Raw genomic sequence first — 48,862 nt, 5'->3', positions numbered from 1 at the left:
CCCCTCGAAAGCGCGCCGGGCCATTTTGCATCCCCATCCAGAGAGGTTTGAAAAAATGACGAGTTTCCGCGCAATCATTCTCGCCGTTTTGGCAAGTGTCGCCGTTACCGGCTGCAACACCGTCAAGGGTGCCGGTCGCGATATCGAATCGGTTGGCCAGGCTGGCAGCGACGCCATCGACTGACGGGCTTAAATCACTTACCCTAAGCCTCTTCGAGAGGCTCGACAGGCGCCTTTTCGGCGCCTGTTTTGCGTCGGCGCTGGGTAAACCAGATCGCGAACAGCGACAGCTCGTAAAGCAGGATCAGCGGGATCGCGAGCAGGAACTGGCTGAGGATGTCGGGCGGTGTCGCGACGGCCGCGATCGCGAAAGCCGCAACGATCATGTACCGGCGCGCCCCGACCAGCTGATCGCGCGTGACGATGCCCGACCGTTCAAGCAGCATCAGCAAAATCGGCAGCAGGAAACAGACACCGAAGGCCATGATGAACTGCATGATGAAGCTGAGGTAATTGGCGACCGACGGCAGCGCCTCCTGCTCGATACCGCCCATATCACCCTGAAAGCCGAGCAGGAATTTCAGCGCGACAGGTATGGTAACGAAATAGGCGAGGCACGCCCCCGCTGTGAACAGGATGGGGGTGGCCAAAATAAACGGCAGCAGCGCCCGTTTTTCCTTGCGATACAGGCCGGGTGCGACGAATTTCCACAGCTGGTTCGCGATCACCGGGAACGCGATCATCATCGATGCGAACAATGCGACCTTGATCTGGACAAAGAACGCCTCGAACAGCTGGGTATAGATGATCTTGCCCTGCCCCGCCGCGACGAGCGGCTGGACCAGGATGCTGAAAATCGGTTCGGCAAAATACAGGCAGACGCCAAAAGCGAGCCCGATCGCGACCAGCGATTTCAGCAACCGCGAACGCAGTTCGATCAGATGATCGAGCAGCGGCATCTTGCCGCCGGCGCCATCGTCGTCACTGGCGGTGATCGGCGCTTCGGCGGTCATGGCAGTGGTCCGTCGCGCGGCGGCACGGCATGCGTTTCGGGCGGCGTCGCTGCTGCGGCCTGATCCGCGCTATCGGTATCCGCGGCCTGCTCGTCGGACTTGGCGGGCGCGCCGACGGCAGGCGCGGGCCCGGACGGCGGCGCGTTGATATCGTCGATGCGCGGAAATTCGCGCATGATCGCGTCATTTTGTTCGCGCCATTGCTTTTCAAGCTCTTCCAGTTCGGCCTCGCGCATCATGGTGTCGAGCCCGGAGCGGAAATGGCGCGCCATGCCGCGCGCCTTGCCCATCCATTTACCGACGAAACGCATCGCCTTTGGCAAATCCTTGGGGCCGATAACCACCAGAGCCACCACAATGACGAGCAACAGCTCGGTGGGCGCAACGTCGAACATGACCTAAAACTTCCCCCGCGCGCCGGACAGGATCAGAGCTTGTCGTGCTCGGCGGTCGGCGTCGACATCGGGGCACCATCGGGCGCACGCTGGCCTTCGATATGCTTCGGGGCGGTCGGCGGCGTGTCGTCTTCCGCCATGCCTTTCTTGAAACTTTTGATGCCTTTCGCGACATCGCCCATCATATCGGAAAACCGGCCCTTGCCGAACAGCAACAGGACGAGGATGCCGACGATCAGCCAATGCCAGATGCTGAAGCTACCCATGTCATAATCTCCTTGAGGCGCTTATCTAGGCCTCTTCACCGTCTTTTACTAGGTCCAGCTCGCCCATCGCGTCGTCAAAAGCGAGGTCGACCGGATCGAGCAGGCCCGCCGCGCGCAGATCGTCGATGCCCGGCAAATCCTTGCGGCTGCTAAGGCCGAAATGCTGCAAAAATGCGTCGGTCGTCTTGTATATCAGCGGTCGCCCCGGAACCTCGCGGCGCCCCGCCGGAGCGATCCACTCGGCCTCCATCAGCACGTCGAGCGTTCCCTTCGACGTCTGGACGCCGCGGATCGCCTCGATCTCGGCGCGGCTGACCGGCTCGTGATAGGCGACGATCGCCAGCACCTCGGCAGCGGCGCGCGACAGCTTGCGCGGATCGTCGCGTTCGCGGCGGAGCATGTGCGCGAGGTCGGCGGGGGTCTGGAAATGCCAATGGCCGCCGCGTTCGACCAGTTCGATGCCGCTGCCCGCGTGGCGCGCAGCAATCGCCTCGATAATCGTCCGCACTTGCCCCGGCGTCATTTCGTCGCCCAGCCGCCCCGCAACCTGGCGCGGGTCGAGCGGTGCGTCGCTGGCGAACAGCATCGCTTCGATCGCGCGTTCCAGATCGTCGATCATGCGGGTTGTTGTCCCATGGGGGCTGCCTTCAGATAGAGGGGTTCGAATGCCGCTTCCTGTTTCAGGTCGATGCGCCCCTGCCGCGCCAGTTCGAGCGCGGCGACAAAGCTCGACGCGATCGCCGAGCGGCGTAGCGGGCCGTGATAGTCGGGTGGCAGGAAATCGGCGAGCTCGGCCCAGTCGAGCTTGATCCCGATCATCCGCTGCAAATGGTGCAGCGCGGCGTCGAGGGTGATCACCGGGCGCCGCGACACCATGTGGACGACGGGCTCGCTGCGCAGCTTGACCTGGCCATAGGCCGACAGCAGGTCGTAAAGGCTGGCGTCCCAGCGGCGCAGTTTCACATCGCGCAGCCCTTCGGGCTTCGTGCGCAAGAACACGTCGCGGCCAATACGGTCGCGTGCGAGCAGCCGCGCCGCCGCTTCGCGCATCGCCGCCAGCCGCTGCAAGCGCAATTGCAGACGCAGCGCGAGTTCATCGGGCGACGGATCCTCCAGCGGATCCTTGGGGAGCAGCAGCGCCGATTTGAGATAGGCGAGCCACGCCGCCATCACCAGATAATCGGCCGCCACCTCGAGCTTCAGTTCGCGCGCTTCGGCGATGAAGGTCAGATATTGCTCGACCAGCGCGAGGATCGAAATCTGCTTGAGGTCAACCTTCTGGCTGCGCGCCAAGGCGAGCAGCAGGTCGAGCGGTCCTTCCCAGCTTTCGAGCGACAGTTGCAGCGCATCGTCGCGCTCTGGCGCCGCGGGTGCGAGTTCGAAATCGAGCGCCAGTTCGTCCATCGCCTAGCTTATGCGACCGCAAGCAGCGCGTCACGCTGGTCGACCAGCGTGGCAAAGGCGCGCTTGTCGCCAGCCCCCGCTATGCGATCCATCGCGCCCTCAAGGCGCGCGCGCGACACGGTGCTGATCGGGTCGAGCCGGTTCGCAATGCCGACCATGTCGTCCATCTTGCCCCAGCAATTGAGCGCGATATCGCAGCCAGCGGCCACCGCATCGGCAGCGCGCGACGGCACATCACCCGACAGGGCCTTCATGTCGAGATCGTCCGACATCAGCAGCCCGTGAAAACCGATCCGCTGACGGATCACGCTGTCGATGATGATCGGCGACAAGGTCGCGGGCCGGTCGGGATCCCACGCTTCGAAAATGACATGGCAGGTCATCGCCATCGCCGCGTCGCGCAACGCGGCAAAGGGCGCGAGATCGGTCTGCAAATCGCGGTCGGGCGCGGTGACCACCGGCAGTGCTTCGTGCGTATCGAGCAGCGCCCGGCCGTGGCCGGGGATATGTTTGACGATGCCGACGACGCCGCCGTCCTGCAGCCCGCTGAGGATCGCGCGGCCGAGCGCGGCGACGCGCATCGGCTCGCTGCCCAGCGCGCGGTCGCCGATGACGTCGCTGGCGCCGGGCTGGCGCACGTCGAGCAGCGGCAGGCAATCGACGTTGATCCCGACCTCGGCCAGCATCGCGGCGAGGGCCATCGCATTCAATCGCGCCGCTTCGATCGCGCTCGCCGGCGCCCGGTCATAGAGCGCATCGAAGGTCGCGCCGCTCGGGAACAGGGGCCATTCGGGCGACCTCATCCGGGCGACACGGCCGCCCTCCTGATCGATCAGGATCGGCACGTTGGCGCGCCCGTCGAGCGCGCGCAGTTCGTCGGTCAACCGCCGCAGCTGTTCGCGGTTTTCGATATTGCGCCCGAACAAGATATAGCCCGCAGGATCGCTGTCGCGAAAGAATGCGCGCTCGTCGCCAGTGAGGGTCAGTCCCGACATGCCGAAAATAGCGGGTATCATCGTATCACAAACTCCATCGGCCGCCGCCCCCCCATGCGGCTGCCACGCCATGCAACATGCCATAGCGGCGGGATTGTACCAACTGAGTCTGCGGCCAGACGGGCCGAATCAGCGAACGATGACGCAATTTTCACCTGCAACGCGCAATTTTCCGCACAAATTCGTAGCGTTAGCCGCCGTTCCCGCCGCCACGCGCAGGCGATAGACGGTGCTATCGCCGACTTTTGCTGGCGATACCGACTTGTTCAGGTCGGCCAGATAGGCAAATCGCTTTGACAGGTTCGCCCACGCCTTGGCCGCGGCGGCGTCGCTGCTGAACGCACCGAGCTGGATCATGGCTGACCCTGCCGCAGCCGCAGCCGGTGCAGCCTTGGGCGCCGCGTCGGGCGTCTTTGCGGCGGGCTTCGGCGGCGCCTTTGCCGCAGTGGGGGCCGGTGCGGGCTTGGCCTTGGCCTTTGCCGCCGCGGCCTTGTCCGCCGCCAGCTTGGCGGTCGCCGCCTCGCGCTCCTGCGGGGTCACCGCAGGCTCTTCGGGCATCCGCGTCGGATCGACCTTGCCAGCAGGCTCGGCACCTTCGCTGGCCGAGAAGCTGGCATCGCCCTCGCCTTCAAAGCTCTTGGCGCCGTCATTCTTCGGCGCGACCTTGTAATTGCCGTCCTGCGCCGCGATCAGCTCGCCCTTGCCGCGCGCGCCGCCATTCTGGACCCACCACAGGCCGCCCAGCACCGCGCCGATCAGCAGCAACCCGCCGAGCACCATGACAAGCAGGCGCGCGGGCGAAACCTCGCCATCTTCTTCGACCCCATCGGCGGCTTCGAGCCATGGCAGGCGATCTTCGCTTTCCAGCCCCAGCCCCGCTTCGCCCTGGTCGGTGTTCTTGTCCTCGGCCATCAGTTCATCTCCTCGAGCGCCTCTACCCCCATCAGGTGCAGCCCGTTGCGGATAACCTGCCCGATTCCGTCGGCCAAATAAAGGCGCGTCGCAGTCAATTCGGGGTCATTTGCCAAAATGACACGGGCGTCGGGGCGATCGTTACCGAGGTTCCACCAGGCGTGGAACGCGGCGGCGACGTCGCCCAGATAGAAAGCGATGCGGTGGGGTTCGCGTGCCGACGCCGCCGCGTCGACGATCCGCGGGAACTGCGCGAGCAGCTTGACGAGGCCGAGCTCATAATCGTCGAGGCGTGCGGCATTGGGCGCGGCGGACGCAACCCCGGCGTCAGCCAGCTTGCGCTTCAGCGACGAAATCCGGGCGTGGGCATATTGGACATAAAAGACCGGATTGTCGCGCGATGCTTCGACCACCTTGGCAAAGTCGAAATCCATCTGTGCGTCGGCTTTCCGCGTCAGCATGGTGAACCGCACCGCGTCCTTGCCGACCTCGTTGACGATGTCGGCAAGGGTGACAAAATTGCCCGCGCGCTTCGACATTTTGAACGGCTCGCCATTTTTGAGCAGGCGGACCATCTGGACCAGTTTGACGTCGAATTTCTTTTTGCCGTCGGTCAGCGCCGCCACCGCTGCCTTGATCCGCTTGACCGTCCCGGCGTGGTCGGCGCCCCAAATGTCGATCAGTTCGTCGGCGTTCTGACTTTTCTGGAAATGATAAGCGAGATCGGCGCCGAAATAGGTCCAGCTGCCGTCCGATTTCTTGATCGGGCGGTCCTGGTCGTCGCCGAACCTGGTCGAACGAAACAGCGGCAGCTCGACCGGCTCCCAATCCTCGGGGGTTTCGCCCTTTGGCGCTTCGAGGACGCCATCATAAACAAGATCATGATCGCGCAGCCATTTCTCGGCATCGGCAGGCTTCCCCGCCGCCTGCAATTCGGCTTCGGACGAAAACAGGTCGTGATGGATACCCAGCTTGGCGAGGTCGGCGCGGATCATGTCCATCATCGCGCTGACCGCTTCGGCGCGGAACAGCCCAAGCCACGCGCTTTCGGGCGCGCCGACGAAGCGGTCGCCATATTCGGTCGCCAGCTTGCCCGCGACGGGGATCAGATAGTCGCCGGGATAAAGCCCCTCGGGGATCGCGCCAATGGCCTCGCCGAGCGCCTCGCGGTAGCGCAGATGGACCGAGCGAGCGAGAACATCGACTTGGCCGCCCGCATCGTTGACATAATATTCGCGCGTTACGTCATGCCCGGCAAATTCGAGCAGCGCCGCCAGCGCATCGCCGACCACCGCGCCGCGACAATGGCCGACGTGCATCGGGCCGGTCGGGTTCGCCGACACATATTCGACATTGACGCGCAGCCCCTGCCCCAGGGTCGAGCGGCCGTAGTCGCCGGCTTCGCGGTGGATCAGCGCCAGTTCGTCGCGCCAGCTGCCATCGACCAGGCGCAGGTTGATAAAGCCCGGTCCCGCGACGGTCGCTTCGGTCACTTCGTCAAGCGCGCCGAGTTCGGTGACCAGCAGCTCTGCGAGCGCGCGCGGGTTCATCCCGGCGGGCTTCGCCAGCACCATCGCAGCATTGGTCGCGACGTCGCCATGCGCCGGATCGCGCGGCGGTTCGACGCTGATCGCGGCGCGGTCGAGCCCGGCGGGCAACCCGCCCCGGGCGGCAAGCGCATCGAGCGCAGCACCGATATGGTCGGAAAAACGGCTGAACAGGGTCACGGGCTTGGCCTATCTTCAATCAGGAAAAGTCTTGCGCGCGCCCTATCGTAGCTGGGCGGGCGCGAAAAGCCCCGCGTCGCCCGATCGGCGCGCGGGGCCATATCAGGCGAACGGCGCCAACGCGCCGCCGCGGTCCTTATCGTCGGACGTTGTATTCGAGCTGTTCCTGCGTCAGCTGAAAGCCGATCAGCAATTCAAAGCTGGCGCGCTGTACCGCGGCGCGCACGTCGGGCTGGCTGAGCGGATCGATCGCGGCGTCCTGATCGCCCGCCTTGCGCTTGCGCGTAATGCGTTCCTGAATGTCGGCAGGCAGCGTCGCGGCGGCGCGGTCGACGTAAGCCGACGCCTGCGCCCGGCCGGTGCCGCGAACCTGACCCTCGGCAAAGGTCACCACGACATTGCCCAGCCGCTTGGCGACGACAGCGGTCCCGCCCTGCAAGACGGTGGCATAATAGGGCAGCGTGACGGTGCGCGCCGGCCCCGCGTCGCGGCGCGTTGCGACGACGTCGAAACTGGCGAGCTGATACACTTTTTCGCTGGCGTCGTTGCACTGCGGCGTCACGTTGGTGATCGCCGCCACGATGTCGATGGCACGCGCGTCGCGGCTGGTCGCGGGGTCGAACACGGTGACGTCGCCCGTATGCAACGGCACGGCGACCGCCGGACACGCGCTGCGCGTTGCGGTGATGCCGACGCCGCCCGCGACGTCGATTTCATTGTCTTTCGCGCAGCCCGCCACCGTCGCCATGGCTGCCGTGCCGCACAGCACGGTCAGAAATTTACGCGACGGGAACGAAATGGGCATCATGATAATCAGGCTTTCCAAACAGGTGCGCGAACCAGGCTCAGGTGCGTCGGGACGGTTGATCCCGCTTCATGCGCGCCGCTTCTTATCGGTGCGATGAACGCGGCGCAACGGTGCGAAGCGGCTTTACGCTATATGGCCTGCTGCGCTAGAGCGCCCACATCATGAATGCACCCCATCCGACGACGCGCCCGAATGACGGCGAAACGGCAGAACTTCGGGTTTTGATCGCCGCACCGCGCGGGTTTTGCGCCGGTGTCGACCGGGCTATCCGCATCGTCGAGCTGGCGATCGAACGCTTTGGCGCCCCGGTTTATGTGCGGCACGAAATCGTCCACAATCGCTATGTCGTCGATACGCTGAAGGCGCAGGGGGCAATTTTTGTCGAATCGCTCGACCAGGTTCCCGATGGCGTACCCGTCGTATTCAGCGCCCATGGCGTCCCCAAAGCGGTGCCCGCAAAGGCCGAGATGCGCGGGCTGGACTATATCGACGCCACCTGCCCGCTGGTATCGAAAGTCCATCGCCAGGCCGAACGCGCGCACGAAGCGGGGCGCCATATTGTCTTTGTCGGGCATGCCGGCCATCCCGAGGTCATCGGAACGCTGGGCCAGTTGCCCGAAGGCGCGATGACGCTGGTCGAATCGGTTGACGATGTCGCGGCGCTGTCGCCGCCCGATCCCGATCTGCTGGCCTTTCTGACCCAGACCACTTTGTCGGTCGATGACACGCGCGACATCATCACCGCGCTGCAGCACCGTTTCCCGGCCATATCGGGTCCACGCGGCGAAGATATTTGCTACGCGACGTCGAACCGGCAGGATGCGGTCAAGGCGATCGCGGCCGATTGCGACCGCATGATCGTCATCGGCGCGCCCAACAGTTCCAACAGCCTGCGGCTGGTCGAGGTGGCCGAGCGGATGGGAACCCCGGCGCATCTGGTCCAGCGCGGCATCGACATCGATCCCGACTGGCTTTTGGACATCACAACCCTGGGGATCACCGCCGGCGCGAGTGCGCCCGAAACGCTCGTCCGCGAAGTGATCGACGCGGTCGCTGCGCACCGGCGGATCGTCGAAAATGTCGTCGTCACCGCCGAGGAAAATATGGTGTTTAAGCTGCCGCGCGGGCTTGAAACGTCAGCGGCCTGATGGCGGTCTACACCCACGTCGACCCCGACGACCTCGCCGCGCTCGTCGCCCGCTACGACATCGGCACGGTCCAGTCGTGCAAGGGTATTGCCGAAGGGGTCGAGAACAGCAATTTCCTGCTCGAAACCACCGGCGGACGCTTTATCCTGACGCTGTATGAAAAGCGGGTGAGCGAAGGCGACCTGCCGTTTTTCGTCGACCTTCTGGCGCATCTGGCCGCCAGCGCGTGTCCCGTTCCCGCGATGATCCGCGACCGGGATGGCATCGCGGTCCAACGCATTGCCGGACGCGCCGCCTGTATCATCCAGTTTCTGCCCGGCATCTCGCTGACCCATCCGACACCGGCCCAATGCGAGGCGGCGGGCGCCGCGCTCGGTGCGATGCACCGGGCGCTCGAGGGATATGGCGGTGCGCGCGAAAACAGCATGGGGCAGCGCTACTGGCGGGCTGTCGCAGCAGCGACCGGCGATCTCGACGCGGTACGCCCCGGATTGCAAGCGATCGTCGATGACGAACTCGCTTATCTGGACGCGCATTGGCCGACCGATTTGCCCTCGCATGTTATCCACGCCGATCTGTTTCCCGATAACGTCCTGACGCTCGGCGATCGGGTCACCGGCCTGATCGACTTCTATTTCGCCGCCAGCGATTTTCGCGCTTATGATCTGGTCATCACCCATGCGGCGTGGACCTTTTCCGCCGATGGCAGCCACTGCGACCCCGCGCTCGCGCACGCGATGATGCGCGGCTATGGAATAAAGGTCGCGTTGACCGAGGCGGAGCGTGCGGCGTTGCCACTGCTCGCGCGCGGCGCGGCGCTGCGTTTCCTGCTGACCCGGGCGCATGACTGGGTCCACACGCCTGCCGACGCGCTGGTGACGCGCAAGGATCCCGCGCCGTTCCTGGCGCGCCTGCTGCGCTACCGCGCCGACGACGCCGCCGACCTGTTTGCCGCCGCATGAGTGACGAACCAACCAAGACGGTGATCGTCGCCACCGACGGGGCGTGCAAGGGCAACCCCGGTCCGGGTGGCTGGGGCGCGGTGCTGCGTTGGGGCGATGTGGTGAAAAAACTGTCGGGGGGTGAGCCCGACACGACGAACAATCGCATGGAATTGATGGCGGCGATCGAGGCGCTGGCGGCGCTGAAGCGCCGCTGCAACGTCGAATTGTCCACCGACAGCGTCTATGTGCGCGACGGCATCACCAAATGGATCTTTGGCTGGCAAAAGAACGGCTGGAAGACGGCGGCGAAAAAGCCCGTCGCCAACGCCGATCTGTGGCAGCGACTGCTCGCCGAAGCCAAGCGGCACGACATTGAGTGGCTGTGGGTCAAGGGCCACGCCGGGCATGGCGACAATGAAATCGCCGATCAGCTGGCGAGCGATGCCGCGCTGGAAGTGGCGCGGGCGCGCTGAACGCCCGCGCGCTGGAGCTTATTCGGCTTCGCGGACTTCGGCGCCGGGGCCGTTTTTCAGGATCGACTCGATCGCGTTCTTTGCCGACGCCTTGCTCGAATAGCCTTCGGTCCAGAAGATGCTTTCGCTGTTATATTTGAAGTAAGCCACGAACTCGCCGGCCTTGTTCTTCTTGATCTCGAAATAATGGGCCATGCCATCCTCCACTGGTCTTCGCCGCGTCGGGGGTGGCGCGACGCCGCCATCGTAAACCGGCGACGGCGGCGCGCAAGTCGTTGAATGATATCAGGCGAAGCGGGCCGCGGCAAAGGGCGCGGGGTCGACCGCCGCGATAGCCCCCACCGGCGGCGGTGCGCCCAGATCGGCGGCGAGCAGCGCCGCGATCGCGGGTGCAGTCTGGATACCAAAGCCACCCTGCCCCGCGCACCACACAAACCCGGACTGATGCGGATCGGCACCAAAGACCGGGATACGGTCGGGCGCGAAACTTCGCAGCCCGGCCCATTTGCGCTCGACCGCGGCGATCGGCCAGTCGACGACCGATTGCATCCGGTCGATCGCGATCGCGACGTCGATCTCCTCCGGCGCCGCGTCGTGCGGGTCCACCGGGGTTTCGTCGTGCGGGCTGAGCCAGACACGACCTTCGCTTTCGCCCTTGAAGTAAAATTCGCCGCCGACGTGAATGACGAGCGGCAGATTGGCGGGCACCGGCACCCCAAGGCGTAGCTGGATGACGGTGCGGCGATAGGGCTGGATGCCGACCGGTGCGACCCCGCACGCGGCGGCAACGCGGTCCGCCCAGGCGCCGGCAGCATTGACGATCAAGGCGGCACGGATCGTCTGCCCGCCGACCTGCACCTGCCATTCATCGCCGATACGGCGCGCACTTTCGAACGGCGCCCGGGTGGCGATGACCGCACCGGCGCGTCTGGCGGCGCGCAGATAGGCCGCGTGAAGCGCCCCCACATCGATGTCGCTGCATGCCGCCTCATAGGCGGCTTCGCACCAGTCAGGACGAACGCCCGGGATCTTCTCGGCAATGTCGGCGCCCGCCATCCGTACCACCTCGACGCCCTTCGCGGTGAATTCGGCAGCGAAGGCATCGACCGCCGCGACTTCGGAGCGATGGCCGATCGTCAGCGCGGCGCGCGGCGACAGGAAGCCCTGGTCGGAAAATTCGGGTTCCGGGCGGTTGAGGGTCGCAAAGGATGCGACCGACAGCGGCTGCACCCGCGCCCCGCCATAGGTTTCGTGCCAAAACGCCGCCGAGCGGCCGGTGGCGTGATAGCCCGGCGTAGCTTCCGCCTCGATCACCATCACGCGGCGCCAGGGCGCCAGCGCCGCAGCCAGGCTGGCGCCGGCAATACCCGCGCCGACGATCAGCACGTCGATGGCGGAAGGCGGCGCGTCGGTCATGCCCCGCCGCATATCCATTGGCCCACGGATTGCAAGCGGCGCCGTCGCTCAAACCCGGGACCGAACCCAGCACGGACATGGTTACCCTTTGGTAAGCCATGTTGCGTAGGAGACGGCCGATGGACAGCGGCACGATTTCCCTTGGCCTGATGGCCGTACTTGGTCTGTTGATGATCGCCGCGGCGATCAGTGACCTGCGGTCGCGAAGCATTTCCAACGAACTCAACGCCGCAATGGCGCTGCTCGCCATTCCGTTCTGGATCGCGAGCGGTCTTGCGCTGTGGCCCGACGTGCCGATTCAGTTCGGTGCCGCCTTTGCCGTCTTTCTGGTCTTTGCCGGGTTGTTCGCGATCGGTGCGATGGGCGGCGGTGATGTGAAGATGATCGGCGCCGTCATGCTGTGGATCCCGCTCCCGCTGTTCCTGCCCATGCTCATGGTGATGGCGGTGGGGGGCGGCATCCTGTCCGCTATGATGCTTATCCATATGAAATTGCGGCGGTCCGACAAAGTGGTGGAGGTTCCCTATGGGGTAGCCATCGCCGCGGCGGGGCTTTGGGCGCTTCACCAACAATATCTTAACCAGTTTCAGGCTATCGGTTGAACCTGAGGGCAAGCACCGCCGTGTCCGGCTGGTGTTAGGAGGCGAAAAATCGTCATGGATACGCGAAAGATTATGCTGATCGTCGGCGCGCTGGTCATTGCGATCGGCGCAGCGTTCGGGGTCAACCAGATGATGCGCGGCGCTTCGGCTCCGGAAGCTCGGGCCGCTGCGGCGCCCGACATTACCGGTCCGATGATCCTGGTCGCAACGCGGCAGCTGCCGGTGGGGACGATTATCGGCCCCGACAGCTTCCGGTTCCAGCCCTGGCCGAAAGAACTGGTCGAAAAGGCGTATTTCATGAAGGAAAAGACCGACGTCAACACGTTGGTCGGCACCGTCGTGCGCTATCCGATCACCGCGGGTCAGCCACTGACCCAGGGCGCGCTGGTCCATCCCGACGATCGCGGCTTCCTCGCTGCGGCGCTTGGCCCCGGCATGCGTGCCGTGACGGTTAAGGTCAGCCAGGAACAGGGCGTCGCCGGTTTCGTCTTCCCGGGTGACCGCGTCGACGTGCTGCTGGCCCAGACCATCGCCATCAAGGAAGGCAGCTCCTATCCCGATGAGCAGCTTTTCACGGCCGAAACGATCGTCCGCAACGTTCGCGTGCTCGCCACCGACCAGCGTTACGACGCCGAGGACGAAACCGGTAAAACCCCGGTTCGCACCTTTGGCTCGGTGACGCTGGAGGCGACGCCCGAACTCGCTGAACGGATCGCTGTTGCGCAGAGCATGGGCAAATTGTCGCTGGCGCTGCGCCCGCTCGCCGAAAGCACCGGCGAACTGGAATCGGCGATCGCATCGGGCGAAATCAACGTTCCCGAAAAGGGCGGCACCGCAGCCGAGCGCCGCATGCTGGCGCAGGCACAGGCTCGGCCGGTGACGGCCAAGACGGCAACGACTGGCGGCGACGTGTCGCGTTTCTGGATCCCGGTGCGCGGTCGCGTCGGCGGCGGCGGCAGCGCGCAGCCGATGGTGAGCAACGCGCCGTCGGCTCCGTCGGGGGGCAATTATGGGCCGGCATCGAGTGGCCCGGTCGTCCGGGTCACGCGCGGCGACAAGATGACCGTCGTTCCGGTGGGGGGTAAGTAAGATGAACAGCAAAGCCAATTTCAAGGCAGCGGCCCTCGCCCGCACCCTGGCCATCGGCCTGGTGGCAGCGGCGCTGGCGTCCGCGCCGTCGCTACCGGTCGCCGCGCAGGCAACCCAGAATGCGAGCAGCAGCATCGACCTGTCGGTCGGCCGCGGCCGCCTGATCAGCCTGCCCGCCGCGATGACCGACGTCTTCGTCGCCAATGACGAAGTCGCCGACGTCCAGGTTCGTTCGGGCCGTCAGCTGTACATCTTTGGCAAAAAGCCGGGTGAAACCAGCATTTATGCCACCGATGCCAGCGGCCGCGTCGTGTTTTCGACCGTTGCCCGCGTCGGCAACAATATCGAGACGATCGACCAGATGTTGTCGCTCGCCATGCCCGAAGCCAGCATTTCGGCCAACACGATGAACGGCTTTGTGCTGCTGACCGGTACGGTCCAGTCGCCCGACGACGCCGCCGAGGCCGAACGTCTGGTTCAGGCCTTTGTCGGCGAAGGCACCAAGGTGCTGTCGCGTCTGCGCACCGCAACGCCGCTGCAAGTCAATCTGCAGGTCCGCATTGCCGAGGTCAACCGCACGCTGGTCAAGGAAATCAGCGGCAATCTTTTGACCCGCGACAACGACGGGGCGCTGGGCAACGGTTTCCTTGGCGGAATATTCGGCGGTCGCAACGCCGGGACGATCACCGATGTTCCCTATCCGACCGCAGTGTTCCCGGGCAGCCCGGTTCCGCGGCCTTATGATCCGATTACCGGCCAGCCGGTCAACCGATCGGTGATGAGCACAAGCTATGGGATCGCCAACGCCGCAGGTCGGCGCAGCCTTGCGGGCGCCGGTCGCCTGTTCGGGCTCGACCTGATCGCTTCGCTCGATATCGGCGAACGGTCAGGTATGGTCGTAACGCTGGCGCAGCCGAACCTGACCGCGATTTCCGGCGAAACCGCCGACTTCCTGGCGGGCGGCGAATTTCCGGTCCCGATCCCCGGCAACCTCGCCGGTACGACGATCGAATATCGCAAATATGGCGTCAGCCTGGCGTATACGCCGACGGTGCTTTCGAACGGCCGCATCAGCCTGCGCGTCCGCCCCGAAGTGTCGGAGTTGTCGACCGAGGGTGCGATCGAGATGGAAGGTTTCCAAATCCCCGCGCTGACGATCCGCCGCGCCGAAACGACGGTCGAGCTTGGTTCGGGCGAAAGTTTCATGATCGCCGGCCTGATGAACAACCGCTCGATCGGCGCGATCGACAAAATGCCCGGCCTCGGCGACGTGCCGCTGCTCGGCATGTTGTTCAAATCGGACAGCTTTCGCCGCGGTGAAACCGAACTGGTCATCGTGGTGACGCCCTATCTGGTCCAGCCGGTGTCGGCGAACGACATCAAGCTGCCGACCGACGCGTATCAAAACGCCAACGACCTGTCGCGGTTGTTGCTCAATCAGGAAAGCAACGGTGTGACCGGCGGCGACCGGCCGAAACCGCGGCTCGACACGAGCATCGGCGATGCCGATCGGCCGCGGGGCACCGGCGACGCGTCGCCTGGCTTCAGCATCAAGTGACGCGCGGGATTTCAGGAGCAAAGTGATGAAAAAAATCGCAACTTGGACGGTTCTGGCCCTGGCCACGTCGCTCGCCGGATGTACGGGCGCCGCGTACAGCAACAGCAGCCTGGATTCGGTGCATCAACCGGTCGTGCGCAACGCCATCTATCAATTCGACGTCGCCGCCGCGAACGGTGAACTGCCGCCCGGCGAGCAGGGCCGCCTGCAAGGCTGGTTCGACGCCATGGGCGTTCGTTACGGCGATCGCATTTCGATCGAAGACCCGTCGGTTTACGGCGCCACGTCGGCGCAGGCGACGGTGCGATCGATGGTCGGGCGGCGCGGCTTGCTGGTCACCAACGATGTTCCGGTGACTACCGGGGCGGTGCCGCAGGGTCACCTGCGGGTCATCGTGACCCGCGCGTCGGCTTCGGTACCGGGTTGCCCCAACTGGGACAGCAAATCGGCGATCAATCTGGCGAATTCAACTTCGTCGAACTACGGCTGCGCAAGCAACAGCAACCTGGCGGCGATGGTCGCCGATCCCAATGATCTGATCAAGGGCGCGCGCAACGAGGGCAACGATCCCTCGATGGCAACGCGGGCGATCAAAACCTTCCGCGAAAAGCCGCCAACGGGTGCCGGCGAATTGCGCGGCGAAAAGACCAGCGAAGGAGGTGGCCAGTGAACGCGCCGTTCAAATCTGCGGGGTTGCGTGATCCGTTCAGCGCCTTTGTGTGCGACGACGACACGCTGGAGCTGATCCGCGCCGCGGCCAACGACATGGGCTGGCCGATCGAAAAATGTAACAAGGGCGGCCTGCGCAATGCGGTGCAATCGCTGTCGGTATCGGCAAGCCCCAACATCCTGTTCGTCGACATGTCCGAATCGGGCGATCCGATCAACGACATCAACGCGCTGGCCGAAGTGTGCGAGCCCGGCACGGTCGTGATTGCGGCGGGCCAGGTCAACGATGTCCGCCTGTACCGCGATCTGCTGTCGAGCGGGATCCAGGACTATCTGCTCAAGCCCCTGTCGCTGGAACAGGTCCGCGAATCGCTGACCATGGCGCAGGCGATGCTGACGGCGCCGAAACATGCCGATATGCAGGACGACAAACCGCATCATATGATGGCGGTGGTCGGCGTGCGCGGCGGGGTTGGCGCATCGCTGGTATCGACCTCGCTGGCCTGGGCGATGAGCGAACAGGCGGGCCGCCAGACCGCGCTGCTCGACCTCGACGTGCATTTCGGCACCGGCGCCCTGACGCTCGACCTGGAACCCGGCCGCGGCCTGATCGACGCGATCGACAATCCCAGCCGTATCGACGGCCTGTTCATCGAACGGGCGATGGTGCGCGCGTCGGACAAACTCAGCCTGCTGTCGGCCGAAGCGCCGATTCATCAGCCAGTGATGACGGATGGTTCGGCGTTTTTCCAACTGGAGGAAGAACTGCGCGGGGCGTTCGAGATGACGATCGTCGACATCCCGCGCCAGGTCCTGATCCCCTTCCCGCATTTGGTGTCGGAAGCGGGAACGATCCTGCTGGTCAGCGATGTGACGCTCGCCGCGGCGCGCGACACGATCCGGCTGCTGTCGTGGTTCAAGCAAAATGTTCCCGGCGCCCGCGTCGTGCTGGTCGCCAACAAGTTCCAGAACGCCGTCGGCGAATTGTCGCGCAAGGAATTTGAATCGTCGATCGAACGCCAGATCGATGTCGTCATTCCGTTCGACCCGAAACTGGTCAGCCAGTCGGCGAAACTCGGCAAATCCTATGCTGAGGTCTGCAAGGGAACGAAAGCGGCGCAGGTGTGGAGCAATCTGACGCGCCTGATCCTCGATGGCGCCGATGTCGAAGCCGAAGAAGCGCAGGCCGTCGCGGCCAAGGGCAAGTCGGGCGGCTCGTTGCTCGGCAAACTTGGGCTGATGACGAAAAAGGGCACGAAACAGCAGGCATGATAGCCCGATCGACGGGTCATCACTGCCATTAGCGATAGAAGCGGACATCAGCCGACATGAATCTGCCAGTCATCCTTATCGTCGCGGGGGCCTTTCTGGCCTTTGCCGTCCTCGTGATCCTGCTTGGCGGACCTTCGGCCGGCAAGGCAAAGACGCGGCGGCTGGCGATGGTCAAGGATCGCCACGCCGCATCGACCGAAGCGGTGGTCGCGGCGCAGATGCGCAAAACGATCCAATCGGGCGGCAAGGGCAGTTCGACCCTGACCAGCCTGATGCCGCGCCGCGAAGAAATGGAAAAGCGGATCCGCCGGACCGGCAAGGGATGGACGCTGACGCAGTATATGTTCGCATCGATGGCCCTGTTCGTGGTCGTCACCGGCGGCCTGCTCGTGCTGCGCGCGCCGATCTTGATGGCGGGGATGATCGGTTTGTTCCTCAGCCTCGGCATTCCGTATTTCGTCGTCGGCCGTGCAATCAAAAAAAGGGTCGCGAAGTTTAACACCCGCTTTCCCGATGCGATCGACCTGCTGGTCCGTGGCCTGCGGTCGGGCCTGCCGGTCACCGAAACCTTTCAGGTCGTGAGCCAGGAGCTGCCGGGTCCGGTCGGCGAGGAATTCAAGGGCGTCGTCGAACGTATCCGCATCGGCAACACGATGGAAGCCGCGCTGCAGGAATCGGCGACGATGCTCGGTACGGCGGAATTTCAGTTTTTCTGCATCACCATCCAAATTCAGCGCGAAACCGGGGGCAATCTGGCGGAAACGCTGGCGAACCTGTCCGACGTGCTACGCAAGCGCGCGCAGATGAAGCTGAAGATCCGCGCGATGTCGTCGGAAGCCAAAGCGTCGGCCTATATCGTCGGCGCCCTGCCCTTTTTCGTGTTCGGCGTCGTGTGGTCGATGAACCCTTCGTATCTCGCGGGCTTCTTCATCGAACAGCGCCTGATGATCGCCGGGATCGGCGGGCTGATCTGGATGAGCATCGGCGCCGGGATCATGGCCAAAATGATCAGCTTCGAAATCTGAAGGGGCAGAACCAGTGAATAGCAGCCTCCTTCTCACCACCTTTACCGGCGCTCAGGCGGGCCCGACGCTGATGGGCGTCGATGTCATCTGGGCCGGCACGATGCTGGCCGCGGTCGGGGTTTTTGCCGTTCTGTTCGCCATCTATGGCGCGCTGACGGTGCGCAATCCGATGACCAAGCGCGTCAAGGCGCTCAACGAACGCCGCGAGCAATTGAAGGCGGGCATCACCGCATCGACCGCCAAACGCCGCGCCAAACTGGTGCGCAAGAACCAGCATGCCGACAAGATGCGGACGTTCCTGGGCAAGCTCCAGGTGCTGCAGGAAGGTCAGGTCAAGGAGGTTCAGCAAAAGCTGGCGCAGGCGGGGATCCGGTCCAAGGATCTGGCCGTCGCGGTGATTTTTGGCCGCCTGGTTCTGCCGATCGTGTTTGGCGGCATTGCCGCCTTCCTGATCTATGGGCTGGAGATGTGGCCCGATCTGACGCCGTTCAAGCGGTCGGGGGCGACGATGGCGGCGCTGATCCTCGGCTACAAGGCGCCCGACCTGTTCGTGCAGAACAAGCGGTCCAAGCGCACCGACGCGATCCGCAAAGGGCTTCCCGACGCGCTCGATTTGCTGGTCATCTGTGCCGAAGCGGGCCTGACCGTCGATACCGCCTTTTCGCGCGTGTCGAAGGAACTGGGCCGCGCCTATCCCGAACTGGGCGAGGAATTTGCGCTGACCTCGATCGAACTCGGCTTTTTGACCGAACGTCGTCAGGCGTTTGAAAACCTGGCCTATCGCGTCAACCTGGAATCGGTGAAGGGCGTGGTTACGACCATGATCCAGACCGAGAAATACGGGACGCCGCTGGCCAGTGCGCTGCGTGTGCTGTCGGCCGAATTCCGCAACGAACGCATGATGCGCGCCGAAGAAAAGGCCGCGCGCCTGCCCGCCATCATGACCGTGCCGCTGATCCTGTTCATTCTGCCGGTGCTGTTCGTCGTGATCCTGGGTCCGGCCGCCTGTTCGCTGAGCGACGCCATGTCGGGCGGCAGCTTTGGCTGATCGCCGGACCGGAGCCCGATAGCCAAAGGGGCGGGGTCATCCCGCCCCTTTTCGTTTTACATCACCTGCTGCTCGATCGCGCCAAAGATGCTGTGGTGGCGCTCGTCGTCCATCCAGATACGGACCGTATCGCCCTTTTGCATGAAGGGTGTCTTCGCCTCGCCCTGCTCGATCGTTTCGACCGTTCGCACTTCCGCCAGGCAGCTGTAGCCCAGGCCGCCAGCAGCAATCGGTTTGCCCGGGCCGCCGTCGGCATCGCGGTTCGACACCGTACCCGAACCGATGATCGTGCCCGCGCCCAGGTCGCGCGTCTTGGCTGCATGGGCAATCAGCGCCCCGAAATCGAACGTCATATCGACCCCGGCATCGGCGCGGCCCAGCGGCTGGCCATTGAGATCGACGCACAGCGTGCCATGCAGCTTGCCGTCCTGCCAGCGCGCGCCGAGCGCGTCGGGGGTCACGAAAACCGGCGACATCGCGCTCGACGGTTTCGACTGGAAAAAGCCGAAGCCTTTTGCGAGTTCGGCGGGGATCAGGCCGCGCAGCGACACATCGTTGGTCAGACCGACGAGCCGGATATAGCCGCGCGCCGCAATCGCGTCGGTGCCCGCGGGAACGTCGCCGGTCACCACCACCACCTCGGCCTCCATGTCACATCCCCACGCCGGGTCGCCGAGCGGGATCGGATCCCGCGGCCCAAGAAACGCATCGCTGCCCCCTTGGTACATCAACGGGTCATGCCAGAAGCTGTCAGGCATTTCGGCGCCGCGCGCCTGCCGGACCAGCGCCACATGGTTCACATAGGCGCTGCCGTCGGCCCATTGGTAGGCGCGGGGCAACGGCGACGCGGCGTCGCGCTCGTGAAAACGCTCCTTCGGGATGGCATCGTGATTGAGGTCTTCGGCCAGCGCGGCAAGGCGCGGCGCGGCATAAGCCCAATTGTCGAGCGCCGCCTGCAACGTCGGGACGATCTGACCGGCGTCGGCATACCAGGCAAGATCGTCCGAAACGACGACAAGACGGCCATCGCGGCCCTGTTTGAGCGAAGCTAGTTTCACGGAAACTCCTTTGGCTGACGACGCGGCTGAACCGACATCGCCAGAATAGGAGCGAAAATCAGCGCGACGTCGTGATCGATGCGAAACAGGTAAAGCCGCTCTGCCCCGCCTGCAAGCGCCGGATATACTGCAGATACGCCTGCGACTGATTATAGGTCGTCCCGGGCAGGGTCTGGCCGCGGAAGGCGCGTTTCACTTCCTCGCCGGTGAACGGCCGCAGCGCGCCAGGAAAGGCGCCCTTGGTCCCCGGCGGCACCAGCTTGCCCTGGGTGTCGATAAATTTTCCGGCGCCGCCCGGGCCTGGCACCGGAATCTGGCAGTTCATCACCGACACCGCGGTCTGCGCGAACGCGGGGCGGATCGTCAGCGCCGCCGAGACGCCGACCGCGCCGAGCGCCAGCATCCGGCGCCGCGACGGAATGACGTCGCCCGCTTCGACGGGATTTTCGTTCGGAATTTCGTTCTCGCTCATGGTCGGCGCATAACCCAATGACGACGCAAGGAAAAGCAAAACACCTGCGGGAAGCGATCACATCCCGGTTTGGGACATCCCCAGGGCAAGGGTTAACCTCCGCAAACAGCCTTGCCCCGCCCCTCGCTTCGTGCGAGGCGCGCAGGCGATGTTCGATCGCCTGTCCAGCTTCGTCATTGCCCTGACGATGGTTGTCATCGCGGCTATCTTTGCCGCGTTGACCGGCGGCGATCCATTGGCCATCGCGATCATGACGATCGCCGGGTTCGTCGCCGCTGTCACCGTATACAGCGCGCTGCCGCCCGCGGCACCCGACGCGCAGTCCACCGCGCAGCCACCGGCCAAAGTCCCACCCGTTTCGCTGCTCCGCCATCCCGATTTCGCCCATTGGGTCGATCAGGAAAAAGAGCCGCTGCTGGGCACCGCGGACAATATCGTCACGATCGCCAATGACGCCGCCGTCCGCCTGTTGGGACGGCATATCGTCGGCGCCGACGTGCGAACCGCGATCCGTCACCCCGCCGCGACCGAATGGCTGTCGCGCATCGACGCCGAAGCCCCGCTGGACACAGTGAACCTGATCGATTTTCCCCGGCCCGGCCAGCGCTGGACGATGCGGATCGCCGCTTTGTCGGGCAGCGAATATATCATCTTTCTGTCAGACCGGTCCGCCATCGATGCCGCCGACCGGATGCGGTCCGATTTCGTCGCCAACGCCAGCCACGAACTGCGTACCCCGCTCGCCGCGATCCTTGGCTATGTCGAAACGCTGCAGGAAATGAATGGCGAGGCCGACGCGCCGACCCGCGACCGGTTTCTGTCGATCATCGAACGCGAGGCGAGGCGGATGCAGCAACTGGTCATCGACCTGCTGTCGATCTCGCGCGTCGAGGCCGACCGGTTTCGCCGACCGACAACCGCCGTCGATCTGGCCGCGATCGTCCGGACCACGATCGCCCAGCTGAGCGATAGCGAGCCCGCCCGCGCCAAGGACGTGGTGGCGAGGTTGGGCGACGGGCCGCAGCCGATGCTGGGCGACGCCGCACAGCTGAGCCAGCTGACCCACAATATCATTTCGAACGCGATGAAATATGGCCATGGCGGAACCCCGGTGACGGTCGAGCTGGTCCGTGAAGGGCGGCGCGTCCGGCTGTCCGTCAGCGACGCGGGCGACGGCATTGCGCCCGACCACCTGCCCCGGCTGACCGAACGTTTCTACCGCGTCGACGAGGCGCGCAGCCGTTCGGTCGGCGGCACCGGGCTGGGCCTGGCGATCGTCAAACACATCGGCGAGCGCCATCAGGGCCAGCTCGACATCGACAGCGAAGTCGGCAAGGGAACGCGCGTTTCGGTGACTTTTCCGCTGCTTGCCGACGGCTGATCGGAAGCGACCGGCGGCGCGAATCCCGGCCGATCCTTGACTTTTCGCCCCCCAGGCCCCATCTTGTGCGGGCTATCGTCGCTTTCGACGGATTTTGTTGCCGCAACGGCAGTCACTTCCTTCCTCACGCCACCTGGCGCCATCGGCATCGGCCGATGGTAACTCCGCTTCCGTGAAAGGAACGACCCATGCCCACCGGCACCGTTAAATTCTTCAACACCGACAAAGGTTATGGCTTCATCGCCAACGAGGATGGTTCGGGCGACAATTTCGTCCATATCACCGCCCTCGAGCGCGCCGGGATGACGACGCTGAACAAGGATCAGCGCGTTTCCTATGACGTCGAGACCGACCAGCGCGGCAAAGTCGCCGCCGTCAACATTCAGCAGGCCTGATCTTTGGCCAAAGAGGAACTGCTGACCCTCGACGGCCAGATCGATGAGATTCTTCCCGACGGGCGCTTCGGCGTCGTGTTGGAGAATGATCATCGCATCATCGCTTACACGGCTGGCCGGATGCGACGCTTTCGTATCCGGTCGGTCGTTGGCGATGCCGTTCGCGTCGAAATGACGCCCTATGACCTGACCAAAGGCCGCATCGTATATCGCGATCGCGGCGCCGGTCCGGCCGGTGGCGGGCCCCGCAAGGGCAACCGCCGCTGATTTCCAGATCCAGCCAAATATATATAATGATTACAGGATAATATGAACTTTACTTTGAATGCTTTCCCTTCTCTGCTTCGCCCCTTTGCCGCGATCGACGCGCCGGCCGAAAAGACCATCCGGCGATCGCCCACGCTGACGCGCCGCGAACTGCGCCGTCTGATCGCCCAGATGATCGACTGAGCTCTCTCACCACCCCCGACCCACCATAGACCCGAGGATATCCGCCATGTCGAACACCAGTGATTTTTACCTGACACAGGCGGATAAATGCGCGGTCGATGCGGCGGCGAGCACCTTGTCGCAGGTCCGCGACCGCAATTTGCGCGCCGAACAGGCGTGGCGGACGATGGCCGAACGGCTGATCCAGACCGAAGCGACCCGCGCGCGGCAGGCCGCAATCACCGCCGCCAAGGTCGAGGCCAACGCAACCGCCGACTGACGGGCGTCCCGTCAGTCGATGCGGTCGAGCAAGTCGGCAATCATGCCGAACATCGCGTCAATCTGTACCTTTTCGACAATCAGCGGCGGCGACAGCGCGATGATGTCGCCGGTTGCGCGAACCAGCAGGCCGTTGTCGAAGGCAGCGTGGAACAGTTCCATCGCCCGCGCCGTCGGGGCGCCGACGCGGGGCTCCAGTTCGATCCCGGCGACCAGCCCGATGGTGCGAATGTCGATGACATGCCGCCGCCCGTTCAGGCTGTGCGCCGCATCCTCCCAATAGCCGCCGAGTTCGATCGCCCGGTCGAACAGACCGTCGCGGGCATATAGATCCAGCGTCGCCAGCCCCGCGGCACTCGCCAGCGGATGCCCCGAATAAGTGTAGCCGTGGAACAGTTCGATGCCCGCATCGACGCTGTCCAGCACCGCGTCGTGCAGTTCGCGCTTCACCGCGACGGCGCCCATCGGCACCGCGGCATTGGTCAGCCCTTTTGCCATCGTGATGATGTCGGGGGTGACGCCCCACCGCCCCGCCGCGGTGGCACCGCCGACGCGGCCGAATGCGGTGATGACCTCGTCGAAGATCATAATGATCCCGTGCCGGTCGCAAATCTCGCGCAGCCGCTGCAGATAGCCGACCGGCGGCACCAGCACCCCGGTCGATCCGGCCATCGGCTCGACGATCACCGCCGCGATGGTCTCGGCGCCGTGGAGGTCGACGAGGCGCTGGAGATCGTCGGCGAGCTCGGCGCCATGCTGCGGAAAGCCGCGCGTGAAGGCGTTGCGCGCGATGTCGTGCGTGTGACGCAGGTGATCGACACCGGGCAGGCCGCCGCCAAAGGCGCGGCGGTTGTTGACGAGGCCGCCGACGCTGATTCCGCCAAAGCCGGTGCCGTGATAGCCGCGCTCGCGCCCGATCAGTCGGGTCCGCGTCCCCTGCCCCTTTGCGCGCTGGATCGCGAGCGCGATTTTCAGCGCCGTATCAACCGATTCGGAACCGCTGTTGGTAAAGAATATCCGGTCGAGCCCGTCGGGCATCAGTGCCGCCAGCCGCCGCGCCAGTTCAAACGGCAGCGGATGGCCCAGCTGAAAGGTCGGCGCAAAATCGAGCGTCGCTGCGGCGTTCGCGATGGCTTCGGTGATTTCGTCGCGGCAATGACCCGCATTGCTGCACCACAGCCCCGACGTGCTGTCGAGGATCGTCCGGCCATCACCGCTTTGATAAAACATGCCGCTCGCCGATACCAGCTGGCGCGGGGTCGCCTTATACGCGCGGTTGGCGGTAAACGGCATCCAGAAGGCTGCCAGCGGATCATTCTCGCCCTTCACTACCACTCTCCCGGTCAGTCGAACCGGCGCATAGTGGCCGCCGCGCTCGACACTGGCAACGCCGAAAATGGCCGATAACTGCCCCTCTGGCGCTGGGCGCGACTTCACGATAGGCTGTGCGGACACAGCAGGGCCAGCTCCTTGGCCCAATCGGGGGCTCATGTCAGTCAATCTGGATCAATGGATCAGCGACCATAAAATCGACGAAGTCGAATGTATCGTACCCGACATCAACGGGGTCCAGCGCGGCAAGGTGCTGCCCGCCAAGAAGTTCCTCACTTCGGTCAAGGACAAGTCGCTGCGCATCCCGGGCAGCGTGTTCATCTGCACGATCGACGGCCATTATCCCGAAGACATCGACGACATCTGGGACAAGGATCCCGACAAGATTTTGATCGCCGACCCCGACACCATCTGCGTCGCGCCCGGGTTCAAATCGCCGACCGCTTTTGTCATTGCCGACGTGCTCAACCGCGACGGCAGCGAGGTCGACATCGCGCCGCGCACCATCCTGAAAAAGGTGCTCGCGCTCTATGCGGAAAAGGGCTGGCGCCCGGTCATCGCGCCCGAGGTCGAATTTTACCTGGTGTCGCAGAATGTCGATCCCGACTTTCCGCTGACCCCGCCGACCGGTCAGTCGGGGCGCAGCGAGTCCGCCAGCCAGCCCTACGGGCTGGAGGCGATGAACGAATATGAGGATATCATCGATCATATCTATGACGATTGCGAGCTGATGGGGCTCGATATCGACACGATGATCCACGAAATGGGTGCCGCGCAGCTCGAGGTCAATTTCGAGCATGGCGACCCCTTGCGGCTCGCCGACGAAGTGTTCCTGTTCAAGCGCGTCGTGCGCAACGTCGCCAAGCAGCACGACGTCTATGCGACTTTCATGGCCAATCCGATGGCGGGCCAGCCGGGCAGCGCGATGCACATCCACCAGTCGGTTGTCGATGCGACGACCGGCAAGAACCTGTTCTCGACCGCCAACGGCCGCGACAGTGCGATGTTCCGCAGCTATATTGCGGGTCTGGTGCGCTATATGCCGCAGATCGCGCCGCTGTGGGCCCCCAACGTCAACAGCTTCCGCCGCATGCGCCCCGACAGCGCGGCGCCGATCAACGTCCAGTGGGGCGAGGACAACAGGTCATGCGGATTCCGCGTCCCGATCTCCGAACGCGCCAACCGCCGCGTCGAAAACCGTCTGCCGGGTGCCGACAGCAACCCCTATCTGGCGATCGCCGCGTCGCTGATCTGCGGCTATATCGGCGTCGTCGACCGCATGGTCCCGGCCAAGTCGATCACCGGCAGCGCGTACAACCGCGCCCGCACGTTGCCGCGGACGTTGGAGGCGGCGCTCGACCGGTTCAGCTCATGCAAAAAAGTCCGCAACCTGCTCGGCGATGATTTCTTTGAAATCTTCTTTGCGGTGAAGGATTATGAGCTGTTCAACTACCAGTCGGTGGTGTCGAGCTGGGAACGCGAACATCTGTTGATGCGGGTCTGACCCGCAGCCCGGCCATGATCGATCCGCTTGCCAACAGCTATTATGCCGCGACCGCGCATGAGTGGCCCGCACACCCCGATATCGTAGGCGACCATGCTTGCGATGTGGCCGTTATCGGTGGGGGTTTTACGGGATTATCGGCAGCGCTTGCTTGCGCTGAGCGCGGCTTTTCAGTCATTTTGGTTGAAGCCGAGCATGTTGGATTTGGCGCATCGGGGCGAAATGGCGGGCAATTGATCCCTGGCCTTCGCTGGTCGGTTTCCGAACTGGAGGCCGAATTCGGACGCGAGCGCTCCGACGCACTGTTTGACCTGTGCTGGCGCCAGAACCGGGTGAAAGCGCGGATCGAAAAACATGGCATCGCGTGCGACCTCAAGGTTGGACATCTGGAGGCTGCGTGGACGCCAAAAGATTTCGATGCGATGCGCCGCGAAGCCGATTACCTCGCCAAACGCCGCAGCTATGAAACCGATGTAATCACAAAAGCCGAAATGGGCGCTCATATCGAAAGCCCGCTTTACCATGGTGGCATCCACGATCTGCAAGGTGGACATTTCCATCCGCTCAACTACGCAATCGGCTTGGCCAAAGCAGCCGAAGCGGCGGGCGTCCGGATTCTTGAGGGACAGCGTGCTAACTGGATCCTCGACCGCACTGGCGGCGAGTTGTTTCTCGGCGAGTCGACGATAGAGACACGATATTTCATCGACGCCACCGACAGCTGGATCGGCGACCTCGAACCTGATCTCGGCCGCTACACCGTGCCGATCATGAACTATAATATCGCAACCGCGCCGCTGCCCAATGCCGACGCGCTGCTGCCCAGCGATGCGGCCGTTGCCGACAGCCGGTTCGTGCTCAACTATTTCCGCCTGTCGGCCGACAAGCGGCTCATCTTCGGCGGCGGCGAGCGTTATTCGCAGACCCCGCCGCGCGATATTGCGGCGTTCGTGCGGCCGTTCATGGCCGAGGTGTTCCCGCAGATCGCCGACGCGCCGATCGACTATGGCTGGGGTGGTGCGGTCGCGGTGACGATGAAACGGCTGCCGCATATCGGGCGGCGCGGGAACGTCTTTTTCGCGCACGGCTTTTCGGGGCATGGCGCGCTGGTCACGACACTGGCAGGCGAGCTGATCGCCGAGGCGATGGCGGGGACCGCCGAGCGGTTCGATGTGCTGGCGGGCCTGCCCAGTCGCCCCTTCCCCGGCGGCAAATGGCTCCGCCAACCGCTCGCGACGCTCGGGCTGCTCTATTATGCGATGAAGGACCGGCTCGGGTGATATCCGATGGCGCCATAGCGCGCGTCGCGGCGCGAGAGGCCGACCGCTTTCGCGCCGCCAATCGCCATGCCTTTGCCCATCAGGCCGCGGCAAGCGGCTGGTTCCAGTCGGTGCCGTTCCACTGGATGCGCGACTGGCCCAGCCCGGTGCCGATCGTCGCCGCGTCGGCAAAGAACGCGACGCTGATCAGTATCGACGGCCAGACCTATGACGATTTCTGCCTGGGCGACACTGCCAGCCTGTTCGGCCATTCGCCACCTGCGCTCGCCGCCGCGCTGACGCAGCAGGCGAGCGAAGGGCTGAGCTACATGTTGCCGACGCCGCGCGGCGCGGCGCTGTCGGCCAAGCTCGCCGCGATGTTCGGCCTGCCCCAGTGGCAGGTCACAACCACCGCGAGCGAAGCCAATCGCGCGGTCATCCGTTGGTCCCGCGGGATCAGCGGGCGGGCGAAAGTGCTGATCTTCAACGGCGCCTATCATGGCGCGGTCGACGACGTCTTCGTCGACCTGAAGAACGGCCAGCCCGTCATGCGCGGCAGCCTGATCGGCCAGCTTCACGATCTGCGCGACACCACGACGGTGATTGAATTCAACGACGAAGCCGCCCTCGCCGACGCGCTGCGCCGCGGCGATATCGCCTGCGTCCTCGTCGAGCCGGTGATGACCAATGTCGGAATGGTGCGCGATGCGCCGGGCTTCTTGCAAACGCTCCGCACGCTTTGCGACGAGACCGGCACCTTGCTCGTCTTCGACGAAACGCACACTATCTCCTCGGGCTATGGCGGCCATGGCGTCGCGCATGGGCCGACACCCGATCTTATGGTCGTCGGCAAGTCGATCGGCGGCGGCGTCCCCTGCGCCGTCTACGGCTTCAGCGCCGAGGTGGCCGAACGCATGGCGACGCTGAACGCAGCGCGCCCGCCCGGACATAGCGGCATCGGCACCACGCTCTCGGCCAACGCGCTCGCGATCACCGCGATGGATGCGATGCTGGGCGAGGTTATCACCCCCGCCGCCTATGACCATATGCTGCGCGGCGCCGCGCGGCTGGTGGCCGGGCTGGAGCAGGAAATCGCCGCCGCCGATCTCGACTGGCACGTCGCTCAGGTCGGCGCGCGGGTCGAATTCCTCACCTGCCCCACCTCGCCGCGCAACGGCGGCGAGGCAAAAGCGGCAATGCAGCCCGAACTGGAGGCGGCGATCCACCTGTTCCTCGCCAACCGCGGGATTTTGCTGGCGCCCTTTCACAATATGATGTTGGTGAGCCCGGTTACCGGCGACGACCAGATCGACCGGCTGGTGGGCGGTTTCGCCGACTGCTCAAAAGCGTTGAAGGAGTAGAGGGGCGATGTCGAAATCATCAGGCATTGTGGCGCCGCGATCGGAGGCCGAGGCCTTTTTCAAGGCCAATCCCGAGGTCGATTCGATCGAGATGATCTATACCGACATGGGCGGCGTGCCGCGCGGCAAGCGGCTGCGCCAGCATGAGGTGATAGCGGTTTACGAAAGCGGGCGGATGTTCCCCGGATCGATCACCGTCGTCGACATCACCGGGCAGGACACGGTCGAAACCGGCCTGGTGTGGGAGGATGGCGACGCCGACCGGTCGATGAAGCCGATCCCCGGCACCCTTGTCCGCACCCCGTGGGGCGGCGACCATGCCGCGCAGTTCCTGGTCGATTTCTACGAGCTCGACGGCACCCCGCACGACCTCGATCCACGCCATGTGCTGGGCGGCGTGATCGATCGTTTTGTCGCCGATGGGCTGACCCCGGTGCTCGCGGTCGAGCTGGAATTCTATCTCGTCGATCCGCGCCGCGCCCGCGACGGCACCGTGCGCCCCGCCCGCCCCGGCTACAGCCGCGACACGCCGCGCAATGTCGAGGTCTACGGCCTGCGCGAGCTCGACGATTTCCGGCCCTTCTTCGACGCGCTTTACGCGGCAACCGATGCGCAGGACATTCCGCTCGAAAGCGCAATCTCCGAATTCGCGCCGGGTCAGTTCGAGCTGACCCTGCGCCACAAACCCGACGCCCTGCGCGCCTGCGACGATGCAATTATGTACAAACGGCTGGTCAAGGCGGTCGCGCAGCAGCACGGCCTGGAAGCAACTTTCATGGCCAAACCCTTCGCCGAGCAGGCGGGCAGCGGCATGCACATCCATGTCTCGGTCAACGATGGTTCGGGCACCAACATCTTTGCCAGCGACGATCCCGCGGGCACCCCGGCGCTGCGCCATGCGATCGGCGGCATGATCGGCACCGTCGGCGACGCCTTCGCGCTTTTTGCCCCGCACGCCAACAGCTATCGTCGCTTCAAAGCGAACAGCTACGCCCCGGTCGCACCGACCTGGGGCGTCAACAACCGCACCGTGTCGTTCCGTATCCCCGCCGGCCCACCGCCAAGCCGCCATGTCGAGCATCGCGCCTGCGGTGCCGACGCCAATCCCTATCTCGCCGTGGCCGCGGTGCTCGCCGGGATGCATCATGGCATGGCAAACAAGACCGACCCCGGCGCCGCGGCCGTCGGCAACGGCTATGACCGCGACAACAGCGGCGACGACAAGCCGCCGTCGAACTGGTTCGCCGCGGTCGATCGCTTCCACGGCTCGGCGCTGATGCGCGACTATCTGGGAACCCGCTTCATCGACATGTTCAGCATCGTCAAACGCGTCGAACAGGACCGCTATTTCGGCGTCGTACCCACGCTCGATTACGACTGGTACCTTCGCAACGCATGAATCTTTCAAAGATTCGTGCTGCGGTGCAAAATAACCTCTTTCCAAGCGGACTTTATTGAGTCAGCTTGACGTCACAAAAGGGAGGCCGTCATGGATCTGAACGAACTGATCAAGCAAACCCGCGGGCGTCGCTCGCTCTTGCAGGCGATGGGGGTCGCGGCGATCGGGATCAGCTTTGGCGGTCTTGCCGCATGCAGCAAGGGCGAAGGCAAAAAGCTCGCCAATGGCGAAGAGGGCAAGCTCAACTTCTACAACTGGGACACCTATATCGGCGAGACGACGCTCGACGATTTCAAGGAAGCCAGCGGCGTCGAAGTGAAGATGGACCTGTTCGACAGCAACGACGTGCTGTTCGCCAAGTTCAAGGCCGGCAATCCCGGTTACGACGTAATCGTCCCCTCGAACGACTTTGTCGAACGCATGGCGCAGGCGGGCATGCTGCAGACGCTCGACCATACCCAAATCCCGAATATGAAGAATATCGACCCGACCTTTATCGACGTCGATTATGACCAGGGCCGCAAATTTTCGATGCCCTACACCTGGCTCGCGCTCGGCATCGGCTATCGCAAGTCGAAGGTGAAGGCGAAGCCCGACAGCTGGAAAGTCCTGTTCGACAGCCCCGAATATGCCGGCCGCATCGCGTTGCTGTCGGAGGCTGGCGACATGTTCCGCCTTTACGGCAAATATCTGGGCAAATCGGTCAACGCACTGACCCCCGCCGACATCGCGACGATCGAGGCGATGATGATCAAGCAAAAGCCCAATGTAAAAAATTTCCACGTCGATGACGGACAGGATCTGCTGCTCAAGGGCGATGTCGACCTGGTGCTCGAATATAATGGCGACATCGCGCAGGCGATGACCGAGGATGACGATATCGATTTCGTCGTGCCGAAAGAAGGCAGTCAGCTCAATTCGGACAATTTGTGCATTCCGAAGGGCGCGCCGCACCCGAAGAACGCCCACGCCTTCATCAACTATCTGCTTGACGGCGAAGTCGGCAAGAAGATCACCGAAACGATCCTCTACCCGACCCCCAATGCCGCGGCCAAGGCGCTGATGCCCGACAGTTACAAGAACAACCCGGTCATCTATCCGCCCGCCGACGTGCTGGCCAAATGCGAATATGCCAAGTTCAACCCGACCTTGCAGCCGCTGTACGAAGAAGCGTTTACGCGGGTGCGGGCGGCGTGATCACGAAGGGCTTGGGGGGTGGCCGAGCAGGATTGGAAGACAAGCAAACGGACCTTCGCGGCGGTGTCGCTGCCGACCCTGTTCTGGGTGGTCGTCTTCTTCCTCGTGCCGATGGCCATCGTCTGGCTCTACAGCTTTGGCGAGAATCGCGGCCTGACCGACATCGAATTTTCGGGCACGCTCGAAAACTACAAGCGCGCCACCGAGTGGCTGTATCTGACGATTTTCGGCAAGAGCTTCGCGGTCGCGGCGCTCGTCACCCTGATCTGCCTGATCATTGGTTTTCCGGTTGCGATGGCGATCACCTTTGCCAGCGAGAAATGGCGGCCGTGGCTGCTGCTTGGCATCATGCTGCCCTTCTGGACCAACCTCCTCATCCGCACCTATGCGCTGATGATGCTGCTCGGCACGCAGGGCTTTGCGAACAAGGGGATGGGCGCGCTGTGGGAAGGGACGAGCTGGATCAAGACGCTCGTCGGGCTGCAACCACTGCCGACGTGGGAGCCGGTGCAGCTGCTGTTCAACAATTTCGCGGTCGTGTTCGGGCTCGTCTATGTCCATCTGCCCTTCATGGTGCTGCCGCTCTACGCCGCACTCGACCGGCTCGACCGCAGCCTGATCGAGGCGAGCCTCGACCTTGGCGCCGGGCATTTCCGCACCATCATGCGCATCGTGGTGCCGCTGGCAGCGCCCGGTATCATCGCGGGCGTGATGATCACCCTGATCCCCGCGCTCGGCGCCTACCTTACCCCCGATCTGATGGGCGGCACCGACAGCCAGATGATCGCCAACGTCATCGAGCGCCAGTTCAAGAAGGCCAATGACTGGCCGTTCGGCGCGGCGCTCTCGTTCCTGCTGATCTACGCAATGTTCATCCTGATCGCGCTGCAATCGATGCGCAAAAAAGTGCCGGAGGTCCGCTGATGGCCCTCTTCGCCCGCACGCCGGTCGCGCCGCTCGAATATAGCCGCAAACTCTGGATGCGCCTGTGGGTCGGCGCGGTAATGGTCTTCCTCTACGCGCCGCTGATCGTGCTGATGATTTTCAGCTTCAACGACAGCAAGCGCAACGTCGTGTGGCGCGGCTTCACCACCAAATATTATGAAAAGGCGCTGGGCAACGACCAGCTGGTCGAGGCGCTGGTCAACTCGCTGACCATCGCGGCGCTGGCGACGCTGGCCAGCCTGGTGCTCGGGACGCTGGCGGCGGTGATGCTGTGGCGCTTTCGTTTCCCTTGGAAAGGCGCGATCGACGGCACGATCTCGCTGCCGATCATCGTTCCCGAAATCTGCCTCGGCGTCGCCTTCCTGATGTTTTTTGCCGCGGTGGGCTGGCCGACCGATCTGGTCTGGCCGTTCAACCTCGGCGCGATCACCATCGCGCATATCACCTTCTGCTTTCCCTTTGTGACGATGGTTGTCCGCTCGCGGCTCGCGACGTTCAACCGCGAGCAGGAGGAAGCGGCCAAGGACCTTGGCGCCAGCGAAGGTCAGGTGTTCCGCGACGTGCTGATCCCGCACATCAAACCCGCACTCGTCGCGGGCGCGCTGCTGTCCTTCACGCTCAGCCTTGACGATTTCGTCATCACCTATTTCACCAGCGGCCCCGACACGATCACCTTTCCGGTCAAGGTCTATTCGATGGTCCGCTTTTCGGTAACGCCCGAAGTCAACGCGGCGTCGACCCTGCTCATCATCCTGACCGTCGTCCTGACCTTCATCGCGTTGAAGGCCCAGGGCGTGAAGGCCATTGCGGAAACCCACTGACCATGACCGAAACCGCCAAACCGATCATCCAGATCCAGAATGTCTCGAAACGCTTTGGCAAGGTGACGGCGGTCGACAATGTCAGCCTCGACATCAACGCCGGCGAATTCTTCGTGCTGCTCGGCCCGTCGGGCTGCGGCAAGACCACCTTGCTGCGGATGATCGCGGGCTTCGAGTTGCCGACCGAGGGCCGGATATTGATCGACGGGCAGGACATGGCGGGCATCCCGCCGAACAAGCGCCCGGTGAACATGGTGTTCCAAAGCTATGCGGTGTTCCCGCACATGAGCGTCGCCGACAATGTCGCTTACGGCCTGAAAATCGCCGGGGTGAAGGGCGGCGAGATCAGGGACCGCGTCGCCGAGGCGCTTGATCTGGTCAAGCTCGGCGGCTTTGGTGAGCGCATGCCCGACCAGATGTCGGGCGGTCAGCGCCAGCGCGTCGCGCTCGCGCGTAGCCTTGTCATGCGCCCGAAAGTGCTCCTCCTCGACGAGCCGCTGTCGGCTCTCGACGCGAAACTGCGCGCCCAAATGCAGTTCGAGCTGTCGGAATTGCAGGAAAAGGTCGGCATCACCTTCGTCACCGTCACCCACGACCAGGACGAGGCGCTGTCAATGGCGTGCCGCATCGGGGTGATCAACAAGGGCGAGGTGGCGCAACTCGCGACCCCCTCGGACCTCTACGAATATCCCGCCAACCGCTTCGTCGCCGATTTTGTCGGATCGGTGAATATTTTCGAGGGCAAGCTGACCCTCGACGATCCCGACAAGGCCGCGGTCGACTGCCCCGGGCTGGGCAAAGTGTATCTGAACCACGGCGTCACCGGCCCGCACGGCGCCGACGTGTGGATCGCGCTGCGCCCCGAGAAAATCTATCTTCACGTCCCCGGCGAAGGCAAGGCGGTCAAGGCGGCGGCGCAGGACGCCCCCGACGGCTATAATTTCGCGCGCGGCAAGATCAAAGGCATGAGCTATCTCGGCGACATCACCCTGTTCGAGATCGAACTGGAGTCCGGCACCCGCATCCGCGTCTCACGCCCCAATTTGTCGCGCCACGACCAGGAGGATTTCACCTGGGACGACAAGGTCAGCATGCACTGGCGCGCGGATAGTCCGGTGGTTCTTCTCGGATAATCCTTACTGTCCGTCTTCGTCATCCCGGACTTGATCCGGGACCCATCACAGCGCCGAAGTCATGGACCCTGGATCAAATCCGGGGTGACGAAGTGGCGAGGTCAATGCGCTGCTTTCTTCTTCCCCGGCACCAGATGCAGCGCCGCGACAATCGCACCGCCCAGCACCAGCCCGAACACCCCCGCGCCGCCGGCATTGATCAGCCATTCCCACAGCCCCGCGGCGGGCAGATTGCTTGCCACCGCATGGGCAAAATCGTGCAAGCCATGGCCCAGATTGCCGATATGATATTCGTCGAGGGCGTGCAGGATGATCTGGCCACCCACCCACAGCATTGCTGCGGTTCCAACCAGTGCCAGCGCACCGAGCAGCTTGGGCATGAAGGCAACCAGCCCACGTCCGATCGCGCGGCGGGCGCTGTTGCCCGCTTTCGCCATATGCAGGCCGATGTCGTCCATTTTCACGATCAGCCCGACCGCGCCATAGACTGCAATCGTGATCGCGATCGCGACCACGATCAAAGTCGCTGCGCGCATTGCAAAGGCTTCGTCGATTACTTCGTTGAGCGCGATCACCATGATCTCGCCCGACAGAATGAAATCGGTGCGGATCGCGCCCTTTACCATCGTTTCTTCATGGTCTTTGTCGGCGACGATTTCCGCTGCCTCAGCCAGCGGCGTCTTGTCCTTGTGCAGCGAATGCCAGACCTTCTCGGCGCCCTCGAAGCACAGATATGCGCCGCCGATCATCAGCAGCGGTGTGATCGCCCATTGCGCGACCGCCGAAAGCAACAGCAGCGCCGGCAGGATCAGCACCAGCTTGTTAAAGAACGATCCCTTGGCGATGCGCCAGATGATCGGCAGTTCGCGGTTGGGCTGAAACCCTGTGACATAGCGCGGTGTCACCGCGGCATCGTCGACCACCACCCCCGCGGCCTTCACCCCCGCTTTCGACGCCGCGGCGCCAATATCGTCGATGCTCGCCGCCGCCACCTTGGCGATCGTGGCGACGTCGTCGAGCAGGGCAAAAAGGCCGGAGGGCATAGGGTGTTGGTCTTTCTTCTATTCCGTGAGGGCGTTCATCATCCCTCTAGCCGTTCGAGTCGAGCGAAGTCGAGACACGTTGAGTTTGCGCTCGACTTCACGTGTCTCGACTTCGCTCGACACGAACGGAATTTGGGATCGTGCTAGATCGCGCGGAGTTTCGGCAGCACCTCATCGAGTGATTTGCGGATGATGGCAACCATCTCGTCGATCTGCTCCGTCGAAATGATCAGCGGCGGGCACATCACCAGACTATCGCGGATGCCGCGCACCATCAGGCCATTAGCGATGCAAGCATCGCGCGCCATCGGCCCTGCGGTTCCTTCCGCCCCGCCAAACCGCGCGCGCGTTTCCTTGTCGGCGACGATCTCGACCGCACCCAGCAGCCCGATCGAGCGCGCTTCGCCGACGAGTGGATGATCGTTCAGCGTCGCAAGTGCCTTCGCCAGATGTGGGCCGGTGACGCTGCCGGTGCGCTCGACCAGCCCCTCGCGCTCGATAATCTCGATATTCTTGAGCGCGACCGCCGCCGCCACCGGATGGCCCGAATAGGTGAAACCATGGACAAAATCGCCGCCGGTCTTGAGCACCTCGACGACATGCGCTGCGACCGCGGTGGCCGAGATTGGCAAATAGCCCGACGACAGCCCCTTCGCCATCGGCATCAGGTCGGGGGTGAAGCCCATTGTCTCATGCCCCCACATCTTGCCGGTACGCCCGAAACCGCAGATCACTTCGTCGGCGACGACCAGCAGGCCATATTTGCGCGCCACCGCCTCGACCTTGGGCCAATAGCCCTTGGGCGGGATGATGACGCCGCCCGCCCCCTGCACCGGCTCGCCGATGAAAGCGGCGCAATTTTCGGGGCCGACTTCCAGAATCTTGTCCTCGATCGCCTGGACACAGGCGTCGCAGAATTCCTCCTCGGTCATCCCCTGGCCTTCGTTAAAGGCGTACGGCTGGCGGACATGTTCGACCCCGGCGATCGGCAGGTCGCCCTGCGCGTGCATCGCCTTCATCCCGCCCAGCGAAACCCCTGCGACGGTCGAGCCATGATAGGCGTTCCAGCGGCTGATAAAGACGGTCCGGTTCGGTTCGCCCTTCAGCTTCCAATAATGGCGCACCATGCGGAACACCGTGTCGTTCGCCTCGCTGCCCGAGGCATTGAAAAACACGTGCGGCAGCCGATTGCCGGTGAGGCTCGCGATCTTCGCGGCGAGCATCACCGTCGGCGGCGTCGCGGTCTTGAAGAAGGTGTTGTAAAAGGGCAGCTCGCGCATCTGCGCCGCCGCCGCCTCGACCAATTCCTCGCGGCCATAGCCGACGTTGACGCACCACAGCCCCGCCATGCCGTCGAGGATGCGATGGCCGTCGCCGTCGTGGATATAGCAGCCCTCGGCATGGGTGATGATGCGGCTGCCGCCGAGCTTTTCGATCTCGGCCCAGTCGGCCTGCGCGGGAAGATGATGCGCGACGTCAAGGCGGCGCAGTTCGGCGATGTCGTGATTACGGGGCATATGAAAACTCCTGATTCCTGAAAACCGTTCGTATCGCGCGAAGTCGAGATGCTTCTCGGCCTTGCGCTGCGACGATGGGCGTCTCGACTTCGCTCGACACGAGCGGAATGAGACCAGTCTTATGGATTCAGGGCGAGAAGCTGATCCGCGCCAGATAGCGATCATAGCGGGTGACGCGGCAGTTCATAATTCACCCCTTAGCGCACGGCCCAGCAGACGGAAATAGGTCTGACTGTCATCATTCCCGTCGGTCGCCCATTCGGGATGCCATTGCACCGCGAGCAGCGGCGCGCCGTTCGGGCGCGCGCTATACGCCTCGACCAGCCCGTCGGGCGCCCATGCCTCGACCACCAACCCGTCGGCGAGTTTGCCGATACCCTGATAATGGACCGAATTCACGTCGAGCGACGCGGCGCCATAGGCCGATGCGAGCATCCCGCCCTCGACCAGATCGACATGGTGGCGGTGATCGAACATGCCATCGAAGCTGACGCCGTCGGGCGCGTGGTGATGCAGCAGCTCGGCGCTCGCCGACGTATCGCGGCGCAGCGTGCCACCCAGCGCCACGTTGATCTCCTGAAACCCGCGGCAGATACCAAATAGCGGCCGCTGCGCCGCGATCACCGCGTCGATCAGCTCGATCATCATGCGGTCGCGGTCGGGATCGAACGGCCCGTCACCCGCCCCGGCATCGCCATAAAGGACGGGTTCGACATTCGACGGCGTCCCGGTCAGCAGCACTCCGTCAAGCCGCCCGACAACCTCGTCCGCGCGCATAAAGTCCGGGAGGGAGGGAATAATCAGCGCTGCGCAATCGGCATGGCGCATCGCCGCGGTCGCATAACGGTTCATCACCGCCTGCGCCGTCTCGACCCCGACGGTGCGGTTGCAGGCGATGATGCCAAGGACGGGGCGCGCGGACATGATCCTTAGCTGCCGATTTTCGCGCGCCGACGCCAGCGGAATCTCGGGCTGCCAAAGCCTGTCGTCACCGTAGTCCTGAGCCTGTCGAAGGGCGCTTCACCGCGAAGCGCCCTTCGACAGGCTCAGGACTACGGTCCGATAGTTCAACGGTCGCTCAGGCGTATTGCCGCGCGAACGCCGCCGCGGCGCCGAACAGGCCGGGCTGCGGGTGGGTGATCAGCTTCACCGGCAGCGCCGCCATGAAACCCTCGAACCGCCCCTTTTCGATAAAGCGCTCGGGAAAGCCCGAACGCACCAGACTGTCGCGGATCCTGAGGCCGAGTCCTCCCGCGATGACGACCCCGCTCGCGCCCTGTGCCAGCGCCAGATCGCCCGCCACGCTGCCCAGCGACAGACAGAAACGATCGACCGCCGCGGCGGCGAGGCTGTCCTGACCGCCGAGCGCGGCGGTCCAGATCGCCTTGTCGTCGAGCGGGGTCACCGCGCGGCCTTCGAGGCCCGCCAGCGTTTCGTAAATATCAACGATGCCCGGCCCCGAAACGATCCGTTCGACCGATACCCGCCGGTGCCGTTTGCGCAGCCGCGCAAGGATCGCATCCTCGATGCTGTCGAGCGGCGCAAAGTCGATATGCCCGCCCTCGGTCGCCTGCACCCGGTAGCCCGCGTCGTCGCGCCAGATATGCGCGACGCCCAGGCCGGTGCCGGGTCCGATGACGCTGATCGTGCCCGTCGTCGGCAACGGTTCGTCGGGGCCGGTCAGCCGTTCGAAATAGCTGTCGTCGGCCTGCGCGACCGCATGACCGACCGCCTCGAAATCATTGACCAGCACATGGCGATCGACGCCCAGCTTCTCGCCGATCAGCGCCGGGCGGATGATCCACGGATTGTTGGTGAAGCGGATGATTTCGCCGCGCGTCGGCCCGGCAATCGCAATCGCGACCGCGCGCGGCAAACCGCCCTGACGCTCGGCGAAGTCCTCCCACGCGGTCTGAAAGCTCGCATGATCCTTGGTGTGCAAAGTGGTTGCTTCGCCGAGCGACAGCACGCGCCCGCCCGCAATCTCGGCCATCGCAAAACGCGCGTGGGTGCCGCCGATGTCGACCGTGACGATAGTTTCGCTCATATCTCTCCCTCGCCGGTCGGTTGCGGCTTGCTCGACCGCGGGAATGTCGCATGGCCCAAGGCGATGCAACAGCGCATAGCTATGCGCTGCGCGATGGTTCGATTTTCGGATTTGGGGAAATGGTGCACCCGGAGCGATTCGAACGCCCGACCCTCAGATTCGTAGTCTGATGCTCTATCCAGCTGAGCTACGGGTGCGTGGAGAGGCGCCTTTAAGGGGCGTCGTGCGGGGGCGCAAGCCCCTATTTCAGCTTTGTGACCGTGGCGCAGGATGATTGGCGGCGTACCGTATCGAGCTTGCCGATTTCTGCGGGGTCTTTCAGCAGCAAGCGGATCAGCGCGATGCCGCGATCATGGTTGGCGCGGACAATCTGGGCGCCCGCGGGCACGGCCTGCCCTTCGCGTGCGAGGATGATTCGGAACGGCTTACCCGCCGCCTCGACATCGTTGCGGACAAAAATCACATCGGTTGCCGCGTCGAAAATGCTGAGCGAGCTATAGCGCCCGGGCACCGGAGTGACGTCGATGGCGAGCGGTCCCGCCGCCAGGTCATAGGGGCAACTGGAATAAGCGAGATCGGGGCTGGGGCGCACGACCGGCTGGCGCGCCGGGGTGGCGAGATTGCCATGCGACATGGTGTTGACCCCGCCCTGCCCCAGCCGGTCGATCGCGACGTTCATCAGGCCATAGGGTATATAGGCGATCGCGGCCCAGGCGGTTGCTGCAGCCAGGACGAGGCCAAGGGCGAGCGGGCCGAGCCAGTTGCGCATCTCAGCAGCCCTCCTGCACGATTTGCGGCAGCACCGCCTTGACCGGATCGGCGCGGAACCCCGGCCCGGGATTATACATCCGCAAGGTCAGGTGAAAGGGCTGCCCCTTGGTGCCCGGCAACCATGCGCCGTCGGCAGGCGTCGTCGGCGCGATGGTGACGCGCCATTCACCCTTGCCGTCGAGCGTAACATTGGCGCCATTGACCGACCAGATGTTCGCGGGGTTGGCGACCAGATAGCCCGCTTCGTCATAAATGGTGACGCTCCACCAGCGCGCGTCGAGCGGCTTGCCCGACAGGCCGTAACGGCAATTGCCGTCGAGCGGCGCCCCGGCGGCGTCGGTCTTCGCCGACCAATAGACGGTTTCCTTTGCGGGCAGCGCGAGCAGGCCGGCGCGCGCGACCGCGGCGCGGGTGATCGGGTCGGTCGCCTTGGTGCCGAAACCGAGCGAGGTCGTCCACGGACCGTTGACGATTGCGCCGTCCGTGAGCCCGCCGCCGGTGAACCACCAGGCGGCGCCAAGCCCGACCGCTATCCCACCCACCATGGTGATCGCGTAGCGGTGCCAGCTTTTCATGTTTCTGCCCCATCCCCGACCGTAGCCCTGAGCCTGTCGAAGGGCGCCTCGCAGTGAAGCGCCCTTCGACAGGCTCAGGGCTACGGTGGATTCATCCCCGTTTCAACGCCGCCTGTGCTGCCGCCAGCCGTGCGATCGGCACACGGTACGGCGATGCGCTGACATAGTCGAGGCCGGTTTGTTCGCAGAAATGGATGCTCGGCGCGTCGCCGCCATGTTCACCGCAAATGCCCAGTTTGACGTCCGGGCGCGTCTTGCGGCCGCGGTCGGCGGCGATCTCGATCAACTGCCCGACGCCCTCGACATCCAGGCTGACGAACGGGTCGGTGAGGAAGATGCCCTTGTCGACATATTGGGTCAGGAAACGCCCCGCATCGTCGCGGCTGATCCCGATCGTCGTCTGGGTGAGGTCGTTGGTGCCGAAGCTGAAGAACTCCGCCGTCTCGGCAATCTCGCCCGCCATCAGCGCGGCGCGCGGCAGTTCGATCATCGTGCCGACGAGATAGGCGATCTCGCGGCCCTTTTCGGCGAACACCGCCTTGGCCTGGGCATCGACGACGGCCTTCATCAAGTCGAATTCGCGGCGCGTCGCCACCAAGGGTATCATCACCTCGGGGATCGGCGCTGCGCCGGTGGCGGCGGCAACGTCACACGCCGCCTCGAAAATCGCGCGGGCCTGCATTTCGTATATTTCGGGGTAGGTCACGCCGAGACGGCAGCCGCGATGGCCGAGCATCGGGTTGAATTCGTGGAGTTCGTTGGCGCGCGCCTTCAAGGCCTCGATCCCGACGCCCGCGGCCGCGGCGACGTCAGCGAAATCCTCTTCGCGCGTCGGCAGGAATTCGTGGAGCGGCGGGTCGAGGAGGCGGATGGTGACCGGCAGCCCCGCCATCACCTCGAAAATCCCTGCGAAATCCGCCCGCTGTTCGGGAAGCAATTTGGCGAGCGCGACGCGGCGACCCGCCTCATTCTCGGCCAGGATCATCTCGCGCACCGCAGTGATCCGCGCTGCGTCGAAGAACATATGTTCGGTGCGGCAGAGGCCGATGCCCTCGGCGCCGAAATCGCGCGCGACCTGGGCGTCCTGGGGGGTTTCGGCGTTGGCGCGCACCTTCATGCGGCGGACCTTGTCGGCCCACACCATCAACGTACCGAAATCGCCGACCAGTTCGGGCAGCAGCGTCTTGACCTCGCCCGCCATCACTTCGCCGGTCGATCCGTCGAGGGTGATGATGTCGCCCTCGCGCAGTTCGCGCCCCGCAACGCGCAGCACGCGGGCATTGCCGTCGATCGACAGTCCGCCGGCGCCCGAGACGCACGGACGCCCCATGCCGCGTGCGACGACCGCCGCGTGGCTGGTCATGCCGCCGCGCGCGGTCAGGATGCCTTTGGCGGCGTGCATGCCGTGGATGTCCTCGGGCGACGTTTCGACGCGGACCAGGATCACCGCTTCACCCATTTCGGCGGCTTTTTCAGCCGCATCGGCGGTGAACATGATCTTGCCCGACGCGGCGCCGGGGCTGGCGGGCAGCCCCTTGGTCAGCACGTCGCGCGGGGCATCGGGGTCGAGCGTCGGGTGGAGCAGCTGGTCGAGCGCGCCGGGATCAACGCGACCCACAGCCTCTTCCTCGGTGATCAGCCCCTCGGCCGCCATGTCGACCGCGATCTTCAGCGCCGCCTTTGCGGTGCGCTTGCCCGACCGGGTTTGCAGCATCCAGAGCGTGCCGCGTTCGACGGTGAACTCGATATCCTGCATGTCGCGGTAATGGGTTTCGAGCGTGTCGAAGACGCGGCCCAACTCGCCAAAGGTCTCCGGCATCGCCTCTTCCATCGACAGCGGCTTGGCCCCCGCCCGCTCGCGCGCCGCTTTGGTCAGATATTGCGGGGTACGGATGCCCGCGACGACGTCTTCGCCCTGGGCGTTGATCAGCCATTCGCCGTACCAGGCACGCTCGCCGGTCGCGGGATCGCGGGTGAACGCGACGCCGGTGGCCGATGTGTCACCCATATTGCCGAACACCATCGCCTGAACGCTGACCGCGGTCCCCCACTCGCCGGGGATCGAATTGATCCGGCGATAGACTTTCGCACGGTCGCTTTCCCAGCTAGCGAACACGGCGCCGACCGCGCCCCAGAGTTGGTCGTTCGGTTCCTGCGGGAACGGCGCGCCGGTTTCGCGCTCGACGATCGCCTGATAGTCCTTGACCAGCGCCTGCCAGTCTTCGGCCGACATTTCGGTATCGAGGTAAAAGCCGCGGTCTTCCTTGGCGATTTCGAGGGCTTCCTCGAACTCGGCATGGTCGAGCCCCATGACGACGTCGGCGTACATCTGGACAAAGCGGCGATAGCTATCCCAAGCGAAACGCGGGTCGCCCGACGCTTCGGACAGGCCGACGACGGTTTTGTCGTTGAGCCCCAGGTTGAGGACGGTGTCCATCATCCCCGGCATCGACACGCGCGCGCCCGAACGCACCGACACGAGCAGCGGGTCGGCGGGATCGCCGAATTTTTTCCCCGTGATCCCTTCGATATGCGCGATGCCGCTGGTGACCTGTTCGATCAACCCCGCGGGGAATTGTTCGCCATGGGCATAATAAGCGGTGCAGACGTCGGTGGTGATCGTAAAGCCCGGGGGCACCGGCAAGCCGATCGACGCCATTTCGGCAAGGTTCGACCCCTTGCCGCCCAGCAATTCCTTCGAACGCTCGGCCGTCGTGGCCGCGCCGCCGAACAAATGCACCATCTTCGTCATTTTATGCTCCTGCTGCCCCGGGGAGGAGGTTGCGGCTGGATAGGGTGGAGATCGGCTATCGTCGATTCAGATTTACTTCGTTCGTTATAAGCGAACCACCCCTACCCCGTTCGTGTCGAGCGAAGTCGAGACACCTTGACGCCGCGGGCAAACAAGAGCGTGTCTCGACTTCGCTCGACACAAACGGGAATGGAAGGTCGGCTTACCCCTCGACCTTTGAGAAATCTGCCACGCCATGCACCGCGCCGGTAAATCGGGCGAGCAGTCCGAGCCGATAGGTGCGCACCGCCTCGTCGGGATCGTTGACCATCACGCCATCGAAAAACGCATCGATCGGCGCGCGCAGCGATGCTAGCGCGGCCATGGCGTCGGTGAAACGCTCCTCGGCGACCGCGGCGGAGGCAGCGGGTTCGGCGGCGTCGAGGGCCGCGAGCAGCGCCTGATCCACAACCGTCGCCCCCGCGAAGGCGGGGGCCGCCACGTTGGGCACACTGCTGCCAGCGGCCCCCGCCTGCGCGGGGGCGACGGAAATATCCGCCTGCTTCAAAATATTCGCCGCGCGCTTATACCCCGCCAGCAAATTTGCCCCGTCATCGCTCGCCATAAACGCCTGCAACGCCTTCACGCGCGCCAGCAGGCGAACCAGATCATCTTCTTTGCCTTTATCACCATCAATGATGACCGAAGCTCGAACGAAGTCGGGACGAATGCCGTCGCCGCGCAACATCACCTCCATCCGATCAAGAAAGAAGTCGCGAACCTTCGCTCCCGCAATCACTGTTTCAACCAATACCTCGGGGTTCGGCGCATTAAGCTTCGGCATCGTTTTCAGAACAGCGCCAACAGCACCCATCAACTCCTGAGCATTGCCGCTGTTGATCAAAGGCGTGAGCGCCTCAAGCATCTCAATAAACGGCTGCGTTTTTTCCGTGTGCCATTCTCTAAAAATGGAGCCCGTAAGAGCGGCTGCGCCAGTCAGCATAATCGACCATCGGAGATTCGATTGAAGAGAAATCGCTACGACGCCAAGCGCCGCACGCCTCAGTGCGAAGGGGTCTTTGGATCCGGTCGGGGCCTCGTCGATGCGGAAAAACTGGAAAATGGTATCCAGCTTATCCGCCAGCGCCACAGCCACCGTAACCGGCGCGGTCGGCACGTCATCGCCCTGCCCGACCGGCTTGTAATGGTCGCGGATCCCGTCGGCGACCGCATCGCCTAAGCCTTCGGCGCGGGCGTAGTAGCCGCCCATCAGGCCTTGCAGTTCAGGGAATTCGCCGACCATTTCGGTGACGAGATCGGCCTTGCACAGGCGCGCCGCGAGTTCGGCCTGGTCGGCCAACTCTTGCGTGCTCCCCGGCGAAAGCCGGGGCCCAGGGCTGCCTGACGCTGCCGTTTGCTCTGTGCCGCTCTGGGCCCCGGCGTTCGCCGGGGAGCGGTCTGTGACGATGCCTTCCTCGACCAACCAGCGCGCCAGCTTCGCAACCCGCTCGACCTTGTCCGCAACCGTGCCCAGCTTTTCGTGGAACGTGATCCGGTCCAGCTTCTTCGCGTGATCCTGCAGCGTGGTCTTGCGATCCTGCTCCCAAAAGAAGCGCGCATCCGACAACCGCGCCGCGAGCACCTTGCGGTTCCCCGCGACGATCTCCGCCCCGCCGTCGACCGCATCGATATTCGCGGTGCAGACGAAGCCGTTCGCGAGCTTGCCCGCCGCGTCGTTTACGACGAAATATTTCTGGTTCACCCGCGCGGTCAGCTGGATGACCTCGGGCGGTACTGCCAGAAACGCTTCGTCGAAGCGGCCGAGCAAGGGGACCGGCCATTCGGTCAGCCCGGCATTCTCGATCACCAGCCCCTCGTCGGCGACGAGCGTCAGTCCTGCGTCGGCGGCAACATTCGCGGCGCCGTCGCGGATGATATTCTGCCGTTCCTCATGGTCGACGATGACATGGCACGCGCGCAGCTTTTCGGCATAGTCCGATGCCGAGCCGATGGTGATTTCGCCCGGGCAGTGGAAGCGGTGGCCGCGCGTGGCATAGCCCGCGGAAATCCCGCTAACTTCACACGGAATCAGCTCGTCACCAAAGATCGCGACGATGCCCGAAAACGGGCGCACCCAGCGCAGGCTTTCGCTGCTCGCGCTGTCCTTGCCCCAGCGCATCGACTTGGGCCAGGCAAAGGCGCGGATGATCGCGGGGATCGCCTCGGCGAGCACCGCGGCGGTGGCGCGGCCGGGCTTGTCGATCACCGCAAAATAGACGCCGTCGCGGTCTTCGAGCTGATCCTGCGTCAGGCCGGTCTTGCGCAGGAAGCCTTCGAGCGCCTGCGGCGGCGCGCTGCTGCGCGGGCCTTTCAGTTCTTCGCTGACCGCCGCGGTCGCCTCGGGCAGGCCTTTGGCGATCAGCGCGAGGCGGCGCGGGGTCGACCAGATGGTGAGGTCGCCGACATCGAGGCCCGCGGCGGCGAGCTGGGCGCGGAACAATTTGTCGAGTTCGGCGCGCGCACCGGCCTGCATCCGCGCCGGGATTTCCTCGCTGCGCAGTTCGAGAAGGAAGTCGGTCACAGCGTCCACCCCGGATATTTGGCGGTCCACGCGGCCGACTGGCTGTCAATCCATGCCTTGCAGCTGCCCTTGGCGAGGTCGCGGACGCGCGCCATGTAATTGGCGCGCTCCTGCACGCTGATCACGCCGCGCGCCTGCAACAGGTTGAAGAGGTGGCTCGCCTCGATCGCCTGGTCATAGGCCGCGAGCGGGACATTTGCGGCGATGGCGCGCTGGCACTCGGCCTCGGCTGCCTTGAACCCTGCAAACAAGGAGTCGGTGTCGGCGACCTCGAAATTCCATTTCGAGAACTGCTTTTCGTTCTCGAGGAACACATCGCCATAGCTGACCCCCGGCACCTCGCCGACCGCGTCCGAAAAACGCAGGTCGTACACATTGTCGACATTCTGGATATACATGGCGAGGCGTTCGAGCCCGTAGGTCAGCTCGCCCGCGACGGGCTTGCAGTCGAAGCCGCCCATCTGCTGAAAGTAAGTGAACTGGGTGACTTCCATCCCGTCGCACCAGACTTCCCAACCCAAGCCCCACGCGCCGAGCGTCGGCGATTCCCAATCGTCCTCGACAAAGCGGATGTCGTGGAGCAGCGGGTCGATGCCGATCGCGGCGAGGCTACCCAGATATTGTTCCTGCAGGTCGGCGGGCGACGGCTTCAGGATCACCTGATATTGATAATAATGCTGGAGCCGGTTCGGGTTCTCGCCATAGCGGCCGTCGGTCGGACGGCGGCTCGGCTGGACATAGGCGACGTTCCACGGCTCGGGGCCAAGCGACCGCAAGGTGGTCGCAGGGTGGAATGTCCCGGCCCCGACGCGCATGTCATAGGGTTGCAGGATCGCGCAGCCGCGCGCGCCCCAATAAGCGTGCAGCGTCAGGATCATGTCCTGAAAGCTGAGGGATTTCTTTTCTGCCGCGTCCGCCACTATCCGCTCTTTCGCACGTGCAACAAGTGTCGCCGCCCTTGGCGCAGCAGGGTCGCAGGGTCAAGGGCGACGGGGACGTCGATGGTGGCGAAACTGCCGTGTGAAGCGCCATATGTCAGGTCTTGTTGACACAGTCAGCGAATCATGTCATTTAGTCATGTATACCTGACATACGGTCAGTGTCGCCTGACAACAGGATCGATGATGAACAACCAGCTGAAGGTGCTGCGCGCGATGCGGAACTGGAGCCAGGCCGAACTGGCCGACCGGCTCGACGTATCGCGGCAGGCGGTGAACGCGATCGAGACGGGGAAATACGACCCGTCGCTGCCGCTCGCGTTCAAGCTGGCGCGGCTGTTCGCGATGCCGATCGAGGAGATTTTCGACGATGGCCATGAAGGACATGACGATGGTGAATGAGCCAAAGGAGCGCCGCGCGCCAAACATGATCTGGCCGGTCGCGATCGGTATCGCCACCGCGATGCTGGCGGGCGGTTTTGCCGGGTATAACGAAACTTTGGCCGAACGTGGCGATCCGATGCTGGCACCTTGGTTCGGGCCGGTTGTCGCGATCCTGCTCGGCGGTCTGGCGCTGGCATATTATGTCCGCCGTCACGCCGACTGGTTCCGCGGCTGGTCGCCGCGCAAGCGTCTGTACTGGATCAGCCTGACCTTGTCCGGCGCGCTCGGATTTGTCGCGGCGATGGTGATGCAGTCCGGGACCGCGGGAACCGAGGGCCTGTTCAGCAACGCCGCGATGACTCCCATGGTCGCCGTTGGCTTATCCGTGATGTGGGTGATCGGATTGACGATCGCGCTGATCCTGTATCATCGCACGATCGATGACCATGAGCGCCAGGCCTATCATCTCGGCGGGCTCGCGGGCTTTTACGCCTTCGTCTTTCCCTGCCCCGTCTGGTGGGTGCTGTGGCGCGCCGATCTTGCTCCCCCGGTCGAGGCCATGCCGCTGTTCGCCCTGTCGCTGATCGCCAACGCGATCATCTATTTCTGGTTCAAGTTTCGCTGACCCAATTTGCTCTCCCCTTCTCCCTCGCCTCCGGCCATAACGGCCAAATAAGAAAGGATATTCTCCCATGAAGACCTGGTTCAAGATGCTCGCGTCCACCTGCGCCGTCATCCCCTTTGCCCAATGTGCGGTGCTGCCCGGCAGCAATGTCGCGTCGGCCGCCGAACCCGTCGCTGCGGCCGCCCCGGCGGCCGCGCTGACCGACGCCGACCCGGCGCTGTGGGTCGTCAAGGACGCCGACACGACGATCTATCTGTTCGGCACCGTCCATGTGCTGAAACCCGGCCTCAGCTGGTTCGACGAGGCGGTGAAGACCGCGTTCGACAAATCGGACGAGATGATGCTGGAAATCGTCATGCCCGAAGATCAGTCGGCGGTTGCCAAGACGATGATGCCACTCGCCATGGACACGACCGGCAAGACCATCCCGTCGCGCCTGACCGCTGAAGAGCTCAAAGCCTATCAGGCGGCGATGGTCAGCGTCGGGGTGCCGGCCAACGCCTTTGACAGCTTTGAACCCTGGTTTCCCGCGATGACATTGTCGGTGCTGCCGCTGACCAAACTCGGCTATGATCCCGAGCAGGGCGCCGAGAAACTGTTGACCAAATTTGCCAAGGCCGACAGCAAGCCGGTTTCGGGCCTCGAAACGCTCGAAGAACAGCTCGGCTTTTTCGACAAGCTGCCCGAAACGCAGCAGGTCACCTTCCTTAACGCAGTGGTCAAGGACATCGACAAGCTGGGGCCAATGCTCGACAAGATGGTAACGCTGTGGGCGAACGGCGATCCCGACGGGCTGGCGGTCGCGATGAACGAAAGCATGGCGGCGACCCCCGAACTCGCCACGATGCTGCTCTATGACCGCAACCAGCGCTGGGCCGACCAGATCAAGACGCGGATGGACAAGCCCGGCACGGTGTTTATCGCGGTCGGTGCGGGGCATCTGGCGGGCGAAAAGAGCGTGCAGGATTATCTGAAGACGCGCGGGCTGACCGCGACGCGGGTCAAATATTGACGCCAGACACGCATCTTTGCGGACATTGGGGTCGCCGCGTTGCGGCGGCCCTTTTGCTGCTGCTGGCAGGGTGCGGCACGCCCGACACAGGGCCGCCGGCGCGCCCGGCGATGTGGCTGGTCGCCGATGACGATACGCATATCTATATTCTGGGGACGATGCACGCGCTGCCGCGCGGGACCGATTGGGATGATGGCAAGGTCGCCGCGGCGATCGGGTCGGCCGACGAGCTGGTGATGGAATTGTCGCCCGCCCAGCTGGCGGCGGCGGGCACCGAATTTCAGAAGCTGGCACCGCGCGACGTGCCGCTTGCGATCGAAGCGCGGCTGCGGGGCAAAGCGTTGGCGGGCTATCGCGCCCTCGAGGACAGCGGCAGTGCCTTTGGCGGTGACAAGCTGGACGATTGGGCGGTGATGGTGCTGATGGGCCAGCGCGTCGCGCAGGACGCGCAATTGTCGTCGGCCGACGGCGTGGAGACCGGCCTGACCGAGGCGTTCGAGGCGGCGGGCAAGCCGATTGCCGGGCTGGAAACCGCCCGCGAGCAGCTGATGCTGTTTGAAACGCTCGACGCGCCGACCCAGCGCGCGCTGCTGACCCGCGCCGCCGAGGGGGCGGATGACGCGGTTGCCGAGGTCGCCGCGCTGACCGCCGCATGGCGCCGCGGCGACGTCGCGGCGCTGGAGGTGATGATCAACGAGGACATCGATGCGGTGCCGGCCGCGCGCCGGGCGATCATCACCGACCGCAACCGGCGCTGGACCATATGGGTGGAAAAGCGGCTGGCGCGGCCGGGAACGGTGCTGTTGGCGGTCGGCGCGGGACATCTGGTGGGGGCCGATGGGGTGCCGGCAATGTTGGCGGCAGACGGCGTGAAGGTTACGCGGGTGCAGTGAGGGGACGGTTGGGGGG

At 64.2% G+C, this 48,862-nt stretch carries 50 protein-coding genes, 1 tRNA gene and 1 pseudogene; 28 read left to right on the top strand and 24 right to left on the bottom strand.

Features of this window, described 5'->3' with window-relative positions; all coding sequences use genetic code 11:
* Positions 1-55 precede the first annotated feature (55 nt).
* Positions 56-184 (top strand): entericidin A/B family lipoprotein, encoded by a 129-nt coding sequence (locus FFS68_RS12485; RefSeq protein WP_088440733.1) that lies wholly within the window; start codon positions 56-58, stop codon positions 182-184.
* Between the two features lie 19 nt (positions 185-203).
* Here FFS68_RS12485 and tatC read toward each other — a convergent pair whose 3' ends face one another.
* The 9 genes and pseudogenes from tatC to FFS68_RS12440 form a co-directional block, all read right to left on the bottom strand.
* Entirely contained in the window at positions 204-1,013 is an 810-nt protein-coding gene (gene tatC / locus FFS68_RS12480) for a twin-arginine translocase subunit TatC (RefSeq protein WP_137753526.1), read from the bottom strand.
* Complete coding sequence (tatB, locus tag FFS68_RS12475) at positions 1,010-1,408, bottom strand: Sec-independent protein translocase protein TatB (protein ID WP_137753525.1); 399 nt, start codon at positions 1,406-1,408, stop codon at positions 1,010-1,012. The genes tatC and tatB overlap by 4 nt, the downstream gene beginning before the upstream one ends.
* 107 nt (positions 1,409-1,515) lie before the next feature.
* A pseudogene (locus FFS68_RS12470) lies at positions 1,516-1,674 on the bottom strand (twin-arginine translocase TatA/TatE family subunit); the annotation flags it as partial.
* 25 nt (positions 1,675-1,699) lie between these two features.
* A complete protein-coding gene (gene scpB / locus FFS68_RS12465; protein WP_137753523.1) occupies positions 1,700-2,293 on the bottom strand; it encodes an SMC-Scp complex subunit ScpB in 594 nt (197 codons plus the stop codon).
* Positions 2,290-3,078, bottom strand: a complete 789-nt coding sequence (locus FFS68_RS12460; protein ID WP_137753522.1) for a ScpA family protein — start codon at positions 3,076-3,078, stop codon at positions 2,290-2,292. The genes scpB and FFS68_RS12460 overlap by 4 nt, the downstream gene beginning before the upstream one ends.
* Before the next feature lie 8 nt (positions 3,079-3,086).
* Positions 3,087-4,094 (bottom strand): beta-N-acetylhexosaminidase, encoded by a 1,008-nt coding sequence (gene nagZ / locus FFS68_RS12455; RefSeq protein ID WP_137753521.1) that lies wholly within the window; start codon positions 4,092-4,094, stop codon positions 3,087-3,089.
* Between the two features lie 108 nt (positions 4,095-4,202).
* Complete coding sequence (locus FFS68_RS12450; RefSeq protein WP_137753520.1) at positions 4,203-4,985, bottom strand: SPOR domain-containing protein; 783 nt, start codon at positions 4,983-4,985, stop codon at positions 4,203-4,205.
* A complete protein-coding gene (argS, locus tag FFS68_RS12445; protein ID WP_137753519.1) occupies positions 4,985-6,712 on the bottom strand; it encodes an arginine--tRNA ligase in 1,728 nt (575 codons plus the stop codon). Before argS ends, FFS68_RS12450 begins: the two co-directional genes overlap by 1 nt.
* A gap of 136 nt (positions 6,713-6,848) precedes the next feature.
* Entirely contained in the window at positions 6,849-7,520 is a 672-nt protein-coding gene (locus FFS68_RS12440) for a hypothetical protein (RefSeq protein ID WP_171003862.1), read from the bottom strand.
* Between the two features lie 161 nt (positions 7,521-7,681).
* Here FFS68_RS12440 and ispH point away from each other — a divergent pair, with 161 nt between their 5' ends.
* The 3 genes from ispH to rnhA are packed head-to-tail and all read left to right on the top strand — an operon-like array spanning position 7,682 to position 10,085.
* Positions 7,682-8,668, top strand: coding sequence for a 4-hydroxy-3-methylbut-2-enyl diphosphate reductase (gene ispH / locus FFS68_RS12435; protein ID WP_137753518.1), 987 nt, complete (start codon positions 7,682-7,684; stop codon positions 8,666-8,668).
* Positions 8,668-9,630 carry a homoserine kinase gene (gene thrB / locus FFS68_RS12430; protein WP_137753517.1) on the top strand — a complete coding sequence of 321 codons (963 nt, stop codon included), beginning with the start codon at positions 8,668-8,670 and terminating at the stop codon, positions 9,628-9,630. Before ispH ends, thrB begins: the two co-directional genes overlap by 1 nt.
* A complete protein-coding gene (gene rnhA, locus FFS68_RS12425) occupies positions 9,627-10,085 on the top strand; it encodes a ribonuclease HI (RefSeq protein ID WP_137753516.1) in 459 nt (152 codons plus the stop codon). Before thrB ends, rnhA begins: the two co-directional genes overlap by 4 nt.
* An 18-nt stretch (positions 10,086-10,103) precedes the next feature.
* Here the strand turns inward: rnhA and FFS68_RS12420 are convergent, their stop codons facing one another.
* Both FFS68_RS12420 and FFS68_RS12415 read right to left on the bottom strand, forming a co-directional pair.
* On the bottom strand, positions 10,104-10,280 hold the full coding sequence (locus FFS68_RS12420; RefSeq protein ID WP_137753515.1) for a DUF1508 domain-containing protein: 177 nt from the start codon (positions 10,278-10,280) through the stop codon (positions 10,104-10,106).
* A gap of 90 nt (positions 10,281-10,370) precedes the next feature.
* The gene (locus tag FFS68_RS12415) at positions 10,371-11,501 is read right to left on the bottom strand and encodes an FAD-dependent oxidoreductase (RefSeq protein ID WP_137753514.1); all 1,131 of its coding nucleotides are present in this window, start codon (positions 11,499-11,501) and stop codon (positions 10,371-10,373) included.
* 119 nt (positions 11,502-11,620) lie between these two features.
* On the opposite strand from FFS68_RS12415, the gene FFS68_RS12410 reads away from it, so the two are divergent.
* The 7 genes from FFS68_RS12410 (at position 11,621) to FFS68_RS12380 (ending at position 18,764) form a co-directional block, all read left to right on the top strand.
* Positions 11,621-12,103, top strand: coding sequence for a prepilin peptidase (locus tag FFS68_RS12410; RefSeq protein ID WP_137753513.1), 483 nt, complete (start codon positions 11,621-11,623; stop codon positions 12,101-12,103).
* A 54-nt stretch (positions 12,104-12,157) separates the two neighbouring features.
* Positions 12,158-13,192 (top strand): Flp pilus assembly protein CpaB, encoded by a 1,035-nt coding sequence (gene cpaB, locus FFS68_RS12405; protein WP_137753512.1) that lies wholly within the window; start codon positions 12,158-12,160, stop codon positions 13,190-13,192.
* A 1-nt stretch (position 13,193) separates the two neighbouring features.
* Positions 13,194-14,750: a type II and III secretion system protein family protein gene (locus tag FFS68_RS12400; protein ID WP_137753511.1), complete on the top strand. Its 1,557-nt coding sequence runs from the start codon at positions 13,194-13,196 to the stop codon at positions 14,748-14,750.
* 25 nt (positions 14,751-14,775) lie between these two features.
* Complete coding sequence (locus FFS68_RS12395; protein ID WP_137753532.1) at positions 14,776-15,420, top strand: CpaD family pilus assembly protein; 645 nt, start codon at positions 14,776-14,778, stop codon at positions 15,418-15,420.
* Complete coding sequence (locus FFS68_RS12390; RefSeq protein WP_137753510.1) at positions 15,417-16,691, top strand: pilus assembly protein CpaE; 1,275 nt, start codon at positions 15,417-15,419, stop codon at positions 16,689-16,691. The genes FFS68_RS12395 and FFS68_RS12390 overlap by 4 nt, the downstream gene beginning before the upstream one ends.
* A gap of 56 nt (positions 16,692-16,747) precedes the next feature.
* Complete coding sequence (locus FFS68_RS12385; protein WP_137753509.1) at positions 16,748-17,716, top strand: type II secretion system F family protein; 969 nt, start codon at positions 16,748-16,750, stop codon at positions 17,714-17,716.
* A gap of 70 nt (positions 17,717-17,786) precedes the next feature.
* A complete protein-coding gene (locus FFS68_RS12380; protein WP_137753531.1) occupies positions 17,787-18,764 on the top strand; it encodes a type II secretion system F family protein in 978 nt (325 codons plus the stop codon).
* Positions 18,765-18,820: 56 nt separating this feature from the next.
* Here the strand turns inward: FFS68_RS12380 and FFS68_RS12375 are convergent, their stop codons facing one another.
* Positions 18,821-19,822 (bottom strand): fumarylacetoacetate hydrolase family protein, encoded by a 1,002-nt coding sequence (locus tag FFS68_RS12375; RefSeq protein ID WP_137753508.1) that lies wholly within the window; start codon positions 19,820-19,822, stop codon positions 18,821-18,823.
* A 58-nt stretch (positions 19,823-19,880) separates the two neighbouring features.
* Positions 19,881-20,294 (bottom strand): hypothetical protein, encoded by a 414-nt coding sequence (locus FFS68_RS12370; protein WP_137753507.1) that lies wholly within the window; start codon positions 20,292-20,294, stop codon positions 19,881-19,883.
* A gap of 148 nt (positions 20,295-20,442) precedes the next feature.
* Here FFS68_RS12370 and FFS68_RS12365 point away from each other — a divergent pair, with 148 nt between their 5' ends.
* The 5 genes from FFS68_RS12365 to FFS68_RS12350 all read left to right on the top strand — a co-directional run bounded on the left by FFS68_RS12365 (position 20,443) and on the right by FFS68_RS12350 (position 22,779).
* Positions 20,443-21,675: an ATP-binding protein gene (locus tag FFS68_RS12365; protein WP_137753506.1), complete on the top strand. Its 1,233-nt coding sequence runs from the start codon at positions 20,443-20,445 to the stop codon at positions 21,673-21,675.
* A gap of 188 nt (positions 21,676-21,863) precedes the next feature.
* Positions 21,864-22,070 carry a cold-shock protein gene (locus FFS68_RS12360; protein ID WP_137753505.1) on the top strand — a complete coding sequence of 69 codons (207 nt, stop codon included), beginning with the start codon at positions 21,864-21,866 and terminating at the stop codon, positions 22,068-22,070.
* Between the two features lie 3 nt (positions 22,071-22,073).
* Entirely contained in the window at positions 22,074-22,337 is a 264-nt protein-coding gene (gene infA, locus FFS68_RS12355; RefSeq protein ID WP_056374851.1) for a translation initiation factor IF-1, read from the top strand.
* A gap of 42 nt (positions 22,338-22,379) precedes the next feature.
* Entirely contained in the window at positions 22,380-22,520 is a 141-nt protein-coding gene (locus FFS68_RS17925) for a hypothetical protein (RefSeq protein WP_171003861.1), read from the top strand.
* A 46-nt stretch (positions 22,521-22,566) separates the two neighbouring features.
* The gene (locus FFS68_RS12350; RefSeq protein ID WP_137753504.1) at positions 22,567-22,779 is read left to right on the top strand and encodes a hypothetical protein; all 213 of its coding nucleotides are present in this window, start codon (positions 22,567-22,569) and stop codon (positions 22,777-22,779) included.
* An 11-nt stretch (positions 22,780-22,790) separates the two neighbouring features.
* Here FFS68_RS12350 and FFS68_RS12345 read toward each other — a convergent pair whose 3' ends face one another.
* Positions 22,791-24,071, bottom strand: a complete 1,281-nt coding sequence (locus tag FFS68_RS12345; protein ID WP_137753530.1) for an aspartate aminotransferase family protein — start codon at positions 24,069-24,071, stop codon at positions 22,791-22,793.
* A 196-nt stretch (positions 24,072-24,267) separates the two neighbouring features.
* On the opposite strand from FFS68_RS12345, the gene FFS68_RS12340 reads away from it, so the two are divergent.
* The 8 genes from FFS68_RS12340 (at position 24,268) to FFS68_RS12305 (ending at position 33,729) form a co-directional block, all read left to right on the top strand.
* Positions 24,268-25,614, top strand: coding sequence for a glutamine synthetase family protein (locus FFS68_RS12340; RefSeq protein WP_137753503.1), 1,347 nt, complete (start codon positions 24,268-24,270; stop codon positions 25,612-25,614).
* A gap of 14 nt (positions 25,615-25,628) precedes the next feature.
* The gene (locus FFS68_RS12335; RefSeq protein WP_137753502.1) at positions 25,629-26,894 is read left to right on the top strand and encodes an FAD-binding oxidoreductase; all 1,266 of its coding nucleotides are present in this window, start codon (positions 25,629-25,631) and stop codon (positions 26,892-26,894) included.
* Positions 26,891-28,234 carry an aspartate aminotransferase family protein gene (locus FFS68_RS12330; RefSeq protein WP_137753501.1) on the top strand — a complete coding sequence of 448 codons (1,344 nt, stop codon included), beginning with the start codon at positions 26,891-26,893 and terminating at the stop codon, positions 28,232-28,234. The genes FFS68_RS12335 and FFS68_RS12330 overlap by 4 nt, the downstream gene beginning before the upstream one ends.
* A gap of 7 nt (positions 28,235-28,241) precedes the next feature.
* A complete protein-coding gene (locus FFS68_RS12325; protein ID WP_137753500.1) occupies positions 28,242-29,633 on the top strand; it encodes a glutamine synthetase family protein in 1,392 nt (463 codons plus the stop codon).
* A gap of 90 nt (positions 29,634-29,723) precedes the next feature.
* Positions 29,724-30,830 (top strand): spermidine/putrescine ABC transporter substrate-binding protein, encoded by a 1,107-nt coding sequence (locus FFS68_RS12320; RefSeq protein ID WP_137753499.1) that lies wholly within the window; start codon positions 29,724-29,726, stop codon positions 30,828-30,830.
* Between the two features lie 18 nt (positions 30,831-30,848).
* The gene (locus tag FFS68_RS12315; RefSeq protein ID WP_137753498.1) at positions 30,849-31,754 is read left to right on the top strand and encodes an ABC transporter permease; all 906 of its coding nucleotides are present in this window, start codon (positions 30,849-30,851) and stop codon (positions 31,752-31,754) included.
* Complete coding sequence (locus FFS68_RS12310) at positions 31,754-32,596, top strand: ABC transporter permease (protein WP_137753497.1); 843 nt, start codon at positions 31,754-31,756, stop codon at positions 32,594-32,596. Before FFS68_RS12315 ends, FFS68_RS12310 begins: the two co-directional genes overlap by 1 nt.
* A gap of 2 nt (positions 32,597-32,598) precedes the next feature.
* Positions 32,599-33,729, top strand: coding sequence for an ABC transporter ATP-binding protein (locus FFS68_RS12305; RefSeq protein WP_137753496.1), 1,131 nt, complete (start codon positions 32,599-32,601; stop codon positions 33,727-33,729).
* 101 nt (positions 33,730-33,830) lie between these two features.
* Here FFS68_RS12305 and FFS68_RS12300 read toward each other — a convergent pair whose 3' ends face one another.
* The 10 genes from FFS68_RS12300 to FFS68_RS12255 all read right to left on the bottom strand — a co-directional run bounded on the left by FFS68_RS12300 (position 33,831) and on the right by FFS68_RS12255 (position 45,872).
* Positions 33,831-34,772 carry a DUF808 domain-containing protein gene (locus FFS68_RS12300; protein WP_137753495.1) on the bottom strand — a complete coding sequence of 314 codons (942 nt, stop codon included), beginning with the start codon at positions 34,770-34,772 and terminating at the stop codon, positions 33,831-33,833.
* A gap of 143 nt (positions 34,773-34,915) precedes the next feature.
* Positions 34,916-36,289, bottom strand: coding sequence for an aspartate aminotransferase family protein (locus tag FFS68_RS12295; RefSeq protein WP_137753494.1), 1,374 nt, complete (start codon positions 36,287-36,289; stop codon positions 34,916-34,918).
* 183 nt (positions 36,290-36,472) lie between these two features.
* Positions 36,473-37,213: a gamma-glutamyl-gamma-aminobutyrate hydrolase family protein gene (locus FFS68_RS12290; RefSeq protein ID WP_137753493.1), complete on the bottom strand. Its 741-nt coding sequence runs from the start codon at positions 37,211-37,213 to the stop codon at positions 36,473-36,475.
* Positions 37,214-37,367: 154 nt separating this feature from the next.
* The gene (locus FFS68_RS12285) at positions 37,368-38,336 is read right to left on the bottom strand and encodes a glucokinase (RefSeq protein WP_137753492.1); all 969 of its coding nucleotides are present in this window, start codon (positions 38,334-38,336) and stop codon (positions 37,368-37,370) included.
* A gap of 120 nt (positions 38,337-38,456) precedes the next feature.
* Positions 38,457-38,533: transfer RNA gene (locus tag FFS68_RS12280), tRNA-Arg, on the bottom strand.
* A gap of 44 nt (positions 38,534-38,577) precedes the next feature.
* Positions 38,578-39,105 (bottom strand): DUF1254 domain-containing protein, encoded by a 528-nt coding sequence (locus FFS68_RS12275; RefSeq protein ID WP_137753491.1) that lies wholly within the window; start codon positions 39,103-39,105, stop codon positions 38,578-38,580.
* 1 nt (position 39,106) lies between these two features.
* The gene (locus FFS68_RS12270) at positions 39,107-39,682 is read right to left on the bottom strand and encodes a DUF1214 domain-containing protein (RefSeq protein WP_137753490.1); all 576 of its coding nucleotides are present in this window, start codon (positions 39,680-39,682) and stop codon (positions 39,107-39,109) included.
* A 91-nt stretch (positions 39,683-39,773) separates the two neighbouring features.
* The gene (gene ppdK, locus FFS68_RS12265; RefSeq protein ID WP_137753489.1) at positions 39,774-42,434 is read right to left on the bottom strand and encodes a pyruvate, phosphate dikinase; all 2,661 of its coding nucleotides are present in this window, start codon (positions 42,432-42,434) and stop codon (positions 39,774-39,776) included.
* Positions 42,435-42,636: 202 nt separating this feature from the next.
* Positions 42,637-44,994, bottom strand: a complete 2,358-nt coding sequence (gene glyS, locus FFS68_RS12260; RefSeq protein ID WP_137753488.1) for a glycine--tRNA ligase subunit beta — start codon at positions 44,992-44,994, stop codon at positions 42,637-42,639.
* Positions 44,991-45,872 (bottom strand): glycine--tRNA ligase subunit alpha, encoded by an 882-nt coding sequence (locus tag FFS68_RS12255; protein WP_137753529.1) that lies wholly within the window; start codon positions 45,870-45,872, stop codon positions 44,991-44,993. Before FFS68_RS12255 ends, glyS begins: the two co-directional genes overlap by 4 nt.
* Before the next feature lie 246 nt (positions 45,873-46,118).
* Here FFS68_RS12255 and FFS68_RS12250 point away from each other — a divergent pair, with 246 nt between their 5' ends.
* The 4 genes from FFS68_RS12250 (at position 46,119) to FFS68_RS12235 (ending at position 48,846) form a co-directional block, all read left to right on the top strand.
* Positions 46,119-46,334 (top strand): helix-turn-helix transcriptional regulator, encoded by a 216-nt coding sequence (locus FFS68_RS12250; RefSeq protein WP_137753487.1) that lies wholly within the window; start codon positions 46,119-46,121, stop codon positions 46,332-46,334.
* Positions 46,303-46,941: a hypothetical protein gene (locus FFS68_RS12245; RefSeq protein WP_249340144.1), complete on the top strand. Its 639-nt coding sequence runs from the start codon at positions 46,303-46,305 to the stop codon at positions 46,939-46,941. Before FFS68_RS12250 ends, FFS68_RS12245 begins: the two co-directional genes overlap by 32 nt.
* A 67-nt stretch (positions 46,942-47,008) precedes the next feature.
* Positions 47,009-47,953 carry a TraB/GumN family protein gene (locus FFS68_RS12240; protein ID WP_137753486.1) on the top strand — a complete coding sequence of 315 codons (945 nt, stop codon included), beginning with the start codon at positions 47,009-47,011 and terminating at the stop codon, positions 47,951-47,953.
* A 53-nt stretch (positions 47,954-48,006) separates the two neighbouring features.
* Complete coding sequence (locus tag FFS68_RS12235; RefSeq protein ID WP_249340143.1) at positions 48,007-48,846, top strand: TraB/GumN family protein; 840 nt, start codon at positions 48,007-48,009, stop codon at positions 48,844-48,846.
* Positions 48,847-48,862 lie beyond the last annotated feature (16 nt).

This window comes from Sphingopyxis sp. L1A2A, assembly GCF_005502465.1.
Taxonomy (GTDB): domain Bacteria; phylum Pseudomonadota; class Alphaproteobacteria; order Sphingomonadales; family Sphingomonadaceae; genus Sphingopyxis.
The sequence above is the reverse complement of the archived record's forward strand: the minus strand, read 5'-3'. Positions and strand labels throughout refer to the sequence as shown.

Coding starts and splice junctions, on each gene's coding strand:
- FFS68_RS12485 (WP_088440733.1), top strand. CDS start 56: ATGACGAGTTTCCGCGCAATCATTCTCGCCGTTTTGGCAAGTGTCGCC.
- tatC (WP_137753526.1), bottom strand. CDS start 1,013: ATGACCGCCGAAGCGCCGATCACCGCCAGTGACGACGATGGCGCCGGC.
- tatB (WP_137753525.1), bottom strand. CDS start 1,408: ATGTTCGACGTTGCGCCCACCGAGCTGTTGCTCGTCATTGTGGTGGCT.
- scpB (WP_137753523.1), bottom strand. CDS start 2,293: ATGATCGACGATCTGGAACGCGCGATCGAAGCGATGCTGTTCGCCAGC.
- FFS68_RS12460 (WP_137753522.1), bottom strand. CDS start 3,078: ATGGACGAACTGGCGCTCGATTTCGAACTCGCACCCGCGGCGCCAGAG.
- nagZ (WP_137753521.1), bottom strand. CDS start 4,094: ATGATACCCGCTATTTTCGGCATGTCGGGACTGACCCTCACTGGCGAC.
- FFS68_RS12450 (WP_137753520.1), bottom strand. CDS start 4,985: ATGGCCGAGGACAAGAACACCGACCAGGGCGAAGCGGGGCTGGGGCTG.
- FFS68_RS12440 (WP_171003862.1), bottom strand. CDS start 7,520: ATGATGCCCATTTCGTTCCCGTCGCGTAAATTTCTGACCGTGCTGTGC.
- ispH (WP_137753518.1), top strand. CDS start 7,682: ATGAATGCACCCCATCCGACGACGCGCCCGAATGACGGCGAAACGGCA.
- thrB (WP_137753517.1), top strand. CDS start 8,668: ATGGCGGTCTACACCCACGTCGACCCCGACGACCTCGCCGCGCTCGTC.
- rnhA (WP_137753516.1), top strand. CDS start 9,627: ATGAGTGACGAACCAACCAAGACGGTGATCGTCGCCACCGACGGGGCG.
- FFS68_RS12420 (WP_137753515.1), bottom strand. CDS start 10,280: ATGGCCCATTATTTCGAGATCAAGAAGAACAAGGCCGGCGAGTTCGTG.
- FFS68_RS12415 (WP_137753514.1), bottom strand. CDS start 11,501: ATGACCGACGCGCCGCCTTCCGCCATCGACGTGCTGATCGTCGGCGCG.
- FFS68_RS12410 (WP_137753513.1), top strand. CDS start 11,621: ATGGACAGCGGCACGATTTCCCTTGGCCTGATGGCCGTACTTGGTCTG.
- cpaB (WP_137753512.1), top strand. CDS start 12,158: ATGGATACGCGAAAGATTATGCTGATCGTCGGCGCGCTGGTCATTGCG.
- FFS68_RS12400 (WP_137753511.1), top strand. CDS start 13,194: ATGAACAGCAAAGCCAATTTCAAGGCAGCGGCCCTCGCCCGCACCCTG.
- FFS68_RS12395 (WP_137753532.1), top strand. CDS start 14,776: ATGAAAAAAATCGCAACTTGGACGGTTCTGGCCCTGGCCACGTCGCTC.
- FFS68_RS12385 (WP_137753509.1), top strand. CDS start 16,748: ATGAATCTGCCAGTCATCCTTATCGTCGCGGGGGCCTTTCTGGCCTTT.
- FFS68_RS12380 (WP_137753531.1), top strand. CDS start 17,787: ATGGGCGTCGATGTCATCTGGGCCGGCACGATGCTGGCCGCGGTCGGG.
- FFS68_RS12370 (WP_137753507.1), bottom strand. CDS start 20,294: ATGAGCGAGAACGAAATTCCGAACGAAAATCCCGTCGAAGCGGGCGAC.
- FFS68_RS12365 (WP_137753506.1), top strand. CDS start 20,443: ATGTTCGATCGCCTGTCCAGCTTCGTCATTGCCCTGACGATGGTTGTC.
- FFS68_RS12360 (WP_137753505.1), top strand. CDS start 21,864: ATGCCCACCGGCACCGTTAAATTCTTCAACACCGACAAAGGTTATGGC.
- FFS68_RS17925 (WP_171003861.1), top strand. CDS start 22,380: ATGAACTTTACTTTGAATGCTTTCCCTTCTCTGCTTCGCCCCTTTGCC.
- FFS68_RS12350 (WP_137753504.1), top strand. CDS start 22,567: ATGTCGAACACCAGTGATTTTTACCTGACACAGGCGGATAAATGCGCG.
- FFS68_RS12345 (WP_137753530.1), bottom strand. CDS start 24,071: ATGCCGTTTACCGCCAACCGCGCGTATAAGGCGACCCCGCGCCAGCTG.
- FFS68_RS12340 (WP_137753503.1), top strand. CDS start 24,268: ATGTCAGTCAATCTGGATCAATGGATCAGCGACCATAAAATCGACGAA.
- FFS68_RS12335 (WP_137753502.1), top strand. CDS start 25,629: ATGATCGATCCGCTTGCCAACAGCTATTATGCCGCGACCGCGCATGAG.
- FFS68_RS12325 (WP_137753500.1), top strand. CDS start 28,242: ATGTCGAAATCATCAGGCATTGTGGCGCCGCGATCGGAGGCCGAGGCC.
- FFS68_RS12320 (WP_137753499.1), top strand. CDS start 29,724: ATGGATCTGAACGAACTGATCAAGCAAACCCGCGGGCGTCGCTCGCTC.
- FFS68_RS12310 (WP_137753497.1), top strand. CDS start 31,754: ATGGCCCTCTTCGCCCGCACGCCGGTCGCGCCGCTCGAATATAGCCGC.
- FFS68_RS12305 (WP_137753496.1), top strand. CDS start 32,599: ATGACCGAAACCGCCAAACCGATCATCCAGATCCAGAATGTCTCGAAA.
- FFS68_RS12300 (WP_137753495.1), bottom strand. CDS start 34,772: ATGCCCTCCGGCCTTTTTGCCCTGCTCGACGACGTCGCCACGATCGCC.
- FFS68_RS12295 (WP_137753494.1), bottom strand. CDS start 36,289: ATGCCCCGTAATCACGACATCGCCGAACTGCGCCGCCTTGACGTCGCG.
- FFS68_RS12290 (WP_137753493.1), bottom strand. CDS start 37,213: ATGTCCGCGCGCCCCGTCCTTGGCATCATCGCCTGCAACCGCACCGTC.
- FFS68_RS12285 (WP_137753492.1), bottom strand. CDS start 38,336: ATGAGCGAAACTATCGTCACGGTCGACATCGGCGGCACCCACGCGCGT.
- FFS68_RS12275 (WP_137753491.1), bottom strand. CDS start 39,105: ATGCGCAACTGGCTCGGCCCGCTCGCCCTTGGCCTCGTCCTGGCTGCA.
- FFS68_RS12270 (WP_137753490.1), bottom strand. CDS start 39,682: ATGAAAAGCTGGCACCGCTACGCGATCACCATGGTGGGTGGGATAGCG.
- ppdK (WP_137753489.1), bottom strand. CDS start 42,434: ATGACGAAGATGGTGCATTTGTTCGGCGGCGCGGCCACGACGGCCGAG.
- FFS68_RS12255 (WP_137753529.1), bottom strand. CDS start 45,872: ATGATCCTGACGCTGCACGCTTATTGGGGCGCGCGCGGCTGCGCGATC.
- FFS68_RS12250 (WP_137753487.1), top strand. CDS start 46,119: ATGAACAACCAGCTGAAGGTGCTGCGCGCGATGCGGAACTGGAGCCAG.
- FFS68_RS12245 (WP_249340144.1), top strand. CDS start 46,303: ATGGCCATGAAGGACATGACGATGGTGAATGAGCCAAAGGAGCGCCGC.
- FFS68_RS12240 (WP_137753486.1), top strand. CDS start 47,009: ATGAAGACCTGGTTCAAGATGCTCGCGTCCACCTGCGCCGTCATCCCC.